Genomic DNA, 54,463 nt, shown 5'->3' with positions numbered 1-54,463 from the left:
CCTTCGATAGCTCCGTCCGCAAATCCCACCATACGCGATTGAGGCCGGCTTGCTTGGTGCCCTGAAGCGTGCGCACGAGCTGCCCCCTGGCGTCGAGAATGCGGATGGTCACATCCCCGCTCGGCACCGACTTCAAATAGTAGTTGATTGAAGCTCCATAGGGTGGATTCTGACCCGCCGTCGGATCGTTGGACATCATCATCGGTGGAGTGATCGGATGGAAGCGATAAGCCGGCCGAGGAGCGAACAGATGCGCCTCCGCCGCGAGAACCTGCGGCGTCAGTTGCTGCAACGGCGTGATGTCGTCCAGAATCCAGAAGCCGCGCCCGTAGGTCGCCACCACGAGATCATTGAAATGCTCCTGCACCACCAGCCAGTAAACCGGCGCATGAGGAAGATTCATCTGCAACGGCTGCCAGTTTTCGCCATCATCGAATGAGACGTAGAGCGCGTTTTCCGTGCCCAGGTAGAGTAAACCCGGTCGAACCGGGTCTTCCCGAATGCAGTGAGCATAGCTCAACGGACTCCTGGGAATTCCGTTGGTGATGAGTTTCCACGTCTTCCCGTAGTCGGTCGTCTTATAGACGTAGGGGTCGCGATTGTTGACCTGGTGAAAATCTACGGTGATGTAGGCCTTGCCGGCCTGATGGCGCGAGGGCTCGATGTTGCTCACCGTTCCCCAGGGGGGAAGGTTGGGGATGTTGGCCGTGACGTTGGTCCAGGTGCGACCGCCGTCCCGGGTGATGTGCACGAGACCATCATTGGTTCCGGCCCAAATGACTCCCTTTTCCCGCGGCGATTCGGCGATGGCGAAGACGACCGGAGCGTACTCCACGCCGATGTTGTCGGGAGTGAGGCCGCCGGAGATTTGTTGTCGGCTCTTGTCGTTGCTCGTCAGGTCGGGACTGATCACCTGCCAGCTCTGTCCCCCGTCGGTCGTGCGATGCACGTACTGGCTGCCGACGTAGACCGTGTTATGATCGTGCGGCGAGATCGTCAGGGGGAACGTCCAAACGAAGCGATACTTCAGCTCGGCCGCCGGCCAACCAATGGTGCTATCGGGCCAGACCTCAACGTTGCGGGCCTGTCGGGTTCGCTCATCGTAGCGGACGACGATGCCGCCCACGCTCCCTGAACCCGAGGCGCTCGACCAGATGATATTGGGATCCACCGGATCGGGCGTGGCCCAGCCGCTCTCGCCGCCTCCGACCGAGTGCCATTCGCCACGGGGAATAATGCCAGGGCTGCCGCCAAATCCCATCAGGCGACTGTTGCTCGGCCCTCGCGTTGACGGCCCATCCTGGCGATTGCCGTAGACATAGTACGGGATCTGGTTGTCCACCGTGACGTGATACATCTGCGCGATGGGAAGCTGAATGCGCTGCCACGTGCGGCCTCGCGTCGTCGAAAGCGAGACGCCACCATCATTGGCTACGGCCATGCGGTTGGGATTTTTCGGATCAATCCACATCTCGTGATTGTCACCACCGGGACTGGATCCGGGAGGCACCGGATTTATCGTCTGGCCACCATCAAACGAAACGGAGAACGCGGCGGTGAGGAAATAGACTTCGTTCTCGTTGTCGGGAGCCACGGCCAGATGCGAGTAGTAGTGAGCGCGCCCGTTGACATAGTGATCATAGCTCACCACGCGCCAGGTCTCCCCACCGTCGTCCGAGCGCCAGAGCGTGCCCCGGTCCGTCTCTTTGCCTTTCCAAGGGACGCCATCGCCCGTCTCGATGATGGCGTAGACCCGGTTGGAATTGGACGGTGCGACGGCCACGGCGATTTTGCCGACCTCGCGCGTGGGCAGTCCACGACCCGTCAGGCGCTTCCAGGTCACGCCGCCATCCCGGCTCATGTAAAGGCCGCTGCCCGGCCCGCCGCTTTCCCGTCCCCAGGTGTGGATTTCCAATTGCCACATGCCGGCGAAAAGAATCCGGGGATTGTTCGGGTCCATGGCAATGTCGGAGCAGCCGGTGTTCTCGTCAACGAACAGAGTCCTCTCCCAGGTCTTGCCTCCATCGGTCGTGCGAAAGACGCCACGTTCGGGCTGTGGTCCGTAAGCATGGCCCAGGGCGCAGGCCAGAACAATGTCGGGATTCTGTGGATCAATGACGATGCGTCCGATGCGGCCCGTCTTCTCAAGGCCCATGTGCATCCACGTCTTCCCGGCGTCGAGCGATTTGTAAATACCGTTGCCGATGGAGATGTGACTGCGAATGCAATCCTCGCCGGTTCCCGCCCACACGATGTTCGGATCCGACGGTGCGACAGCCAGCGAGCCAATGGAGGATACGGGCTGATCATCGAAGATCGGCTGCCAGGTTACGCCTCCATCGGTTGTCTTCCAGATGCCGCCCGATGCGGCTCCGGCATAATAGATATTCGGCTGCCCCGGCACGCCGACGATGCTCGTGACGCGGTTGCCCACCGGTCCGATGTACCGATACCGGAGCGCCTCAAAACTGATGGGAACTTGCTGACCCCATACCGGAATCAGCATCTTCGCCGTCATTGCAAAAACGACGATGAAAGAAGCCACATGTGATTTGTATTTGCCCCTCATAGTCCTCCTCCGAAAATCTCCGGGAGCGCACGCCTCCGGGGGCTCCGTGGAACTGAGCGCCAGGCCCGTTGGAAACGGGCGCTTCCAGATGTTTATCGTCCTGGGATCACGCCACTGCATCAGAGACAACTCCCTTGAAAATCCTCCCCATCGGATAAAAGGTTCCAGCGGATCAAATATCCTTTGGCACTTTTTATCCGTTGGCGAGCCTCATTTTCAAGGGTTCTGGGTGAAAGTCTGGGACCCCCCATGAGCGACTCCCATGAAAATTATCTTCCACCGGATGAAAGGTTCCAACGGATCAACCATCCGTTGGTACTTTTTATCCGTTGGCGAACCCATTTTCACCCTTCGTGGCGTGCGTGAGCACATGAGCAATTTCTCCGAAAAATATGGTTTGTGTGGCGCAAGCTTTCGCGCTTGCGCAAGCGTCTCAGGCTCGAAAGTCTTCGCTGCCTCTTGAGCATGCATCAGGGCAGTGCTCCGCGATCAATCTTGAGGATCGTCTGGAGCAGGACGTTCGCCCCGTTGGCGATGTCCTCGGGCCGACTGTACTCCCTGGGCGAGTGGCTGATGCCGCCCACGCTGGGGACGAAGATCATCCCGACGGGGGCGATGCGGGCGATCTCCTGGGCATCATGGCCTGCCCCGCTGGGCATGAACATGTAGCTCAGGCCCAGCTCGCGCGCGGATTCGGCGATGAGCCGGCGCACGCGCTCGTCGGTCATCGCCGGGATCGAATTGGCCGGGATCGGATCGAATCGAATGGTCACGCCAAATCGCCCTTCGATGGCCCGCGCCTCCTGCTGAATCTTTTCAAACAGCGAGGCCACTTTCTCGCGCGAGAGGTCGCGCAATTCGAGGCTCATCACCACGCGACCGGGGATGACGTTGGGAGCGCCCGGTTCAGCCGCGATGCGCCCGACCGTCCCCACCTGTTGTCCGGGCACGCTCGTGACGATGCGATTCACAGCGATGATGAGGTGAGCCGCCGCAAGCAGCGCATCCCGCCGCCGGTCCATCGGCGTCGTCCCGGCGTGATTGGCGAACCCTTCAACGGTCACGTTCCACCAGTTGATCCCGACGATCCCCTCGACCACGCCGATTTGAACCTTCTCCGCCTCCAGTCGCGCCCCTTGCTCGATGTGGAGTTCGAGATAGGCTTTGATCTCGCCCTTGCGCCGCCGGGCTTCCGCGAGGCGATCGGGATCGCCGCCGATGTACCGGATGCCTTCGCGCACGGTTTTGCCGCTGTGACTGATGACGTCGAGCGTCTCCGGCGTCAGCTCGCCGATCATGGCCCGACTGCCCACGAGCCCTCCTTCTTCGTCGGCGAAGACGACCACTTCCAGCGGATGCCGCGTGATCACCCCGTTTTCTTTGAGCACCTGAACGCATTCGATGGCGCCGATGACGCCGACATCTCCATCGTAATTCCCCCCGCGCGGAACCGAATCAATGTGCGATCCGAAGAGGATGACCGGAAGCGACGGATCGCTCCCGTCGCGTCGCCCGATGATGTTGCCCGCCGGATCAATCCGCACCGTCAGACCGGCCTCGCGCATGAGCGAGATGATGTACTGGCGACCCTGAACGTCAGCGTCGCTGAAGGCGACGCGGCTGACGCCGCCTTCGGGATTTTTGCCGAATTGCGCGAGCGCCATCAGCCGCTCCTCAATCCGCCGCCCGTTCACTCGCAGCGGACGCTCGCTCGATTGAGAGAAGCCGTCAGGCTCCGATCCCGAAACAATCACACCGACGCCCAGCAGCAGAAAGAGTAACGTCCTCATGACCCACCTCCTCTCGCCGTCGCTTTGCCTCAAGGCGCAAGCGATGGATCGTATGTGACGACAAGCTCCAGAAATTTTGAGACCTCGATCATATCCTTGCCGACCATGCCTATTGTGCGTGATCCAATCCCCCGATAATCGGCATGACGCTTTCCCCAAGAGGCAGGAGGATAGCGAGTTGCTCGCCGGAGCCATCGCGCATGGTATCGCGATAGCTGCATTGAATGTGCTTCATTTGCTCGCGTATCGAGCCTGAACATTCTTTTCGCACGAGAGCTATTTATTGGGGCGATTCGACCTGCTCTGAGATTCAGCCGCATGGTACTCTCTCACCCCGTCGTTCAGGAGAATCGGAAGACTAGGGGCTGAAGTCAACCATAACGGTGCGCTTGTCGTAATCAATCTCCAGTCGCTGTCCTCGGAACACCTGTGTTCCGATGAGCACCTCAGCCCCCGGACTGAGAAGAATCTCCACCAGCATGGCCTGTCCCATCCAGTGGATCTTCCCCAAAGCCACATCAAAAGTCACGCGTTGTCCGCCCGCCACGTCGTAGGTCTCAGAGGCTACTACGGGGAGGGTCGAACTATATGGGTGGGTGCGGGGCAATACGAGAAAACCGCTGAAGCCTGTGTCAATGACGGCCTCAATCAGCCCCGAGCCGATGATTTCTACTTCAATGACGGCTTCATCATCCGCGTTGACGTATCCGCGAATCATGCCCGCACCGCCCGATCTTCCCTACCGTCGGATGTCCGATACGAATCACATGAAAAACCTTGTCGGGATGTTTCTGGCGCGCCTTCAAAATAGCCTCAAGCGAGGTCTTGCCAAGGAAGTAGTCGCCTGAGTCAGGCTCGATGGCCACGAACTCTCCTTTGTGCGTCGGCTCCAGCTTATCGCGAAGGAACTGCCGATAAATCGCTTCTCCGCGCTGGGCGCGGGCTTCCGTTGGCGATGGACTTTTCATGCTCGTGATCGTCTCCCGTGTCGTCACCACGTCTCTCGCATCAGGTTGTCCATAGTAGCCCCAATCCGATAGGAGATTCAAGCGCCCTGGTGGCTCCAATGATGACTGACCCCGTGTAATTTCCCTCGCGTTGCCGAATCAAAAGTGGAACGGGTTCGAGTGACACAGCCAAGAGTAGCGGGAGTCCCGGTTAGGTCGAGGCGAAAATTACGGCGCAGTCCTCGTCATGACCGATCCTCCCTTCGCCGTCGCTTTGCCTCAAGGCGCAAGCGATGGATCGTATGTGACGACGAACTCCAGAAATTTTGAGACCTCGATCATATCCTTGCCGACCATGCGTATTGTGCGCGACCCGATCCGCTCAACGATCGGGAGGTAGCTCAGGATCTCCGCCGGGCGATAGTTCTTGAATTGAATCTCCAGCGTCACCGGCGTCCTCACACGGTAAGGTTTGAACTCTTTGATTCGGCCGATAGCAGCCCGCACCTTCTGGCGGATCACCTCGGTAGCCGCCTCCGGCGTCAGCGTCCGGGCCGAATGAAATCCGTAGTTCCATTTGACGACCGCCGTTTCGATATTTCCGAGCACAGTGGCGGCTTCGCCGACGGCGGCATCATCGCCGGAGATCATGATGACCGGGACATTGAAATGACCGGCGATGGCGGCATTGATCACCGCCTCGGACACCGAAACCCCGTTGAGGCGAACATCAGCAAACCGGGCGCTGGAGATCGTGTGCGCGCGAACCCCCTGGGGATTGGCGGCGCTGGCGTGATAGCCGATGAAAATGGCTCCGTCGAAGGTCTCATCAATCCCTTGCATCATCATGAGCGGTCGAGGCCAGGCGCGAACAACAGTGACATCTTTGGGTAGTTTCTCGATGAGCAGGTTCTGCCCGTTGCCGTGAGAATCGCTCACGACGATGTCGGTCGCTCCGGCCTGTCGCGCCGCTTCGATGGCCGCATTGACTTCGGCGGTCATGAACTCGCGGAATCGCTGGTACTCAAACCCGTTCGGTCCCAACTGCTCGTCGGTCACAACGCCCGCGATCCCTTCCATATCCGCCGAAATGTAAATCTTCAATCGCTGTTGGGCATTGCAGGGCATGGTCCCGCCGAGCAGAAGCAGGATAAACATTCCCACACCGACCTGTCGTCTCATTAGCTCCTCCTTACGAAAACTCCTGCCAACGGATGAAAGGTTCCAACAGATGCAGTTGGCGTTTTTCATCCATTGGAAGACCTCATTTTTCAACCCTCGGTGGCGTGCGAAGCACATGGACGAGTCCTCGGAAAAGAGCTCGCGAAACGCGCGGACTGATGCGAAAACCCCGAGGACGGATAAAAGATTCTCACGAATCACCCGTCCGCTGGCATTTTTCATTCGCTGGTGACTCTCCTTCGCATAGATATCGTTCGGTCTTCTTCTCGCGCCCTATCACGACTCGGATCCCCCTGAATCTCACTCATGCGGCGCGTATTCTAGGAGATGCGACGGCGGCTGTCCACCGGCTGAATTGTCCGGAGGTCAATTCCGTTTCTGGAATTTCGGATGACCCCATCGGGGGTATCCGGTAGATGGATCAGCGTGGGGATAGTTCTTGATCTCGACCGGGCGTTTTGCGTCGTGTGACAACATCTTGGGCTTGCGCCAACTCGGCCAGTCGTGTCCGATGACGTCCGTCCAGGGAGAGGTGGCTTATCGTTTGAAGGCTCGACGAAGGACGTTTCTCACGAGATTGCGCAAGGAGCGAAGCAACGTCAGCACGATGCCGTGTCGAACGGATGGGGCGGCGCGGCCCGTCTCCCGGGCTTTCAGGGCCGCTTCGGCTTCGGCTTCAATGGCCGTGAAAAACTGGCCGGCCATCATCCGGGCCGCCGATTGGAGCATTCGTTGACCCACAGCCGCGAGTGTACCCCCGATGCGAATATCACCGGCATAGTGAACCGTGGTGTGCTCATCCTGTTGTTGTAGCGTGAGGGTTCCGGTTCCTGCGACGAAACCCTGCGTCCCCTTTCCGTCGAAGGCGATACGGTAGCTCCCGGGCGGTTGAAGATCGCTCAGCGTGAAGGTTCCCTCGTAAGTTCCGCGGATGGCGGCCACACCGACAACCAGCGTGGCGGCATAGCGATTATCTCCCTGGGGTTCCAGCTTCTGGCAGCCGGGGATGCACCGGGCAATCACGTTCGGATCAATGAGTAGGTCCCATACGATGTCTCGCGGCGCCCTGATCGTGGCTGTTCCCTCAATTCTCATGATCTCGTCACCGTTGCAATAGTACGTGTTCGCATTCGCTCAGAAAAAGGTTTTCCAGCGCGATTTGCCGGTGGATATTTCGTCGAAGATCGTTCCGAAATTTCTCTATCCGCTCCGTGAGGCGAACGATTCGTTCACGACCGAGCTTCTCGGCCAGTCGCAGGAGACGGTCGGCTATGTCGCTGTTGAGCAGAGAGGACGGTTCCGCTTTCTCGATCAGACGGACGAGGTCTACAAGAAGACCGGTTAACAAATCCAGTCGCTCCTCGCATTCCTCTCGCGTCAGCCGGCGTCCGAGATATTCCGCCGCTCCGATCAGTCGCGTTCGATTCCCCGAAGCAAGCAAAGTGAGAATCTCGATCATCTCCCGACGCATCGCCTCGTAGGCCGAGAGATCAATGGCGAGGGCCCGTCCGATCTGACCCTGGGCCAGGCGGGCGAGCAAGCGAATCTCCGAATCCGGACGGTGAAATCGCTGGCGCAGAAACGCTTCCACTTCCCGGACCGTGAGCGGTTGGAACCGATAGTGTTGACAGCGCGAACGAATCGTGGGCAGTAACTGGTGAGGCCGGGTCGTCAGGAGGATGAAAAACGATGTGGGCGGTGGCTCCTCCAGGGTTTTGAGCAGCGCATTGGCCGCCTGGTCGTTCATGGCATCGGCGGGATCGAGGAGGAACACGCGGGCTCGCCCCTGAAAGGGTTTGTAGAGAGCGTGTTGGACGAGATGACGAATTTGATCAATTTTGAGGACGTGAGTTTCCGGCTCGATGACCATCACATCGAGGAACTCACCCCGCTCAATCTGCCGGCAGGGCGGACACCGGTCACAACAATCATTGTCCGAGGGGGCATGGCAGTTGAGCACCTTGGCCAGAGTTAAGGCGAACTGCCGTTTGCCCACTCCGCTCGGACCGGAGAAAAGCAATGCCTGGCCGAGTCGTCCCGTCGCCAGGGCCGTGCGAAGGGCGTGCTTCACGCTCTCATTGCCGATCAACGTTGCGAAGGCCACCGAGATGTTTCCCCCAAGCAAATGAGCCACGGACGGATGTTGCTACGGGTCATCATCGGGCGGATTCTCCTCGTTTCTCCGTGCGTAACTCCACCCTTGCAGTCGCTCCCTGATCACTTCGATCACGCGCGCGGCGGTGTGCTCGACCGATCCGCTGGCATCAATGACGACGACCCGGTCGGGTTCCAATCGGGCGATCTCCAGATAGCCCCGGCGGACGCGCTCGTGGAAGTCGTGACTTTCCCGATCGAGCCAGTTCGCGCCTCGACCGCCGCGCTCGTGGAGACGCCGCTCGGCTGTCGCCACGTCCAGATCCAGGAGCAGCGTCAGATCCGGACGCACGCCCGCCGTCACTACGGTCATGAGCGCGCGAACAAACTCCAGATCGTTTCCTCGCCCGTATCCTTGATAGGCAATGGTGGCGTCCATGTAGCGATCGGAGAGAACGATTTTCCCCGCCTCCAGAGCGGGAAGGATAACTTCTCGCACATGCTCGGCTCGGTCCGCCGCGTAGAGCAGCAGTTCGGTGAGCGGCGTCACTTTCTTCTCGGCCGTCGAGGGTAATAAGATCGCGCGGATGGCTGCCCCAAGGCGAGTCCCGCCCGGTTCCCGCGTGGTCACACAGGGGATGTTGTGCTGACGAAGGAAATCAGCCGCCCGGGCTGCCATGGTCGTCTTCCCGGACCCGTCAATGCCTTCAAACGTGATGAGTCGTCCTCTCATCGGAACGTTTGACCACTCTCGGGCCGTAGACCGTCGGCTCACGGCGTCGCTTCGGGAGAGGGCGATGCTCCCGCTTTCACTTTGGCTTCACTGTGCTTGGCGACCGAGATGGTCGAAATGGCATGCTTGAACAGCAGCATGTCCTGATGTCCGGCATCGAACAGGACCGAGAACTTGTCGAAGCTTTTGATCTTCCCGATGAGCTTCACACCGCTGACCAGATAGATGGTGACCGTCATGCGTTCCCGCCGAACATGGTTCAGGAAGACATCTTGAACGTTATGCTCGGTCGTTGCCAAGGACGTGTCCTCCCCCAGCACGTTTTGTCTCTGTTCGTCTGTCATAGATCGTTCACGTTGGCTGTTAAACCTAACATCAGCCCGATCTCTTTTCAACGTCATTCTGACGTTCGTCTGCGGGGTGCAGGTCATGGGTCTCGCTGAGGAATGCAATGACCGTTGCCTGAATCCGGGGATCATCGCCGAATCCTTTGAACCAGGTGACGCCCGGTTCTCGTCGGAACCACGTGAGCTGCCGTTTGGCGTAGTGGCGCGTGTCCTGTTTCGTCAGTTCGATGGCCTGGGGGAGGGAAATCTTCCCCTGAAGGTACTGGATCACCCGCCGGTACCCATGTGCGCCAAACGCCTTGGCCGATGGAGGAATTCCCGCGTCCAGCAGACTCTTGACCTCATCCACCAGCCCCTGGCGGAACATGGCCTCCGCCCGCGCGTTGATGCGTCGGTAAAGTTCCTCCCGTGGCGGATCCAGAGCAATGACAACGATGCGCCGGGCACAATCCGGCGGAGGAGGTCGGTGAATCTGATTCTCGGACAATCGTCGCCCCGTTTGAAAGTAGTACTCCAGCGCCCGTGTGATGCGCGACCAGTCATTGGGTGAGAGGCGGCCGGCAGTGGGAGGATCAACCCGGCACAACATCCGATAGAGATGGTGCGTTCCCCAGCGCTCCCGTATCCGGGTCAGACGCTGACGCAGCTCCAGATCCGTCGGCGGTGATTCAAACAGCGGCTGGCGCAACGCCCGCAGGTAGAACCCCGTGCCGCCGACGAGGATGGCCAGTCGTCCTCGCGCTTCGATCTCTTCGATCACCGCCCGCGCTCGTCGCGCATATTCCCCGGCAGTGAAATTCTCCGTCGGTTCCACGATGTCTATGAGGTGATGCGGGACAAGGTGCCTCCACGACATCGGAACCTTCGCTGTGCCGATCTCCAGCCTCCGGTAGACCTGAACCGAGTCACAGTTGATGATCTCGCCGCCAAAATGGCGCGCCAGAGCCATTCCCAGATCGCTCTTCCCCGATGCGGTCGGGCCCACAATCGCCGGGATGGGTCGGGGCCTTACTGAATCCATCGGTACCAGGCCACAAGCAAAAGGAGGCCGAAGAGAAGGAGCGCCCCCAAACGTTGATTCTTGCTGAGCGGGCTCATTCAGTAGAGCTTCTCCAGGCGAATGCCTCGGTAATACGTGCGGAGAATCCGGTCGTAGCTGGCTCCACTCAGGGCCAGACCGTAGGCTCCCATCTGGCACAAGCCGACACCATGTCCCCAGCCGCGACCGATGAAGACGAAACTCTGAATCGCTCCGCTTGTGTCCCTCCGCCGTTCGATCACAAACAACGTGTCTCGCAGATTGAAGAGGGTGCGTATGGCCTGTCCCCGGACGCGCTGACGGTGCTGTCGTCCGATGATCTCCAGCTCGATCACGCGGCCCGACGCTCCCCGACGAACGATCCTGAGGTCAACCACCGGCCCGACCATCACCCCCTTGTCGCGCAGGCGGCGGGAGATCTCGTCTCGGGTGACGCTAACTTCCCAGTGGGCGTAGGGCGAGTAACGATCGCTGGCGACACCCGCTCGACTCGGTTCAATTTCCAGATAGTCAATTCGGCCTCGGGAGTTCACGTGAAACCGAAGGCGTTCACCTCCGATGACCCGAATCGCGCTGCTGGCAGTCACATGACCGGCAATCTGTTTGAAGAGGAAGAGGTCGGGTTCCAGGGAGAGAGTCGCCGCCTTCCCCTGCGCCGTCTTGACCGTGAGCGTCGTGGGCGTTGCGTTCATGAGCTGGCCCGCCTGAATGACGGCGGAATCGAAGCGATCGAGCATTCGCCCGAGCATCGTGAGGGCCTCCTGCCGCGCGATCGGAGCCTTCGGACGTAACGTGCCATCGGGGAAAGGAGTGAGAATCCCATCGCTCAGCAGCAGGGCGAACGACGCCCGGCTCGAGCGGGGAATCTGATCGGCATCGGGATAATCGAGCAGATACGCGAGATCTTCGGGGGTGAAGAAGAGATCGGCATATCCCTCGGGATAAAAGTTCTCCACCAACAGGTCAACAAATCCCGACCGATCGAGCAGCTTCGGGTGCCGACGCGAGGATGTCGGCATCACCACGGGGGCTGCCGCCCGAAGGTGCAGAGCGCGAGCCAGAGCCCCCACCCACGACCGAAGCTCATCGGCCGAAGGCTTCTCGGCCAGGACCGCCTCGGTCAAGGGGCGCGGAAGCATGACGCCAGCCACACGGAGCAGCGCCAGGGTACGATCCAGTGTCTCCCGTCGTGTCGTGACGATTTCCTGCGGTGCGAGCCAGCCCTTTTCCGGAGCGCACACGGTGCTCCGCAAATAAGGCTCTGGCTTGCCGAAGATGGCTTCCGAATTCTCCGTCCGTCCCCCGCAGGTTGACGTGAAGACCGCCTCAATCGGACGATGCCCGTAGGTCGCCACAATGCCTCGCGTTTCTTCCACTGCCCGGCTGGCCAGCGGATGCTCGGAAGATTTCCCGCCATAGACCTGCGAGCGCACATCATCGTAGAGATCGTATCCTTCACCGGCATACTTGCCCAGATTCCGCAGAGCGTAAGTGCGGGCGGCCACCGCCTGAGCTTTGAGGGCTTCGATCTCGGCGAAAGCCGTCGGGTTCAACTCGTTGGGAACAACTCCCAGCAGGTACTGCTCCAGACCAAGCTCGTTGATCACCGTCAGACGATGGCGCGGATTGCGAACGATGAGAATTCGCCCACGATAGGCGCGATTATTGAAGATTACGGCTGCTTCCGGATCCGAGGGAAAGAGCGTCACTCGATCCGTCAGACGCATGACTGGCGCGCCATCGGATGTCCGAACAACCAGACGGCTGGAGGCCGAAGCGTTCGACTCCAGAGGCACTACCCGAACGCTACGATATCCCAGAGTCCGCGCCCGACGCGCGACTGCCTCGGCCGCGCTTTTGCTGCCAAATCGTCCGATTCGCACGATGATCTCTCCGGTCGCGGGCGTATAGGACGCGCTCGCCGACGCGTTCAGTTGAGATCGGACTTTTCGTAAGAGCGGCGCGGTCGTCCGGCGATCCCCCCGAGCGACAAGTCGGACATCGTAGACGGGCGGACTGTCCTTCCCGGTCGCGTCGAGGGTCACGCTCACCGCACGATGCTGCAAGACCACCTGCTGTTGATGATCGTCAAGCACGGTGGCCAGAGGCGCTGTGCTCGACACCGTCGCCTGAAGCACATCCACGGCCAGAGCAATGCGAACGGTAGGTTCCGGACTCCGCTCCGAGGTCGGGGCCTCGGACGGGAATTCGGGCATCTCCCCCATTCGGTTGACATGACGGGGACGAGACCGCCGCTGTGACATCAGCGGGGAGGCCGAGATGTCATCCCTCTCTGGCGGAAGGGCGGCGACGCCGTTCCAGCCAAAACCCACCAGCAAAAGAAGCGCAACCATCCGACGGCTGCCCATGACGAGCCTTATCCGCGCGGAGGAAAGTACGTGAACTTGTCCGTGAACACCTGACTCGTGAAGAGGAACGCGCTCGGTAACGGTCGGAACGGGGCTGCCAGTCGAACGGCATTCAGAGCCGCCCGATCCAGGGCCGGAAAACCTGACGATTGTTTCAATCGAATTTGAAGGAGCTTCCCATCGCGAGCCACTTCAAAGATGATAATCACCGTCGTCGGACTGGTGAGCAAATGAGCCTCGGGAGGAATAAACCATCGTTGCTGGATTTCTCGTTCCAGATAGCGACGGTATTGTTCCATCTCTTCGGCGGCCCGCGCGTTCACCGAGGGAGGACCTTCAAGCGTCACACCCGATTGCTGTGCGCCAGAGACTTCGGGAAGCGGAAGGGGCGATGCGCCCCTGAGCGCCGCCAGGAAAGATTCGCGCAATCCGTCACTATTTCCCGATAGCGGAGCCGACTGGGCCGTGGCCGAAGGAAGCGTCGGCGGTAAGGGCTTCTCCACCGCCCGGCGGCGTGCTCCTGTTTCTCTTTCCGACGGCGACTCAGCCGGTGGAGAGGAGGGAAGAGACGCTATCCGGCCGCTTCCGCCGCTGACCTTTGGCAACGACGAGGATCCTTGCGGCGTGGGATTGCGCTCGCCCCGAGCGATCGTCTCCTTCTCCGACAAATACTCCGCACGACGCGGTGGCGTCAGTTCGCTGACGGCAGCTAACTGGCGAACGACTTCGGGGGGAAGGGCATAGAGAGGAGCATCAAGCTCAATGATGTGAGGGGGAGCCCCCTGGGCCACCACCTCGGTCTCCGGCTGTTCCGTCGGCATTGTCTTCGGCGAGACCCATATCATCACCCCGAAAAGCAGAAGATGAAACAAAAACGAGATGCTTGCGCCGATGCGCCGAGGCCGCGCATCCAGTGGTCGCCCTTCGAGGATGTCGAAAGTTTCAAACAGACGCTCGCTCATGCCCGACAGCCCGCCAAGCCGCTTCCGACGTATTCTCTTTGGCGGCCGAGGTCATCATCTCGATCTTCGCTTACCTCGACGACCAATATAGTACCAAACAGCAGACCGATCAACCAATCCCCGCCCGCCGACGGTGCTCCTCGATTCGCCGGACGACCGTCAGCGCCAACGCCAGCGCGCGTCGCCCGTCCTCGCCGCTGACGAGCGGCTTTTTCTTCTCCCGCACGCACTCCAGAAACGATTCGATCTGGGCGCGCAGCGGTTCATACTTTTCCACTTCCAGGCGGCGACTGCGAATGAGCGGCTTCGCGCCCGGACCCGTGGGCTGAAGGCTGACGACATCGAGATGATTCTCCGAGTAATCGAGCGAGATGTAGTCGTTGGGTTGAAACAGTCGCAGCTTGCGAACCTTCTCGCGCGAAATGCGGCTGGCCGTGAGGTTGGCCACGCACCCATCGGCGAACTCCAGCCGGGCATTGGCAATGTCCACCGACGGCGTCAAAATGGGAACTCCCACGGCCTTCACCTCCACAACCGGAGCGCGAACGAGCGAAAGGACGATATCCAGATCATGGATCATCAGATCCAGGACCACGTCAATGTCGAGACTTCGCTCGGTGAAAATACCCAGGCGGTGAACCTCGAAGAATTTCGGCTCCGTCACCATCTGCGTGAGCGCTCGCACCGACGGGTTGAAGCGCTCCAGGTGACCGACCTGAAGAATCGCGCCCGTCCGTTCGGCCTGCTGAATCATGGCATCGGCTTCCTCGAGCGTTCGCGCCAGAGGTTTTTCAACGAGCACCGAGACGCCGTGCCGGAGGAAGTCGCACGTGATCTCGCAGTGGCTCTCGGTCGGGACGGCCACGCTCACGGCCTCCACCTGATCGAGCAGAGCACGATAGTCCGCATAGTAGGCGACGCCATATCGCGTGGCGACCGCCTCTCCACGACCGCGATCAATATCGGCCACGCCGACGAGTCGCACCTGGGGCAGCGACGCATAAATGCGGGCATGCTCCTTGCCGATCTGACCGACGCCAACGACTGCGACGCGCATCATCCGGGCCTAATTTAATCAGAGATGGCGCAAGGTGTCGAGGGAATCGCCCGGGCATCACGCGCGTCACGAGCGACGAAAAAACGGAGAGCGCAGGCTTCTCGACGGATGACCTGCGCCAACGGATGAAATGGGCCAACCGCTGGTTTATCCGTTGGAACCTTTCATCCGTTGGGGTTATTGCGGAGGTGAAGAAAAGCTTCACCACCCACGGATTAAAAGTACCGGCCGATGCGATCATCCGTTGGAACCTTTCATCCGTTGGGGGATTCTTTCCAGAAGCGGCGCCTTGCGCCACCGGCTCAGCTCGGTCATATTTAGGGAGCGATCGGATGCGCGGCAGCGATGAGAACACATCGGCAGAGAGACCTTCTCATTCCCCTCGCCCTTTTGTGTCTCGTCGCTTTCCTTTTCCTCTACGTTCGGTTGGGAGCGATGGCGCTCATTGGACCGGATGAGCCCCGCTACGCTCAGGTCGCCCGCGAGATGCTCGAGCGAAGGGATTTCATCACGCCGACCATCGGAGGGCAGCCATGGTTAGAAAAGCCGATTCTCCTTTATTGGCTCATGGCCGCCAGCTTTTCCGCCTTCGGCGTGACGGAGCGGGCCGCGCGACTACCATCGGCCGTGAGCGCACTGGTGCTTCTCGTTCTCATCTACTTCGTCGGCTGTCGCATTCGCTCGCCCCGGTTTGGATTGCTGAGCGGACTGGTGCTGCTCATTAATCCCATGCTCTTCAGCTTCGCCCGAGGAGCCAGCACCGATATGCTTCTGTCGGCGACCCTGTCGGGCGGTCTCGCCTTGTTCTTTCTCGCCACGATGGAATCGAGGACGTCTCATCGGCGATGGCTCACCGTCGCGGCCTTCGCGTGCTTTGGTCTGGCCTGCCTGGCCAAGGGGGTCATCGGGTTGCTGCTTCCCGCGCTCGTCATTGGAGCCTTCTTCCTGAGTCACCCTCCGGCCCGCCAGAACCGGCGCGGGGAACTGTTGATGGGTCTGGCCGTGACGCTGCTGGTATGCTCGCTCTGGTACGTCCCGGTGGTGGCGCGACACGGCTGGAGCTTCATCCAGGAGTTCTTCATCAGCCACCACATCGAGCGCTTCCTCAGCAACAAATTCCGTCATCCCGGTCCCATCTACTACTACCTGCCCGTGGTGCTGGCAGGGGCATTCCCCTGGACGCCAGTGCTCATCCTCTCTCTGACGCGCTGTCCGGTGCGAGACATCATAGGCCGGGTCTCGTCTTTCTTCCGGCATCGCGCCCGCTCCCCGGAAGGTCTGCGACATACACACGGCGAGGGCATGACCTCTGCCCCTGTGCCGGAAGGCGGGCCTTCACCCGATCCCGCACTTGCACCGGGTGGAGCAGGCATTCCTGCTTCGAAACAGAGTTCCGACTCCATGACCGCCGAGCAGGATCGTACCGCGCAGTTGAGAATCTACTCGTTTCTCTGGCTCGTGATTCCTGTTCTTTTCTTCTCCTTCTCCGGATCGAAACTGCCGGGATACATCCTGCCCGTGATGCCGGCTCTGGCCTTTCTCGTCGCACTGGAACTAGAAGCTGCCATTCAGAAAGAGGGCGTTGATCGCGGAGCGACGCTTGCGCTGTGGAGCATCCCCATTCTCATTGTCGTGGTCCTGATCGTCCTCTGTTTCTACAGTCAGCGCGTCTTCGGCCTCACGGTGCGAGACATTGCCTCTGTGATCGTTCCCGGTGCGGTCACGGCGGTCATCCTTTTCGCCTTCATCCTGAAGAAGCAGGTGCGAGGATTCATCGCCACGGTGGTGATCGGGCTTGTGGGGATAGCCCTCCCGGTGCTCGATGTCTTCCAGCCGAGACTGGAAGAGAGAGAGTCGCTTCGTCCCCTGGCCATGATCGTTCAGCAGCAAGCGCAACCGGAAGAGAGACTGATCGGCTACTTCACCTGGCATCATTCCCTGACGTTTTATACCAATGCCCGTTCCCTCTACGATGGCAGGGGCAACGTCATCATCGCCGAATCTCCAGAGTCTCTGCACCGGTTTATCTCCTCCTTTAACGCGCGCCTTGTTCTCACCAGCGAGAGGGCCTGGAGAGACCTTCAACGAGAGGAGCGCTTCACCTGTCGGCCGCTGGCCACCTTCCGGGACAGGATTTTGCTTCGGTGCCGGACGACGGCGCCTTGATTGGTGGAGCCGCTCTCCCCGCCTTCCCGTGGGACGACCCCGGCATTTTTCAAGAACCGGGATGATCTTCTCCGCCTCGCAGACTTGATCAAGAACCCTCATACCACTTGCGGATTGCGGAGAGGTGATTTTCGGATTTACAGGTCCTGATCCCGTAACCAGTTATGGGCAATTCATGAGGGTTTTTCAAAAGGCAACTGGTATCAGATGAAGTGGAGCAGAACGCTGGTTGATGCAGCAGGCAGTTATTGGCTCAGCCAGCGACGCGGGCAGCAAAGCATCGTGTCAGACGGGTACACCTGAACTCGGATATATCGGCTGCCAGGCGTCACAAGTGCGTGAACCTATCCCGGAGCACGACGGCATGGGGCAGATGTTCGATTCGGCGAACACGCATAGCGGGGAAATCTGCATTTCGGCGGGGGCCTCAGGCAGTCAGGAGTGAATGCTCCGGACGCCGGCGAGGGGATCATCGGGAAGCGGCGTCCGGTTTCTCCTGGCGCGATCCCGACCGGAGAGTGAGTTCGAGAGAGATTTCTCCCTGCTCGGGCGAGCGGATGCCGCTCAGGCTGAGCGTCACGGCTCCGATTGCCTCGAGCGGGTGCTGACTTTTTGGAAGCTCGAAGAAGAGAAATCCCTCCTGATGTTGTCCGGGGCGCAGGGGATGATCGAAGGGGAACCCGATGTGCTTGAAGCGCTCTTGAAGTTCCTTTTTCGAGGCGGGACGGTAGAGCCTGACTCCGTAGTAGTCGTGGAGTCGTCGGAGAACATCCTCCGGGGAAACCCGGGCGAGGCGATGCCCCATGGCATCGTGGGCCTCCACTTTCATTCCGCGCAAGCCGGCGGGAGCCGCCCCGTCGTTCCTCATCTCCAGATAGATGGGAAGTATTCCTGCCAGTCGCAGGTTCGCCTGGAAAAGCTCGAACAAAAGGTCTTCATCTGTGATCATCGTTGCCGACGCGCTCAATCCCGCGCGAGCGGCGCGGTCGTGGGGACTGCTTGTGGGAATTCGCACCCGTTCCGGCACGCGAAAGGGCGACCCACAGCCCGCGAGGCCAGGCAGGAGAAGAAAAAACATCAAAAGCCGACGGACCGTCTGGACTGAACCGACGTTGCCTCCGATTCGTCGGCCAGCAGAAGGGGCCGGCGGAGCGCACGACTCGTTGCGCCTCCGACAGGTGCACACCATACGGGGAATGGCTCGAAGTCGCGTCTTCACACTCGTGATTGGCGCGCTATGATCAGGAGGGAGTCCCCGATCGTGCGGCTACTTTCGTCAGCTCCTTCCGATTCCGCACGATGATACGTCGCCCGGCGATCTCAATCAGGTGGTCGGAGATCAAGCGGCTCAGAACATCCGAGACGCTTGCCTCCGACAGCCCGGTGAGATGAATCAGCGATTCTGCCGTCAGTTTGAAAGGAATCTCGATATTCCCATCGAGGCGAGGAACTCCCACGTCATCGGTGAGCTTGAGGATCAAGCGAGAGACGCGCTCGAGCGGAGTTGTTTCTATCACCTCCGCCAGGGGAATGGTGACGGTCAGGCGGTCGGTCTCGCCCATGAGTACGGCCTTCAGCTCCCGGATCGGAGGCGTCATGATCAACTGATCGAACGGGCGCCGCTCGAGCGTTCGGATGACGACGTCCTCGATGACCTCAAGCGCATCGGTCGCCAGGTGACCTTCCTTCGACAGTTCGCCGAAGACATCCCCACCAGTGAGAAAAGCCACTGTGGTTTCTTCATTACCTTCGAGTCGCATCAGCCGAATCCTTCCCGCGCGCACGAGATAGACATATTCCGCCGCTTCCTCCGGGAAGTAGAGGTAGGAACCCCGCTTGATGATGTCCACGTGCGAGAAGGGAGCCAGGACATCCTCCCCCAATTCGCCGAGGACAGGGCCCGTTTTCACATACCACACCGATGTCAGCCGCATCATAGCCGGTGAATCTTACGCGAAGTCAGCGTTCCGAGTGAAGAGGGAGAGGATCCCGCGGCAAGGAATGGTCAATCCCGACGGATGATCCGTTGAGTGGAGAGGACGTCTTCCGCGGCGTTGAGCAAAACCCGCTCGGGGAGCTGAGGAAGAGTAAGCTGCGTCTCGGTTGAGCTGTTGCCGGTCAGTCGAGCGACACCCAAACGCAGGATGCGCCCCTTGCCGAAGTCGGCGTAAAGAGGAACGAGCATTTTGAAACGATCCGATACGTTGCTCTGCGTGATCTTGACGGTGAGGATGATTTTACCCTCGCGCCGCTCGATCTTATACTCCAGCGTGTAATGAGGGATGTCCGTGCCATGAACCCATTGATGGAAAAACCAGTCCATGCGCCCGTTGCCGTCGAGGTCCATGTCCGGCGTCATGTGGGCTTCGACGACGCGCTGGAAGTCCTCGGTGGACGCGGCCTTGTGCATGTAACGGCGAACGAAATCCTTCATCATGGCGATGAAGCGGTCATCGCCGAGGCCGGTGGAAGCGCGGGGATTATTCATCATCATCCGCAACATGTGGAGGACGAAAGCCCCTTTGGCGTAGGCCAGGCGTTCGTAGGCGCCCGACGTGCGTCCCGTGTTCAACCGCACACCAAGCGAAAGCGGTCCCACGCCATTGGGGGAAAGGGATGCCCGCATGACGCCGAGCAGGGCTTTCTCCGTTATCACTTCCCGTTGACTCTGCCAGAACTTCAGATAGCGGTTCAACCGCGTGGCGGGATCGCGATCGTAGGCCAACTGAAGATAGAGCGATGCGGAAAAATCCGAGAACCCTTCCGACAGCCACTGGTCGCGATAGGTCTTCCAGACGATCAGATGTCCCCACCATTGATGGGCGATTTCGTGGGGGCCGACGACATCGGTGAACTCGGAGAAGCGCACCGGGAGACCGAGAGACCGTCGCTGCGTTCCATCGAGAAACGCGGTGTATGGCAGATAGATGAGCATCGGCCAGCTTTGGCCGAAAAAGGCCGCCGGCTGCTGTGACAGCGCCACGCGCCCGTAGGGATTGCTCCCAAAATAGGCGTTGAAGATGCGAATCGAGTTGATCGCTTCGATCAGCGAACGCTCCGCCAGTCCCGTGGTCGTGAGCGTCCCCAGTGTGAGAGGAAGGCGGACGCCCTGCTGCTCAAGCCGCTCGGCCAGAAGTCGAATCTGCTTCACCTCATCGGGTTCGGATGTATTGGTGTAAACTTCGATTCGGAATCCGTGATCATCCTGCTCGCGGACCTTGAAGGTCCCGTAGTTAAACCCGGCGACCACGACGGGATGTTCCGACCTCCAGACAGAAACGTCATAGTCTCCCTCGCGCTCCCGGCGGACGAGAGTTCCGGTCGCCACCACGGTTTCGCCCCGAGGCGCTCTAATGGTGAGATCAAACGTGGCGCGATCACCAAACTCAACCTGCCAGTTATTGGGATACCAGGTGGATCGCGCCTCGGGCAGCAACAGGTAGGTGCCCGTCCCACTCTGCTGAATCGCTCCCCGCCCGCTATAGGAGATGATGAATCGAAGGGGTTCATCCTTGCGGACCGCTTCCGGTAAAACGATCGCGAAGGCCCCTCCTTCCTCCTCGTCCGTTTGGATGTACGGGAGGGTAGCACCATGGCCGTCCCTGACCTCGTTGACGCGTAGCGCGGGAAAAAGAATCATTCGGATCACGCGCAAACCCGCCTGACGCGGGACGAGCGTCACATCCGCTCGCGCCGTCAGACGCTCATTGCGGCCAATCGTCGCATCAATCGTATAGTGGGTGATGTCGTATTCCCGGTGATCTTCGTCCATCGAGGCGGTCCCCGCCGCGTATTCTTCCTGGCGATGAAAGAGCGACCAAATTCCTTTGGTCGTCTCATCATAACTGGCCACTCCCACCTCTTCGGGACTCGGCAACGAGGGGGCGAATCCCAGAGGATCAACGCCGAAGGCGAGCCGGGGGAGGTTCTTCCCTTTGAGAAAGGCCGTGAAAAAACCCGGACGCGACGGGGTGTAGAGATCGGCCAGGAGTCGCAGTTCGACCGATTGTTTCAGCTCCCGACGAACAACCTGTTGATGCTCCTTGAAAACGTCGCGCACCGAACGGGGCGGCGGTGCATCGCTCATCTCCACCTGCGCCTTCAGCTCCTCATAGGTTTTGTCGGTGAAATAGAGAATCGCCTGAGTGAACGGCTCGATCAGCTCCTCGGACTGAGTGAGATGGCGGAGAAATCGCCTCTCGGTTTCAACCGGCGGCGTGAGGCGAAAGACCCCCTGGCCGATAAAGACGGCTCCCACGACCCGGCCGCGAATCGGTGTGAGGAAGTAAAACGTTCCTTCTTCAAAAGCGAGGGTGGCAACATCTCGTCGAAGCTTTACGCCATGTATCGGGACGCTGGCCGTCGCGGGAGTGAGGCGACGCAGCTCGAGAAAAAGAGGGTCGTCACAATGCCCCTGGCCGAGATCGGAGGACTGGCTTGGGGCGCGCGGGTTCCACAATGCCCCACAGACGAAAAAGACCAGGAGCAGCGCGAGCCCATGGCGAAAGAGAATCCTTCCCGCAATCTTCACAATCCACCCCGGTGACATCTCAAATGATCCCGGCCTCCTGGAGCTGGGCGAGGTCCTGTTGGGAATAACCGAGCGCGTGCAAAAGGGCGGCTGTATCCTGGCCGAGTCGAGGAGCCGGACGGCGAATTCCGGCGGGCGTTGCCGACAGGCGATAGGGAGGCGTCGGCTGAGCCAGAGTGCGACCGTCACTCTGCCGCACTTCCGTCGTCACCTGGCGGTGCTCGGCCTGGGGATGAGTCATCGCTTCACTCACCGACAGAACGGGTTCAACGCAGACATCATGAGAACTAAGGTGGTGAAGCCACTCGGCCAGTGGCTTGGAGAGAAAAAGCGCTTGAAGCTGCTCACGTACCATTGCGGCCTCGGATGGATCGCTCACCGGCTTCCCGGCAAGGTCCTCCCGACCCAGGACCTCGCACAGTCGTCGCCAGAACTTTGGTTCCAGTGCTCCGACGGCGAGAAATTTCCCGTCCTGCGTGCGATAGAGGGTGTACCAGGGGAAGCCTCCGCTGAGCGGGTGCTTTGCACCCACAGGAAACTCTTCGCCTGCCAGGACTGATGCCAGCCCCAGGAGCGCAAAGGAAAAGGCGGCATGGTGAAGCGACAGGTCAATATACTGTCCGCGACCCTGCCTCTCGCGGGCGATGAGAGCAGCAAGGATGGCAATAGCCGCGGCCAGGGCTCCTCCCAGATCGGCGAGGAGAACACCCGGAACAATGGGGTCACCCCGTGTGTCGCTCGTCAATCCGAGGACACCTGCCAGAGCCGTGTACGTGATGTCGTGGCCCGCCCGGTGACGATAAGGACCCGTCTGACCATAGCCCGTGATCGAGCAGTAAATGATCCGGGGATTGAGTTTCTCAATCGTGGCATACCCGATGCCTAACCGATCGGTCGTCCCCGGACGGAATCCCTCGACGATCACGTCGGCCGTCCCGGCAAGCTGATGGAAGATTCTCACCCCGCGCGGATCCTTCAGATTCAAGGTGAGGCTCTTTTTGTTTCGATTGACGATGAGAAAAACCGTCCCGGTATCCCCCGAAATCGGCGGCAGGTATCGAGCCGGATCGCCGGTAGACGGTTCTTCGATTTTTATCACCTCGGCGCCGAGATCGGCCAGAATCATCGTCGCATACGGACCCGGGAGCAATCGCGTGAGATCGAGAATTCTCACACCGCTGAGAGGGGGCGTCGTGGTCTCCTGTTGCTCTCCGATGACAGGCATGGCGGGGTTAGGTCCGGTGCTCTCTAGCGAGGGGGTCGAGCCGGGAGGCGATGTGCCGATGGTTTCATCTCGACCTTTCGGCTCTGCCAGAGCGTCTTCACCAGTTGGGGGAACTTCTTCATCGCCGCCTCATCCAGACCTTCGAGGATGAGCACGTCGAGTCCCTGACGCTCGAGATGGACATGTCCTTCGGCTGTCTCCCACGTCCGGGTCGTCATCTCGCGCGCCGGATGAACTTCTCTGGCATCGGGATAACGGGCCACCGTTCGCTCAGCATAGGCGCGAGCGAACTCCTCAGCATCTGCTTCGCTGTCCCAGGTCGAGTAGAGAACGAGAAGGGTGTTGCCCGTTGCCTTGTTCTCATAGAGGGCGAATTGATCGCCGTCCCAGCCCTCGGCGGCTCGACGGGCTTTCCCCTTGTCAATGTACTGGCTGAGGATCAGGTAGTAGCCGAACTCCCCATTGGTATCGAAGAGTCGGTGGACGAAACTCTTACCCAGGACCTTCTCCAATCGCGGGAGCTGAATCCGCACAGGATAATCTCGATGGAGGAACTTCGCCGGATGGAGGACTTGCTCGGTGGAGTCGGGAGGATCGGCGTAGGCTTCCGACACGCGATTCCACGAACTGTGAATCAAAATGTACTGGACGAAGGTCGTGCCGTAGGCGTAGGGGAAGAGGAGGCTCTCACGAATGACCGGCGGCGCACTGTTGAGGACCTTGATGCGGGCATCATCCGACTTTTGTAACTGATCGAAGACGGCGCTGAGGGGTATCGGGATGGAGGCGATATCGAGCCGTTGCGGTTTGAGCAGATGATTGAGCATGACGGCCGTGGCATCGCCCTCGATGAGCGAGGTGATGGCCAGCTCGTAATCGCTCTGTCCTTTGGGCAGACGCGAGAATCGCTCCAACCGGAAGTGCTGATCCTGAAGGGCATGCGTCAGCTCGTGAACCATGACGCTGTTTTGTTCATCGAGCGTTAGCCAGTCCGCCAGATAGAGGTTTTTGGTCTTGGGGCGGTAGTAGCCCGCCACCTGTTCCTCGATGATGCGAATGAGCAACTCGCGGTACTTAAAATCACGGGGGACGAGGCCGAGTTTGATCAGGAGCTTCGTTGAAGCATCGAATTCGTCACTCGTCGTGCGCTCGTCGAGATCCTTGATGAGACTTTGCCGAATCTCCTCGCGCGATTGAAGGGCAGCCTTCACCGAATGAAGGATGGGTAATCCCCGCAGCTCGCTCACGTAGTGAAGCATTTGCTGCGTGGCCTGAAGCAGTTCGCCTCGATCAATGACGGGACGCTGATAAACGGGCGGGGCCTGCTGGACGCTTTCTCTCGATGAGCCGCTGCCCCGGGACCACGAGCGACCGGAGATCAACGGCGGCGTTCCCAACAGCATGAGAATCAGGAGCCCGCTGCCAACGTTCCGGGAAAGCCGCCAAGCCTTTGACAGTTTCACCCCTCCCATCCCACAATCTCCTGTCGTTTTGTAACCGAAGGGGGAGAAATTGTCAAACGATGATTGAGGAGAAAACGGTGCCGGATCACGCCGTCGAGGTGCGCGTGCGCGTGCGCTACGCCGAGACCGATCAGATGGGAGTGGCTTACTACGCCAATTATTTTGTCTGGTTCGAGGTGGGTCGGAGCGAATACTGTCGGCAACGAGGCTTCGAGTATCGCCGATTCGAGAAGGAGTACGGGCTCTATCTGGCCGTGACCGAGGCCACCTGTCGTTATCTCTCGTCCGCCCGGTACGATGACGAGCTGATTGTGCGCACCTGGGTGAGCGAAATCCGTCGGCGCTCGCTGACATTCTCCTATGATATTCGTCGTGCCCCCGACGGACAGCCTCTCGCTCGGGGTCACACGGTTCACGTCGTCATGGACGGCCAAGGGCGGCCCCGGAGCCTTCCCCCTGAATATGCCGCCTGCCTGGCGGGTCCGCTCGCGCCGACCGACGGTTGAGCCTGCTGACCTGAGACCTGACCGTCTCCCCGCTCACGGGCGAGGACGAGGGCCGGATCGGTCCCCTCTTCAGACCTCGACGACGGCGGAATCCTCAGAATCGGTACCCTAACCGCATCTTGGGGATGAGTTTTTCGTTCACGCCCGTGAGGCTGAAGCCAACACCGAGATTGATCATCATCTTCTCGGTCAGATAAAGGTCCAGCGAGGGAAAGAGAAGATGTTGTTGCTCACCGAGAGGGAGGAAGTCACTCCACTGGCCGAGACTGCCGTAGTACTCGATTCCCGTCGCCACTTTCGTCGAGGCGAGGTAGGCCACTTTCGCTCCCGGTTCAAAATCGAAACCGGCATCGCTCTCGGGGCCTTTGAGGGCACGGCCCACCACCGGATTAAAAGACAGGCGCCATCGTGCGAATGATTTTTCAATGATGGGGCGAATCTCCAGAGTCACACTGTTTTCCTCGTATTGAGGTCGAGGGAAGGCAACTTCCGTGCTGAGGCTGAAGTCAAACGGCAGCCGCCAGGACCGGGGAAGGCGAAACCGGGGCCGGATGCGGGCTCCGGCGTACTCGAACCCTCCGCCCGGACGCTGAGCCAGCATCAAATAACCCGCAAGTTCCACGTGATCGGTCAACCCCCGCGTCAGCTCGAACGTCAGGTGAAAGACATTGTCCGTCGGAGCCACTCGTCCCTGCCGTTCCTTCGTCCCGCTGGCAATGTAGTTGAAGTGGACTTCCAGATTGTATCTGTTCTTGGGGACCGTCAGGTACTCGTAGACCTGAATCTCGAAAATGTCCTGAGCCTCAACGGTGCCGCAAACAAACAAGATGAAAGCCAGAGCCGCAACGATTCTCCCTGATGCCAGCTTCCTCACCATAATCCGACCTCGCAGCGAAAAAATGAGCCGTATTATAGTCAGCATCTTTCTGATTCGCCATCGTTCCTGATCGGAGGAAGGCGTGTCCCTCGGCGGGTTTGAGACCGGCGACGATCATCCCCATCGGGAGGTCACCTGATGCCCGTGCTTCTAGGTTTAAGAGATGCCATCGCCTATAATATGGTTTTGAACAAGAGGAGGTGACGGTCATGGCCACGAACTGGCGAGAAAAACTGGTCAAACTCGATGACTATCGCTACATGATTCCTCGCAGTTATAAGCCGGGGATGCGAACCGATGTGATCATTTACGTGGATGAGACATTGCTCGAATCGGTGATGAAGGATCTGTCGCTCGAGCAGGCAGCAAACCTCGCGTTTCTCCCGGGAATCGTCGGTCGGCCCATCGTCATGCCCGATGTGCATCAGGGCTACGGATTCCCCATCGGAGGCGTGGCCGCGACCGATGCCGAGGAAGGCGTCGTCTCGCCGGCCGGCATCGGGTTTGATATTAACTGCGGCGTGCGCTTGTTGAAATCCCACCTGGAACTCGATGAGGTGAGGTCCCGGCTGGAGGCAATCGTCAACGATCTGTTTCATGCCGTTCCGTCAGGAACCGGTCGGGAAGGGCAAATCAGCGTGAGTCGGGCGGAGATGGATAACGTGCTCCGATTGGGCGCGCAGTGGGCGGTTGAACAGGGATACGGACGGGAGGATGATCTCGATCACATCGAGTCGCGCGGCTGCATCCCCGGAGCCAACCCCAAAGCGGCGAGCGATCACGCCAAGCATCGTGGAGCTGACCAACTGGGAACGCTCGGCTCGGGGAACCATTTCCTGGAGATCCAGTACGTGGATGAGATTTTCGACGAGTCGGCAGCGCGGGCGTTCGGTCTGTCGCCGGGACAGGTGACCGTTCTCATTCACACCGGCTCACGGGGATTCGGTCATCAAGTGTGCACCGACTACTTGAAGGTGCTGCGTTCGGCGATGGAAAAGTACAAGATTCGTCTGCCGGACAAAGAAATGGCGGCGACCTATATCACCTCGCCCGAGGGACAGGATTACCTCGGAGCGATGAATGCGGCGGCGAATTTCGCTTTCGCCAACCGACAGATGATCACGCACTGGGTGCGAGAAGTCTTCCAGCGACATTTCGGAGACAGGGGGGATCTGGAGATTCTCTACGATGTGGCGCATAACATCGCCAAATTCGAGACGCATCGGGTAGATGGCGAGCCCCGGCGTGTGCTCGTTCATCGAAAAGGAGCCACCCGCGCCTTGCCCGCCGGCCATCCCGAATTGCACGAAGCCTATCGCGCCATCGGCCAGCCGGTGATCATCCCCGGAGATATGGGGCGAGCATCTTATGTGTTGATCGGCACGGCGGCCGAAGAGACATTTGCTTCCAGTTGTCATGGCGCCGGTCGAATGATGTCTCGCACGGCCGCCAAAAAGGGACGCGACATTAATCAAGTTCGAGCGCAACTGGCCAGTCGGGGCGTTATCGTCAAAGCCGCCAGCAAAGATGGTGTGCTGGAAGAAGTGCCCGAAGCCTATAAGGATGTCAACGAGGTCGCCCGCGTCGTCGAAGCCGCCGGGATTGCCCGTCGCGTCGCTCGTTTGCGACCGATTGGCGTTGTGAAGGGATAAAGAACACAGGCAGCGCGGACTTTCCGGTCTGCGACTGTGTGCAGGCTGGAAAGCGTGCGTCACATTCTCGGAGGGAATCGGATGCGAATCGGAGATGCGGCACCGGATGTCGAGCTGAAGCAAACCGATGGTCAGACGGTCAGACTCTCGCATTTCTGGCAGCGCCAGCCGGTCGTGCTCGTCTTCGTTCGGCATCTTGGCTGACCGTTTTGCCGCGAGCACGTCGCCGAGTTACGGCGCGATTATGAGGAATTTCGTCGGCGGGGAGCTGAGATCGTCGTCATCACTCAGGGCGATGAGCGACAGACGGAGTCTTTCCGGCGGGAACGCGATCTGCCGTTCCCCTGCCTGGCCGATCCCGAGCGCAGGGCCTTTGCTGCCTTCGGTCTCGGTCGGGGATCACTGGTTCAACTTCTTGGACCATCGGTCTGGCGTCGTGGACTCCAGGCTGTACGAAAAGGATACGGAGCGGGTAAACCCGTCGGAGACCCTCGACAACTACCCGGTGTCTTCATCGTTGATCGGTCGGGGATCATTCGCTTCGCCTACCACTCGCGCCATGCCGCGGACAATCCGCCCAATGCCCTTTTGCTCGCCTCTCTGCCGCGGGACTAAAGAAGCCCCCTCATAACTGGTGAGCGCATCGCTCCAGGGGCAATCCTCCAGACGGCACGCGGTGAGGTCCTGACGGAGCTTGAGCGAACGTCGGCGAGCACGCCGGTTCCTCCCTCCGGTAAAACCTTAACGATGAAAGGAGCACAACGAGTCTGCGTCGGGCACAGGCTGAACGGGTCTGTCCACCATTTTCCGGAGAACCCGTCATGAGAGCGAAGGCTTTCGCCCGCAAACGATAAAAGACCTGATTCCTTCGGCGGGTGAAAAAGTGGCGCCTGATAGTCTCTCCGTTAAACCTTCGCAGCCATAGCGGAGGAGATCGTTTAGGCAAAGCGGGATGCAGTGGTCCTGGTCTCTCCGGCATCACTGGATCCATATAACGCCGTGGATGCGATGAGGTTTGAGGGCATCAAGAATTGTCGTTTGCAGATAAATTTCACGAAGCCCCTTGATAATCGGACGGGATCTCTCGATAACGCCGCCTCTGCCAGAGTCGAAACATGCTTGCCCCGCGCTTTTCGCCGACAGGTTCGAGTAAGTATGCAGGTTGAGTTATCGAACACCGTCGTTATTGACGCAATTTGATGAGGCTCTTCAATAAAGGATCGAAGGTGTTCGATAACTCAGCCGGCCGGCAAGTAATACCCATTGCCTTTTGAAAAACCCTCATGAATTGCGCATAACCTGGTTACGGGATCGGGACCTGTAAATCCGAAATCCACCCCTCCGCAATCCGCAATGGGTATAACGCCGCCTCCGTTTTGCGCCTTCCAGATGCAACCATCCAGGTGCCACAAGGCGCTGGCCTACTCGACTTGCGGCGGAAGTGGGGGACGTGTGCGATGGCGAACTTCGGTGTTAACCCTCTCGAGGTTCAGCCGGACGGCATCCCGATAACTGTCCTGTCACCTCCCCAGCCGGGGACGACTGAACCCTGGCATCGGGGTGTCCCCGTCACGCGCCTGCCCTCATCATCTTCCATCCCGAGGACGACTGAACCCCCTTCTGCATTTGCCATTGCCAGCAGCGTCTCCACCACATCGCGGACGAGATCTTCGGCCCCGCGGTGTTCTTTTGCTGCCACTCCAGTCGTAGCAGAATTTGCGCTGCAAGAACTGCCCTTCCGCTGGCATTTTGATCCAATCCCCGTTCATCGCTACACGCTGCGCGCCTTTTCCAGATGCCTCCTGTTCACCCATTGCTATTGCCCGTGCTGCCGCAGATAGGCCCGCCCGCGCTCAGTGATTGCCCAGACGCCGCGCGGCGAATCGTTTCGCAACAAACCCTCGCGGACCATGGAATTCCGTGCCCATTGGGCTGTGTTGCGCCAGCGTGGCGTCTTCGCATCCGACGGCAGCGGCTTCAGGTCAATGGGCTTCAGATGCGGCTCCATCTCTTGATAAACACGTTCGAGAACTGCGGACACCGTGCCCTCACCACCCATCGCTACCAGAGCGCGCAAGATGGGCAAACGATACGCCTCTTCCGGCGTGCGCTGTCCGCGCGGGAGTGGTTTGGTCTTTCCTCTGCCCTCGCGCTGTCGGCGCGGCTTACCGATCAGCGCTTGCCACTGTTGCCGCTTGGCGTGGATATCGGCGATGAACTTCTCTATCTGTTGCGCCCGTGCAAGCTCCGTTTGCGCCCGTTCATAGTCGCCCTGCCGGGATGCTGCAGCTGCACGCTCCCGCACATCCTTGAGAGCAGCATCCAGTTCGTTCAAAAGAATCTCAAAGGCTTCGTTGACGTCTCCGTGCATTTGCGTGTTCTCCTTTTCCGCACCGACTGAGGGGGGAACTCACCGGGTTTCCATCAACTCGCGGGCTCGGCGGAAGATCGCCTCGAACATCGGTTCGGTGAGCTTCCCGGTGAAGGCGATGAAAAAGGCATTGGGCGCAGGGCGTCGCGCATGTGCCGGCGAAGCCGTCAATGAAGTCGTACTGGTTCCGGTGGGCCTCGTCGGCGATCACGACGATGTTGCGGCGCTCGGAGAGGAGAGGGTGCCGGTCTCCCCTCTCCTCCGGGAAGAACTTCTGGATGGTGGTGAACACGATCCCGCCGGAAGGGCGGCGGAGGAGCTCCCGCAGGTGGGCGCGCGACTCGGCCTGGACTGGGGGCTGGCGCAGGAGGTCCTGACAGCGGGAAAAGACGCCGAAGAGCTGGTCATCCAGGTCGTTACGGTCGGTGAGGACCACGATGGTGGGGTTCTCCATCTCCGGTTCGCGGGCGATGCGGGCCGCGTAGAAGACCATGGTCAAGCTCTTGCCGGCGCCCTGCGTGTGCCAGACAACGCCCACCCGGCGGTCTCCCGGACGCCCGCCGGGCTGGATGCCTGTCTGATATCTCATAAGGAGTTCACGGACCCAGGCCGAGCTGAGGGGCTCCTTGGATGCGCGGAGCGTCTCCGCCACGGCCACCCGTACCGCATGGAACTGATGGTAGCCCGCGACTTTCTTGTCCAGCCGCCCGCTGCCGTCGTCCTCGAAGACGATGAAGTCCCGGAGGAGCTCCAGGAAGTACGGCTTGTCGAACACGCCCCTGAGAAGCACCTCAAGCTGTGGAACGCTCTGGTCTTCGATCTGAACGCCGGCGACCGTCCGCCAGGGCTTGAACCATTCGCGCCCCGCGATGAAGGTCCCGAGACGGGCTTCCAGGCCATCGGAGATGACCAGCAATTCATTGAATGAAAAGAGAGTGGGAAGTTCCGCCTTATAGGTCTGCAGTTGGTTGAAGGCCGTCCAGATGGTGGCCTCCTCATCCGCAGGGTTCTTAAGCTCGATGATGGCCAGGGGCAGGCCGTTCACGAAGAGGACGATATCTGGGCGGCGGGTATGGCGGCCCTCCTCCACGGTGAACTGGTTCACAGCCAGCCAGTCGTTGTTGTCGGGGTCTTCAAAATCCAGGACGTGAACCTGGGCACCCGCGATGCGCCCGTCCAGGCGCCGGTATTCCACCTCGACCCCATCTACCAGCATGCGGTGGAAAGCCCGGTTGCGGGCTTCCAGCGTGGCACCCTCCGGATGCGTGAGGCGGCGGAAGGCATCCTCCAGGGCCTCAGCCGGAAGGTCGGGGTTGAGCCGCGCCAGGGCATCGCGCAGCCGCTGGGCCAGGATAACCTCGCGGTAATCGGCGCGCTCGGCGGTCAGAGTGCCCGGCCCAATGTTCGGCCCATAGGCAATCCGCCAGCTGAGGGATTCCAGCCAAGTCAGGGCGGCCTCTTCGACGGTGGATTCAGTGAGGGCGTGAGGGGTCATCCGCTATCTTCCTCTTGATTACTCGCGTTCTCCCACTGCTTGCAGATGGCTTCGACATCGACTTTCGGAGGAGAATCGGTTACCCAGTATCGGTAGAACTTCGGGTCGCGGCTCCTAGGCACGGGGCGTGCCTCGCGGATCCGAACAAGCGCCGGGGCCGGTACGCACTCGCCGAGGACCAGCGCGGTTTGCGGTGCGAGCGCTGGGATCTGATCAAGCATCGGACCATAAATGGCCGGCACGATTTCCTTAAAATACCGCAGGTCCTCAGGGTTCTGCAGCCGATGGACAATGAAGCTATTACACTGAGATAGCACGGTCCTGGAAAGTTCACTTGGCCGTTGCGAGGCCACCACCAGACCGAGGCCATACTTGCGTCCTTCGCGAGCGATTCGTTCAAAGAGGACCCGCGAAATCGATTCTTCCTCAGCGGACCGCGGCTGTTGGATGTAGTTGTGGGCTTCCTCCAGGACTAGGACAACGGGCAACGAACCCCGAGCGCCCTCGCCTCCGTACTCGCCCAAGCGCTGCAGAAACTCGAGAATCAGACGGCCGATCAGCGCGGTCACATTTTCTAAGACTTCAGCCACAAGCAGGCTCAGGTCGAGGATAACAACATCAACGGCCTTCTCGCCGGCACGCTGGCGGTCATAGAAGGGCAGTTGTCCCTCCGGAGCGTCATCTTTGGACGACAACTGCAGAGCCTCGGCCGCACCGATGCCAAGGGTGTCACGAAGAAACGTTGCCAAAGCATGCACTGGATTCGGCATCGCTTGGCCAACCGGACCGAACAGGAAATCGAACCTCGGATCGGTGAGCAGGCGGTCGATTCGCATAAGCATCGTACCCACGTAATCACGCGCCCTCGCACCTCCTGACTCCTCGCGGCAGAGAACTCGCTCGAGGTGCCGGGAGCGGAATTTCAACTTATCGAAATATGAAGGAGTATCTGCAGACCGACTGGTATCTGCGCCGCTTTCACCGAGGTGTGCCCCGGTCAATTTCTCATAGATAGGCTCGAGGGTGTCGCGGATTACTTTCCGAGCGTCAGCGGGGAGGACCTTAGGGTAGACGCCGTTGTCGATATGGTTCGAGGCAATAGTCAACACAGTATCTAAAGCCCTATCCACGTGGGCCTTGGTCAGAGAATACTTAACCTCGGCCTCTCCCCATGCGGTCGTGAGGTCATCTTGACTAATGCGGTTCTTGAGTCCTTGTGCTAAGTCTCTTACATCTTTGGAGGTCTTTTCATCCTTTCCGGACAACGACCAAATTCGGTTAATTTCGTGAATAAGTTCCTCACGCAGCACAGTGAGCCGTGATGCAGTACCAGCTTCATTTCGTGCGAGACGCAAAGCCTCAAGTAGAACAGGCCGCTGCACACCCTTGGAAGCTTGAAACAGCCGGACAAAGTCTTCCGAGCTCATGAACCAGTATGGAATCACGAGCCGGTCAGATTTCGCAACCCGATCAGACGGGATATAAAGCGTCCCCCGTGGTCCGAGATCCTCCCAACTACCATCGTCCTTCTGCTTTTGGAATGCCGTTCGGTACTCGCCGTTCGTGTCCAAAATCACGAAGATCGTCCGCTTCACTCCCGGTTGCTCACGAATGGCTTGGATCAGACTGGCAATTGTGCAGGACTTGCCGGACCCCGTACTCCCAAGGACTGCGGCATGCTTACCAAAGAAAGCATCTGGATTGATCCGAATAATTCGCCCCTGCATGACTGCGGACTCACCGATTGGGATGCAGTACCCCGGGTTCTCCGAGTTTGAGGCTAAGCCGGTGTCTTGCTCGATAGGACCGAAGAGGGCGTCCAGGTCAGACCGACCAGCCAGGTAAACCGGAGCGTCAAGCACAGGGAAAAGTGACACGCCTTGTCGAAACGAACCGCCCTCAATGGTACCAATGAGCGTAGCTTTCATCAGGCGGCGGGTGGCAGGAAGTGCAACCATTGTCCGATCAGCCCTCATCTCTGCTTCTTCGACGAGCACTACGCGCGTTACCATGGCGACCAGGCGCCGAGCCCCGACCGGGATGATCACATAGGAGTTGATTCGCCCGACTTCTTGGGGACCTTCGTAGGTATTTCGGCTCATCCCTTTCAAATCGGGATTTAGCTCGATGGTCACTTGGGCAGTGTCTACGGCGACCACACGGCCGATCTCGAAGTCATTTGCCATCAGAGTCTCCTTGCAACGGCATTGTCTTACTGAGCGCACGGTGCGTTTCGAGGACTTTCTTGCGGATCTCCTCGTCTCGTAGGTCCGGCAATAGGTACTCGACAAAGCCTGCAAAAGTTCCTATCGATGGCCCTTTGGCAATCCAGACCCGGCGGTCTCGCTGTTCGCGGAGCGTCTTGACGAAGTCGCTGGAAGCCGATGGGGTCGCGATGAGCAAGATGAAGCTCGGGACGGCGAGGGCTTGCCGGATAATTGCGTTCACATGCTCGTCGCCAAACCCGTAGCCAATGACGATTAAGACCGACTGCGGACGGACGACGCTCGCGGCAAACCGGCGAAACATTTCTGAGTAGGGAAGACCCAGTGTCTCGCCATACTTGGCCGGTGTGGGATAGATAAGGAGAGACTCCGCGCCGCTCGGATCGAACGGCACCGACTGAACGCCGTAAGGGTTGTCAATGGTGGGTTCGCACGCCTTCCATGTGATCGAACCGTGGAGTTTATACAAGTGCAGCACACGGTCGTAGCGGTGAACGCGGCCTTCAGTGGTCTCGGCCGGGAAGTACAGGTCTTGCTCGTAACTCTCAGGGCGAAACACACGGTGCAAGGTCCCGACAAACCCATCCAGAAGAACTATGCCTTCGGCGTCGGCCGCCTGCTCGACGAGTGTGTCGTAGTTAAGCGTGAAGATGTTTACGCGCTTGAGGTTCAATGGGCGCGTCAGCAACTTACGAAGTAGGATTCTGTAATACCCAAGGCCATCTTCCTTCCCCACAACGGGAAGAACGCATGTAGATGCCAAAGCTCGGGTTGCGTGCTGAAGCGCTTCATCGAGGTCTCTGGCAGTGGTATCAAGCGTGAGTGGTTGATCAATTTGCAGCCGCCCACCGGCCTCTGGTAAAGCCGATCGCCAACGGTAAAGCTGCGTCAGCACCTTTTCGAAGTTCGCGTTGAGTTTGTCCGCCTCATTTCTGCTAACTCGCTGGAGACGCTCCCTTATCTCCTCTTCGGTGCGGGGGCTGTTTTGGGCACCACAGGCTCGCACGGCTAGGTAGAAGACCTTGAGCCATTGCGGAACCTGTTGCTTCCCAATTTCCGCTTCGCATTGTTCATACAACTTTTGCTCGACGGCTGGGGGAACAGAACCAATTAACTGGCCTCCGCAACATACCGACGCACCCGCACCGAGGAGCAGAGAGACGGTCTCTGCTTTGAGAAGTGTGCTGATACGCACCCGGATGTCATCGAGAACTTCGTCCGGTCTGCTACCCTGGTCGCCAAGCTGCTTATCCGCTCCAGAAATCGAGGTGGGGGTCGGAAGGAGGCTCTCCCCACCGATTTCGAAGCAATCATCTTCATTTAAATTTAAATTTCGCGTGCTCATGCGCTTGCCCCTCCGAATCCTATAAATGACCAGAGAGAACCCGCTCCGCATCCCTCACCCGAATCCCACCGCTTATGAGCTTGGGCAAGAGCGCGTCGCGCAGAGCGGCAAGAGTGCGGGATTCGCGCACGGCTGCGGAGGACCGCGCGAACAGAGGTTTGATCGCTCGGCCAAACGCTTCTGCGACCGGTGCCGGAACTCGCGGCAAACGAAAGTGCTGAAGTGAATCGGCTTGCACACGTTGCCGGCCACTGGTTCCCGTCATGCTCTGGATAGCGAATTCACGGAATGCCTCGCTCCGCGCTAGACAGTAAGCAAACTCTTCAGGCAACGGAGGCCTTGGGCGTAGCACGATATACTCGGTTGAGCCCCAGCCAACTTGTCCGTCCCGGAGAAAGTCGACAAATGCCGTCTTGCCGTTTTCTAGACATGGCGTGATCCGTGCCACGAGAGTGTCACCATTGATGAATCGCATTCCCGAGCCGAAAGGGCGGTCCACAACTGCATCAGGTGCATGTCCGCGAGTCGGCATGTTCGCCATGTCCAAATAAGGCGCCATCTCGCCTTTGCGTAATGGACGCGGTGGATTGATCTCGACCAGATCGGGAAGGGATGTTACCTTCCATCCCTCCGGAATCTCGCCGAGTTCGGAGGGGACAAGGCGCTCGGGGAAGAGGTCGTAGAGGTGGGCGGGAAGGCCAGGGAGGGATTCGCCGCGGCGCCAGCGACCTTCCATCTTAGTCCCCACCGGCTCGAAGTCCACGAACCACGCCTTGAACAGCGCCCGCGCCATCTGCTCCAGCGTCTGGCTCATCTTGCGGTTGAGCTCGATCTTGTCGTCCAGCGCCCCGAGGATGTAGGCAATGGCGCGCTGTTCGGGGAGGGGAGGGACACGAACCTTTATTGACAAGAGATCATCTGGTCGTACCCGCTGGTGACTTCCTGATGTGCCTGTAGCTCTGGTCTCCATCTCGGCGAAGAACGTTGGTGAGAGGCACAAATACTTCAGAAAACGAGAGCTCGTCCGTCCGCGTGGTCGAAGCACCAAGAATTCTGTAGAGGCCACCGCAGGCAGTCCACTATTGAGTCGAGCCTCCCAAACCCGTGGGAAGCGAGGGTTAAGTTTTGAAACAAGTATCGCACCTTCCGGGACAGAGAACTTATGGCTTGCAATCTCAGAGCCTCGCTGTAGGGCCGGTTTCTGGCCCTCATCGAAGGCCGGAATACTGAAATGCTGGAAAAGAGTATCAGGATGCTCCATTGGGTTGACCTGCTCCGTATGCAGATCAGCCAAATCACCAATGGCTAACTCTTGCCACTCACCCACCATACCCCCGCTCCTTCAGGTTTTTCTGGATCCTCCACCCGTCGTGCCTCGGCATGCTGTTCACGAGCGCTGCACACGGATGTGATGTTCATTCCTCCAGCGTCTCTAAAAGCCTCCCAATAGCCTGCTTTAAGGCAGGCAGGTCGTGCTCCACCGTCCTCCAGACTTCCTCAAGATCCACTCCCAAGTATTCGTGAACCAGCACATTGCGCATGGCAACGATTTGAGGCCACGGCACCTCTGGGTGCGCCTGGTGAAAATCCCGGCCGAGATTGGCCGCGGCCTCACCAATGACCTGAAGGTGGTGAATAATCCAGACCTGGATCAGCTCGTCCTGCTCGAACGCCTGACGGCCGCGGGCGGCATAGCGCTCGATGCGGGCGATGGCATCCAGGATGTCCCTGAGGCGCTCTTTGGGATCCCTCATAGGGGAATCGCCTCGCGCAATACCCGATCACGAATGCGCGGCTGGATGCCACGTTCGCTCACGACATCCACCTTGCACCCGAGCAGTTCCTGCAGCTCGAGCCAGAGGGCCGCGTGGTCGAGGAGACTCCGGCCGGGCTCGAACTCCACAATGAGGTCTATGTCGCTTTGCTCGTCCGCTTCGCCGCGGGCGACGGATCCAAACACGCGCACGTTGCGGGCGCCGTGCTTGGCAGCGATTTTAAGGATCTCCTCCCGCTTCTCCTTCAACAGTCGCTCAAGGGTCATATCCTAACTCCTTCAGGTTCTTCCAAATGGCTTCATCCGGGCGGCGGGCCTCCGCCTGCTGGGCGCGCAACTCAACTCCGATCCCTTCGTCTGTCGTCACTTATTTCGGTCCCTTCGCTCAGAATCTCCAGGTACTTCTGATAGGCAAACACGCGATTGCGACGCTGACCAGTGATCTCGCGGACGATGTTCAGGCTTGCCAATATCTCCAGGGCGCGCGCAGCGGCAGGAAAAGAGAGCTGAGTACGCGCACAGACCTGGTTCACAGTCACCAGTGGGCGTTCGCAGAGCACCCGAAACACGCGCAAAGCCGTAGAAGCTGCTCGCCGTGAGCCTTGAATGGCTTGTTCGTCCTGCCGGAAAAGCGCCAGCAGGCGTCGGGCGGTTACGACGGCGTTGGTTGCCGTTTGCTCCACGCCCTCCAGGAAAAAATCCAACCAGCTTTCCCAATCGCCCTCGGTACGCACAAGATCGAGGAGACGATAATACTCGGCGCGGTGCTGCTTAAAATAAAGGCTGAGGTACAGCAAGGGTTGAGACAACAGCCGGTCGTGGTGAAGAATAAATGCAATCAAAAGCCGTCCAATGCGCCCGTTGCCATCGAGAAAAGGATGAATGGTTTCAAATTGCGCATGTGCCAGCGCAGCTTTCACCAGAGCAGGATATGGATTGCCTTCTGGATGAAGGAATCGCTCCAGTTGGGCCATGCAATCTTCTACGTAATGCGGAGGAGGGGGCACGAAGTGGGCATTCCCAGGCCGGGTTCCTCCAATCCAGTTTTGAGTACGGCGGAATTCCCCCGGCGATCTTTCACTTCCACGCCCCCTGGAGAGCAAGATCGCGTGCATCTCGCGAATAAGCCGATTCGAAAGCGGAAAGCCTTCCTTAAGCCTTTTGAGACCATGCTCAAGGGCAGCCACGTAATTGGATACCTCGATCACATCATCAAGAGGCGCTCCCGGCGCTTCTTCCAGCTCGAAGAGCAGCAACTGCGCTAATGAAGATTGAGTCCCTTCAATTTGCGAAGATAAAACTGCCTCTCGGCGCACATAGGCATAGAGAAATAGATGAGGTTCGGGCAAAAGCAAGGTCACGCTATCTAACCGACCTAAGGCTACGGTTGCGCGTTCTAGCAGTTGTTGACGCTGAGTGTCAAATTGAAGCGGCGGTTTCGGCGGGAGCGGATAAGGAATGAATGCCCGGATGGTCTCGCCGCCCACATTGCTTATCTCATAACGTCCCGTCAAGCCACGCCGCATGAGAATCTCCTTATTGTCATTTCGTTAAATAAGCCTTGGAGTTATTAAACGAACTCGCCCCTTCGGTTAATAAGGTCTCATTCATACCCGAGTTCCCCTAAGTTTTTCCAAATTGCTATATCCAACCGTGTCGCCTCGGCCTGCTGTTCGCGGAGCTGGGCCACGAGCCGCGCCATCTTCACCTCGAAGGGCTCGTCGTCTTCCTCCTCTACGGCCGCGCCCACGTAGCGGCCGGGGGTGAGGACGTAGCCGTGCTGGCGGATCTCCTCCCGTGCAGCGCCCATGCAAAACCCTGGAATGTCTGCATACACCGCCATCACAGGGTTGCCCTCACCCCAACCGTCCTCCACTGAAAGAGGATGGAAAGCTACCTGTGATTGCACCTTCATCAGCCTCCAATGCGCGGCACCCATTGCAGTGGTAGGACTTCTTGGACACTGCGCCGTGGTATCGTCAGTCCAGACTTCCTGACAACATCCTCCGGCAAAATGAGGCGTTCGAGCGCTCGGGGTTCAACCTTAATGCAGCCCGACCCGTAGGACTTGCCCACGAAAGTTAAGTTCTCCAACGTCGCGGGGTGACTCAGTACGGACCACAGTTTTTCCAGAAACGCCGGGTCATCAGACCGAGGGTACACGCACAGAAAGCCCGTCAGTGGTATTACACCGGCAAGGTTTCTCACGAATCTCGAATGCCTGCGACCGAGGTAGGCAAAAAGGATCGGCGGAGCCTTTCTTACTTCCATCTTGTACCAGGGCCGACGGGTTGCCAAAAGTGGCCGCCTGGGAAGCCCTTTCCTCTCTCCCTCCTCGAGATACCGCCGCACAGCGGGAGGAAATTGATCGAGCCTGCGACCATCCGGGCAGAAAAGCAACGTTGGCCGACCCAAGGCTTCAAGTTCGGCGAGCAATCTCTCGTCCACTACACTGCCCGGCACATCGCGGGTTCGGCCGATGGCCTTACGGAGAAATTCATCCGGAATCCCCAGCGCTTCGCCCTGCTTGCGGGTAAGGAAGAAGAATTCATTGGCGCCCGTGGCGATGCCTCGAAGAACACTGGCGAAATCTCCAAGCCGTGGCCCATTGAGGCCCGCCTCGCGCGGAGACCGCGACAGCCCCGTCGCCAGAGCCTCATCGAGCTTGCGCACGAAAACCTCCAAGCTGCTGGTCGGCCGGTAGCGCAGCCCGGAGAGGGTCCAGCGCTTCAGCTCGGCGGTCCCCGGTTCCGTGCAACGAGCCCATAGAAGATGCGGCGCCGGAGCCGTCCGGCGAATCATCAGGATGATGGGATTCGTATCCACCCCCTGGAAAGGGGACGCCTCTGGGGCGAAAGTCACCACCGCCTCAATCCGGTAGCGTCGGCTGATCCAATCCCAGAGAATTGAGGCAAACACGCCTTCACAAATATCTGCCGATATGATGAAGGCCAGTCGTCCTCGTTCGGGCTCAAGAAGCTCAAGCGCGCGGAGCAGGAAGTAGACATGAAGCCCAGCCCGCCCGTCCAGTGACTGGCCGATGATTTTCTTGCCAAGGTCGCGCAACTGTCCCTTAAGCGTTTGCGTAAGACGGTGATGCCGGATGTAAGGCGGATTAGCAACAATCGCTTCAAATGGACCTGCCGGGGGATTCAGTACGAAGTCCCTAAGCTCCACCAGGGCCAGGTCACTTTCGGATAGGCCGCTGGCCTGCGCCTCTTTAAGCGCCTCTTCATCCACCTCTGTGCCCATAAGCTTGCACGTTCGCCCAAGTTGTCGGCTGACCACTTTTGCTGCCCGGAAAAAGGCACCTGCGCCGACAGCAGGATCAAAGATGGTGTCGCTTCCGCCTGCAAGAACATAACCGACCATTGCCTCGGCGATCCAATCAGGGGTCCAAAACTGCCCCCTTTCCCTCAGCGCTTCGCGCTCAGGACCGCTTGGAGGGAACTTCTGTTGTGCTCTCATCATCGGCGCTGCTCCGGATTCCTCTGCGCAAGCCTTTTTAAGACGTCGAGGGCCTGAGACGACAAATCGAGCCTTCCGCCTTCGAATCTAACGTAGGGTAGGATATGACCGTTGTCGTCGGTGATGCTTGCAGCGACCAGTCGCGGTGTCTCGACGACTTCGCCCAAACAAAAGGCGTGTTGGTAGTAGATTTTGTAGATGATTTTCTGCGTTGTGGCACCCCCAGGTGCTTGAAATACTTGCCTCGTTCCCTCAATGTAGCCCTCCCTAATAAGTCGTTCGGCATCATCGAGGGAGATCCCAAAAGCCAGGTCGTAGAAAAGGTGCCAAATATGTACAGGAATCCCGTGAGTTTTCTGCCACTCCCTCAATGGTTCTCGGTCCTCATGTTTCAAAACAATTGTAGGAGTAATGGCATTTTTCTTCAACCCTAACTTTCCCGCAAGCCTCCGCTGTGGTGTTAGGACCTTCCCGTAGTCGGGCATCTTTTTCGCTATCCACAAGCTGTTTTCGCATTCCGCCGCCACAACCGCAAGAGCAAGAATTTTGACCATACGTGGATCGTTTTCGCCCGTGAACGGAAGCTCCTTCAGACCGCCTAGATCGCCTACGAGCTTCTCGATCTCGACCCTGTCGGCTGTGCGGAATATCAGTAAATCCGGCCGCTTCATCTTCCCGAGGCTTGCCTTCTCCAGACGCTCAAAGTAAAGCTCGAACTCTCGGACATCGCCTTTCGGAGCCGTCCCGCTTGGACCATACGGCAAGGCGAAATATCGGCGGGTTTTGTTCACAGCTTGCACGACCAGCTCTTCACTCCACCGGCCTTGCGACCAACGCATCAAGAAGTCGCTGCCGCGAAGCCGCCTGGGATTCAGGATATGCTCTGCCCATGGAAGAAGGATCCTTTCTGAGAAGAGGAACTCGATCTCCTCCGCGGGGACAGCCAGCGCAGCCTCAAAGAAGGATCCGCCCCTACAGCTATTCCTGTCTGCGAAGGTCATTATATTAATTCCCATCGCTCCCTGTGCCCGCTAACAGCCGCTCGCCGCCCCACTCCTTCCTATTGAAGGGTGCGTTGGCCAGGACGTAATCAGCTTCGAGGTCGGGGAAGCGGTCGCCTGGGAAGGCGTCGTGCTGCTCAGTGCCGCCGTCAATTCCCCGAATCGCCAGGTTCATCTTGGCTGGATTCCGGCAGGCGATGGAGAGACAGGTCGGCAATTCGCCTCCTTTGAGAAAGATTGGACGGAGGACGACGTGTTTGTACTCGGCGGCGTCCATCGAGCCGCGCAGGGCGTCGGCCATGCGCCACAGTTCCGCCTCGTAGCCGACGGTGGCACCACCCCTATTTGATTGTGCTGACAATCGGATGTTCATTTTCCATAGCCTCGTAGCCGACGGTGGCGCCGCTCCCATCCGGAGGTTTGGAGTTTTTCCTTGACTGCGCACCCATTGGTTTCACCTCATCAGCGGCAGGACGTAACATCTGAGTTGGAGTTCATCCGGCTTGCGTCCTTAAAAAAATGTGTGGCCTTGCGGTGTGCCGTGCGTCCGGGATCGCGGGCCTTCGTGGTTGCGCCAGCAGAGATGGTGACCTTGCGCGAGTGTTTCAACTGCGTGAGGTCCTCCAGGGTCGGAACGTCCATGTGGGACGCGGTGATCTTGCGGAACGGTTCCGACTGTGCGCCGACCGGTCGGGCGATCCATGCCTCTGACTCCTTCCCGCGCACGGTCACTACCCACATCGGTTCGTTCAAGAGCGGGCCGGTGAGAATCTGTCCTTCACTCTGGAGACCCTCGCACATGGTGGCGACTTCTTTCGTCCAGCCGCGCTACTGCACTCTACGGCAGAGAAAGGTTGGGGCATCCAGTTCTTTCCTTCGTCCCGGTGTGTCGTTCGGCGAGAAGCGCCGGTGCGCGCATTGGCCGTTCTCTCACCGATTCACGACGCTCTAGGTGACGCTCACCGTCCAGGCCAGCGCCCCTGAGTGGAGCCGAGTCGTCATCGAAATTAGCCTGTGAGCGCCGGGGTCTTCTCATACGTCACACAGCACCTTCCGGGCCTCGCCTCTGGAGACGCCCGCGTTAGATACAGCGCGGTATAGTAGGCCACATGGGAAGGGGGTGTCAACATCCTTTTTCACCGATCGCAGGTGCAACCGCTGCGTGTGTGAAGATCTGATCGAGGAAGGCCAAAGAGCGAGCATCAGCGCGGTGCCGGGGGCGGAGACAATTTCGCCAGAGCGCGCAGGTTCAGGGCGAAAGTCCCGGAGGGGTCTGCCGGGCAGAGGACTCACGTCTTGCCACCGAATGATGTCGCTCGGGTCTTCCAGGCCCACCCGATCAGAGAGCTTCACGCCAGAAAGAGCGCCGAGAAACGGCTGCCTCTATCCTGACGATGTTTGGAAAGCTGCTGTTGCCAGCTCTTCTGCTCATCCGGAGTAGGCCACTGGTTGTGCGTCTTTTTCTGGCGTAGGCGCGCTGCGTTGGCAATAATACCTCCTCTACATCAAACCCCAGGAGGCCTGAGCGTAATGAGCAGCCGTCAACGGGAATCGTCTCAAGAACTGGCCGCAAAGATCGAGACAACGAGCGCACAGATCGCCGTTATCGGGCTGGGGTATGTGGGATTGCCGCTGGCGGTGGCATTTGCAGAGGCGGGTTTTTCCGTCACGGGAATTGATGTGGATGTGGATCGGGTTGAACAGGCGAGGGCAGGGAAGAGCTACATTTCGGACGTCATCCCCGAACGCCTGGACGCTGTGGTACGGGCAGGGCGGTTTCATGCCACGGCTGATTTTACTCCACTGGCCCGGGCCGATGTGGTGCTCATCTGCGTTCCCACGCCGATGAATAAATCGCGCGAGCCCGATATCTCCTACATCCGGCTCGCGGCCGCTCAAACGCAGCACTATCTTCATCACGGTCAGCTCGTGATCCTCGAGAGCACGACCTATCCCGGAACCACCGAGGAAATGTTGCTGCCGCTGTTCGAGCAAACGGGATTGAAACTGGATGAGGATTTCTTCCTCGCCTATTCCCCGGAACGGATTGATCCGGGCAATACGGTTTACCTGTTGCGGGACATTCCCAAGATCGTCGGCGGAGTGAGTCGCACCAGTGGCGACCTGGCCGAACAGCTTTATCGTCGGATTGTGACGACCGTCCATCGCGTGTCGTCGGCTCGTGTCGCTGAGGCGGCCAAGCTTCTGGAGAACACCTTCCGCGCCGTCAATATTGCTCTGGCCAATGAATTCGCGTTGCTGTGTCGTGCTCTCTCGATGGATGTGTGGGAAGTGATCTCGGCGGCGGCCACCAAGCCCTTCGGCTTCATGCCGTTTTATCCGGGGCCGGGCATCGGTGGCCATTGCATTCCGGTGGATCCGAGCTATCTCACCTGGAAGGCGCGACTCCACGGATTTGAACCCCGGCTGATCGGCGTCGCCCAGGAGATCAATTCCTTCATGCCCCATTACGTGGTTGATATGGTCGCGGAGGCGCTCAACGGGCAGGGGAAGCCCGTCAACGGCTCGCACGTGCTTGTGCTCGGCGTGGCCTACAAGCGCAACGTGGCCGATGTCCGAGAATCACCCGCACTGGCCATCATAGAAGGGCTGCTGCGTCGGGGAGCGCGGGTGTCGTATGCCGACCCTTACATCCCCCAGGTCACCGTCAACACAACGGTGCTGACCTCTATCGAACTGTCGGACGAACTTCTTCAGGCGGCCGATTGCATTCTCATCCATACCGATCACTCGGCGTTCGACTACCGTCGTGTCGTTGAGCGCGCGCGGGTCGTCGTGGATGTGCGCAACGCTACTCGCGATCTCGGAAATTGTGCGAACGTGATTCGATTATGATGTCGGTGGGTCGAGTGCTGGCTGTCTCGTTCGCGATCTCCATCCTCGCCGGTGCGGCTGTCCCTCTCTATCAGTGGGGGCGACTCTTGCCGATTGATCTTGCGCTTCTCCGCCAGGAGGATCGCAACCGGGACGGTCGGCCCGACCGCTGGGAGTATCACCGACCGTCGCGCCCGGAGCAGCGAATCGTTCAGCTCGACGATGATTTCGATGGTCGCGCCGAGCGGCTCACGAGAGTCCTCGGTCCTGAACTCACCGCCGATTTCTTTCGGCCAAACGGCGTCTCGGAGGGTGGACGACATCTCGTGCTGTGCCTCGATGGTGTGCCCTATGAGGTCATTCGCGATCTCTGGAACCAGGGCTTTTTCCATGAATTTCATGCGCCGAGCAAATTGATCAGCACCTTCCCCGCGGATTCCGAACTCGCGCTCGCCACCGTTTTGCGGGCTCCCCCCGTGCGAGGATATGAGAACCGGTACTTCGACCGAAAGGAGAATCGGCTTCGCGGCGGGATTTCCGTCACCCTCCGGCAAGATACCTCCTACCATCGGTTACTCGACTATGACTTTCCCGGATGGCTGCGCGGTCCGGCTTTTGTGATTCCGGGGCGCGCGTTGCGCGATGATCTGGTGCGACTGCATCGGTCATTTCTTCGGACGCGCGCGCGAGTATTTATCGCGCATCTTGCGACGACCGATTCGATGCTCCATGTTCGCTCGCCGGAGAAAGCTCGACCGTATCTGTTGATGATTGATGCTCTGATACGGGAGTTGTTTCTGACGAGCGAGGGGCGTCTGGAGATCACGCTTTTTTCCGATCACGGGAATACGCTTGTGCCCAGTCGGCGTGTGCCTCTGGAAGCTTTTCTTCAGGCGCAGGGATACAGGCTCGCCGATCGCCTGGGCCCGGAAAAAGCGGTTGTCATCCCGCGCTATGGGCTCATCGGCGCTGTTGCTCTGTATGCCCGGCGCGAGGATGTCCCGGAGCTTGCCCGGCGGCTCGTGCATCTGGAAGGAGTGGATTTGGCCGTCTACCGGGATGGCAGCGGGGTACTTGTTGAAGGACGGAGGGGCCGGGCTCGCATTCATTTTGACCGGGAGCGGGACGCCTATCGCTATGAGGCACTCGAGGGGGATCCGCTTCGGTTGCTGCCGCTTGTGCAACGACTGACCCGGGAAGGGAAGATCGAAGCCGACGGTTTCATCCGACAGAACGAACTTTTCATCGCCACTGCCGATGGTCCCTATCCTGATGCCTTGCGTCGGTTGGTGAGAGCATTTGATGGGCCGGTGGAAAACCCGGCGGATCTTCTTCTGAGCCTCGACGATGGCTACTTCTTTGGATCTTCAACGTTCGATCGAATCGTTCGGCTTCAGGGCACGCACGGGAGTCTGACGGCCCGATCCTCGACCGGATTCATCATGACGACGACCACGCCTCTGCCCGACGTCGTTTCCATTGACGAGGCGCTCGATCAGGTTGTCGCCCGGGCAGGCCGACGGTCGGATCATCAAGGCGACCGCTGAGGTTGTGTGCGCGGGGCGGTTTTGTTCTTTCACCCGCATGAAGGCGCCCATGCTGCGTCGTCGGCCTCCATCAGAGAGTCATCGCGGGGGGCAGAGGCGAGGCGTCCCGGGATGTGCGAACGTTTCCAACGGCCTCACGGTGGCCCCAGCGGAGACGATCCCGTTGTCACAGCACCGTCAGCCCCCATCGCGATGCCCTGTCGGTCAGCCTGCGGCGTAACTCTGCCGGTTCCCCTCCATGCCGCAGAAGGAGGTCACCGGGAAGATCGCTCCCTGAACTGCGCGGGCGAATCCTCTCGGCATCAATCGGCTTTCTTGCGAATGAACGCGGGCACATCGAGATCCGAGTGAGAGCGCGAGGGATTCCCCGGTAATGCGTCGGAGCCAAGGAGCGATTGCTGAGACAGGCGTGAACCGGTCGCGCGCGTGGTCGGCGTGGCCACCGGCGTGTTTGCCGCTGACGCCGAGTAATCGAAACCGGTGGCAATCACCGTGATGCGCATCTCGTTTTTGATGCCCTCGTCAATCACCGCTCCCACGAGGATATTGGCGTCCTCGTGGACGATCTCCCGGATCATCGAGATGGACTGGTTGACCTCGTGGAGCGTGAGATCCGGTCCTCCCGTCACGTTGATCAGGACGCCTTTGGCTCCTTCAATCGAAGTCTCCTCCAGCAGAGGACTGGACACCGCTTTCTTTGTTGCATCGAGAGCGCGGTTTTCGCCGGTGCCGGTGCCGATGCCCATGAGCGCCATGCCCATCCCGCACATGACCGTCTTGACGTCGGCGAAGTCGAGATTGATGAGCCCGGGCACGGTGATCAGGTCGGAGATTCCCTGAACGGCCTGTCGGAGAACATCGTCGGCCATCTTGAAGGCATCCACCAGAGAGACATTCCGATCCACCACCGAGAGGAGCCGTTCGTTGGGAATGGTGATGAGCGTGTCCACGCACTCCCGAAGTTCGCGGACTCCCTGCTCGGCCTGGAGCATACGGCGGCGTCCCTCGAAGTGAAAGGGCTTGGTGACAACGGCCACGGTCAGGGCGCCGATTTCGGTGGCCAGGCTGGCGATGATGGGAGCAGCTCCCGTCCCCGTCCCTCCGCCAAGGCCAGTGGTGATGAAGACCATGTCCGCTCCTTCGAGGACTTCGAGGATCTTCTCGGTGTCTTCCAGCGCCGCCTGACGACCGATTTCGGGATTGGCGCCCGCGCCCAGGCCTTTGGTCAGCTTGGCCCCGATTTGCAGTTTAATCGGGGCCTTGGACATTCTCAGGGCCTGCAGATCCGTGTTGGCAGCGATAAACTGAACCCCATCAATCTGGGCCTCGATCATGTGGTTGACGGCATTGCCGCCGCCCCCGCCGACGCCGATGACTTTAATGACGGCGCCGTTGGTGGCTTCGTCGGCAAAGTCTAATCTCAGGATGTTGGTTGCCGGTTTCGTCTCCGCTGGCATCATTTTACCTCCTCACTGTTATTGAGTTCCCGCTCACTTTGTGTGAGCGAAATCATGAGCCTCGTCTTTGTCGAGGCTTGGTTCCGGATGAGTCGTGCTGGGGACCTCACCACCACGAGCGATAGTCTTCGATCCCTTGCATCATCTGGAAATCCCCGGACTCTTCCATCAGGACAAAAAGTTTCCCAGCCAGCTCTTGACACGAGCGGCCGTTCGGGACATCGCCTTGGCTTGCGACGGCGTTCGGTAGTAGTGGCCCATCCGTCCGCGGTGGGCGATGAGGACCAGTCCGATGGCGGTTGTGGCAATCGGCCCATTAATATCATCGGACAGGCCGCTGATGCCCAGGGGATAACCGAGCCGCGTCGGATGATCGAATACTTGTTCGGCGAGATCGGCGAGCCCCTGCAGCAGTGCGCCCCCGCCGGTGAGAATGATCCCGGAGGAGAGTTCCCGCTCGTAGCCCGCCCGTTTGATCTCATCGTAGACCACGCCGAGCAGCTCCTCGGCACGCGGCTGCAAGATCTCGCAGAGAATCTGGCGCGAGAGCGTTCGCGGCGGTCGCCGACTGACGCTGGGGACTTCGATGACCTCGTCGCTCTCGGCGGCCAGCGATGGCAGAACGCAGCCGTAGGTCCGCTTGATCCGCTCGGCCTCGGGAATGGGCGTTCTCAGCCCGAAGGCGATGTCGTTGGTGAAGTGTGTTCCCCCCAGGGGGAAGATGGCCGTATGCTGTACCGCTCCTCGCTGGTAGATCGCCAGACTGGTCGTCTCCGCGCCGATGTTGATCACCGCTGATCCGTACTCGCGTTCGTCCTCGGTCAGCGTCGCTTCGGCAGCAGCGACGGGTTCCAGCACCACATCCGCCACCAGCAGTCCGGCGCGGTTGACGGCGCTGACGATGTTTTGTCGGACCGTAATCGGTCCGGTAATGATATGGACGGCGACCTCCAGACGGGTTCCCAGCATATCGAGCGGATCACTGATGCCATCTTGCCCGTCAATGATGTACTCCTGGGGCTGTACATCAATGATCTCGTGGCCTCCCGGCAGGCTCACGACGCAGGCCGTCTCGATGACCCGCTTGATGTCGGCCCGGGTGATCCGCCGATCGGCGCTGGTGATGGCGATGATCCCCCGGTTGTTCAATCCCTTCAGCAGCGTCCCCGACATGGAGACGTGAACCGATTCGGCGATCAATCCCGACATCCGCTCCGCTTCTTCGACAGCGCGTCGAATCGGTTCGGCAGCCGCTTCGGGATTGACGATGACTCCTTTCCTCAAACCCCGGGATTCGGCCACCCCAACGCCCATGATTTCCAGTTTGCCCTCGTCGTTCATTTCAGCGACGACGGCCGTGGTACGGGTGGTCCCGATGTCTACTCCGAAGATGTGCGATTCTTGTCTGGCCATAAGTCACCTCGTTCGATGTCGTTTGATCAGAGCGTCACGAGTCGCAGCAGAACGTGACATCCCCTTGGAGGATGGAACCGGAGCTTGTGCTTTCTCATCAGACGGGATGGAGGGGTTGCGCGTGACCTCGGCGAGCCGGATCACCACTCGCGTCGGTTGTGATACATCGAGATAACTGACGGTGACATCTCCCTGGAGCATTTCCTCGCTGGGAATAATCCCCAGCCGACGCAGTCCGGCGGCGTCATGCTTCCGAAGAGCTTCCAGGATGGCAAGGGCCAGTTCGAGCCGGCTGCGGAAATCTTTGTTCCCCAGATGCAGGCGCGTCTCCGGACTCTCGGTCAGGTGAATGACGACGTCGTCCAGAGTGCGAAGGTTGACCTGGTCAATCTTATTCCACAAGTCGGGCGGACGGCTCAGTACGTCCCGGAGCTGACGATAAAACGCCACGCGACGGCGATTCTCATCCGCCGCGCGGTCGGACTCCTCTTCGTCCCAACCGACCAGAAGCGGCATCGTCGTCTCTCCGAGCAGGTGATAATCGCCCAGGATCACCCCTTCCTCGTCCACGACCACCGGCGTGTGATTGAGTCGTGCCACCAGCGCCGCGGGCGTTCGCTCGGTTAGGCGCACGATGATGGTGTCGGGGAGAAGGCGACTGATCTCGGCTTCCTTGACGAGAGGAATCTTCTTCAGTTCCTCGCGGAGAGTCTCGAGGTCGGCGGCGAAGATGCTCTGGCGGAGCCGCTCGCGCACGGGCGATTCGATGTCCTCACTGCTCAGTTGCGACGTTCCCGTCACGATCACCTTTTTCAGCGAGAAGGCGGAACTCGTCACCACCGCATAGGCGGCCATCGCGAGTCCGACCAGAAGCACTGCCGGGAGAAGGAATGAACCGGACACGCGCCGCCCCATCTCCCTCAGCCAGCTTCTGAGCGCCCCGGGCTGGCGACGATCGCGGCCGCTGACTTGCTGGCTGCGCGGCCAGGTCCTGGCCCGCGGACGCTTCCTCGGTGTAACAACCTGTGGACCCAGTTCCGATGCCATCTCACTTTCCTCCCAACTGAGCGAGCAACTTCTCTCCGACCTGATAGACGTTCCCCGCACCGAGTGTGAGCACCAGATCGCCCGGACGAATCAGCGAAAGGAGCGCCTCGACCGCTTCGTCCAAACCTCCGACGTAGCGCGCATCCTTGTGGCCGAAGCTCTGAATGCGTTCGGCCAGAACCTGCGCCGTCACCCCCTCGATCGGATCCTCGCTCGCCGGATAGATGTCGCAGATGAGCAATACATCGGCATCGTAGAAAGCGCGGGCGAATTCGTCCATGAGAAACTTCGTGCGCGTATAGCGATGCGGCTGAAAGACGACGACGGTGCGCCTGTTGCATCCGCGCGCGGTAGCCAGAGTGGCTTTGATCTCGGTCGGATGGTGTCCGTAGTCGTCCACGATGAGGACGTCGTTCACTTCCCCCTTCACCTGGAAGCGACGGTCCACACCCCGGAATTCGGCCAGGGCGCTGGCCGTGATCTCCGGCGATATATCCAGGTCCCGTGAAAGAGCCACCGCGGCCAGCGCATTGTAGACGTTGTGAAGACCGGAGACGCTCATCTCAATTCGCGCCAGCGGCTCGCCCCGCCACCGCGCCGTGAATGCGGCGTGGAAACAATCCGGCATGTCCACCTCCACCGCCGTCACGTCGGCCTGCGAGGAGAGACCGTAGGTGATCAGTTTCCGCGTCACGCGCGGAATGATGGCCTGGATATTCGGGTCATCCAGACAGGCGATCACCGATCCGTAAAACGGCACCCGATTGACGAACTCAACGAAGCACTCTTGAATCTCCTCCAGATCGCGATAGAAATCCAGATGCTCCCGATCAATGTTCGTCACCACGGCGAACGTCGGGGTCAGTTTGAGGAAGGATTTGTCGCTCTCATCGGCTTCGGCGACGATGAACTCGCCGCTGCCGAGCTTGGCGTGACTGTCCAGCGCGCGGAGCCGTCCCCCCACGACGATGGTGGGATCGAGTCCGGCCTGTGCGAGAACGGTGGCGATCATTGATGTCGTCGTCGTCTTCCCATGCGAACCGGCGACGAGGATGCTGTATTTCAGCCGCATCAACTCGGCGAGCATCTCGGCCCGGGGAATGACGGGAATCTGTCGCTGACGCGCCTCCACGAGTTCGGGATTGTCCCATCGCACCGCCGTCGAGTAGACGACGACATCGGCCGAACCCACATTCTCGGCGCGATGACCGATCCGGATGTGGGCGCCGAGCCGTTGCAATCGCTCGGTCACGGGGGAGGCTTTCAGGTCCGAGCCGGTCACGTGATACCCCTGATTGAGCAGCAACTCCGCGATGCCGCTCATGCCGACTCCGCCAATTCCCACCAGATGCACGTGTCGTATGCGTTTGAGCATAAGCCGATGAGAGATCAGCCCATCGCGCCCACCACAATCAGCGCTGCGATCCATGCGGTCGCCAGACAACGGACTGCCGGGCGATCCGGCGTCGCCGATGCGGCCCGGGTCGAGTCCCGCGCGCCGCTTTTGAGGACATCGTAGGCGAGATCAACAATCCGGGCGGCGGCGTCCGGCGTCGCCAGTTTGCGACTCGCCTCGGACATCGCTCTCAGCTTCTCCGGATCCGCGATGAGCGTCAGGATTTCCTCGGCCAGCCGCTCGGCAGTCGCCTCGGCCTGGAGCAAACACCGCGCGGCTCCCGCACGCTGGAGCGCCTCGGCATTTTTTCGCTGATGATCGTCCGCCGCCGTGGGCAGGGGGATGAGAATCGCCGGCTTGGCCGCGGCCGTCAGCTCGGCGATCGTCGTGGCTCCCGCCCGCGAGATGATCAAATCGGCGCGCGCGAACTCCTGGGCCATCCGGTCAATGAAAACAACCGTCTGGACCCGATCTCCCAACCCGAGGTGTTCATAGCTCGCGCGCACCGAAGCGTAATCCCGTTCTCCCGTTTGATGCGTGACGGTCAACTCCAGATCCGGTCGCTCGTTCGTCAGCCGTCGGTAAACAATGGGCAGCGCCTCCACCATCACCTGATTGATGGCGTGTGCCCCCTGACTGCCGCCGAAAACAAGAAGGTGCCGCCGCGTCGTCGCCGCGAGAGGTCGTGACGCCTCGGCGCAGGCGAAGAATTCCGGTCGCACGGGATTGCCCGTCAGCCGACCTTTGTCGCCGAAGGAGGCGAGCGTTTGCGGGAAGCTCACGGCGGCCCGGCAAACGAGGCGTCCCAGAATCCGATTGGTCAGACCGGGGGACACGTTGGGCTCGATGATCATCGTGGGAATACCACAGAGGACGGCGGCGAGCACGACCGGCCCCGATACGTATCCGCCGATACCGATGACCAGGTCCGGTCGGCGACGGCGCAGCAGTCGCCAGCTCTGAAAGAGACTCTTCGGCAGCCGCCGGAGCACCGTCCGCAGCATGGCCCGCAGTCCCACGCGCGCGAGACCGGCGATGTCAATCAGCTCCAGCTCGAACCCTTCGCGGGGAACGATCTTCGTCTCCAGCCCGGCCGACGTCCCCACGAAGACGATCTCGGCATCGGGATCGCGGCGGCGAAATTCCTTCGCCACGGCAATGCCGGGGAAAATATGTCCGCCGGTTCCAGCAGCAGCGATGAGAACTTTAATCGGCATCCTCTTTCCCCTGTTCGGCGATGTTGAGCAAAATGCCGATCATCGTCAGCGTCATGAAAAGGGACGATCCGCCGGCACTGATGAGCGGCAACGGCATCCCTTTAATCGGCAGCAGGCCCACGGCCACACTCATGTTGAAAAGGGCCTGGAGCGTGATCGAAGCGATGATCCCGGTCGCCAGCAGCATCCCAAAACTGTCCGGGGCCCGCAGGGCGATCCGAACGCCTCGCCAGAAGATGAGCCCGAACGCGAGGACCAGCGCTCCGGTTCCCAACAATCCGAGTTCCTCCCCGATTTGCGAGAAGATGAAATCCGTATGGGGTTCGGGCAAGAAGAAGAGTTTCTGTTTCCCCTGCGCAAACCCCACGCCGGTGAGACCGCCGCTGCCCAGCGCCACCAGCGATTGAATGGCCTGAAAGCCGCGCCCCTGCGGGTCTTGCCAGGGGTCGAGAAAGGCGCGAAGGCGATCCAGCCGCCAGTCAACCCGAATGAGCGCCAGATACATCACCAGCGGCAGGGGAATGAGCAACGTCGCCTGCTGCTTCAGGGGAACGCGCACGATGAACAACATCGTCGCCAGGATCAAACCCAGCATGAGCGCCGTGCCGAAATCGGGTTGGAGCAAAATCAGCCCGATCACAAGTCCCGCCACCAGGGCGCACGGGAACAACGTCATCCAGAACTGCTTGATGCCCGCTGGAATCCGCCGGTCCAGATACGCGGCGAGGAAAATAATCAGCGCCAGGCGGGCCAGCTCCGACGGTTGGAAGGAAAACGAGCGAACGCGAATCCACCGGTGAACGTGATTGACCGGCGGGAAAAAGAAGACGGCGATGAGCAGGACCAGACATACGCCCAGGATGAGAAAGACCACGCGCGGCCTCTGATAGACGTGATAGTCAATGTGCATGGCCCCGATGAGCCCGGTCAGTCCGAGTACCGCCCACATGGCCTGACGCACGAGGAAGTAGTACTGGCTGTCGAATCGTTCCTCCGCCAGCACGGCCGAGGCGCTGTAGACCATGACGACGCCGAAAATGACCAATCCGACACTGAGCGTGAACAGCCACTTATCGCTGATCAGCTTCGGTGCCAGCCGCGTTGCCCCCACCGTGCGAGGAAAAAGCCGGGATTCTCCCCGCGTCGTCATGGTCGGTTGTTCCTCCGCAATTTTTCCACTTCAGCTTTGAAGACGCGCCCGCGATGCTCGTAATTGTCGAACATGTCGAAGCTGGCACAGGCCGGTGCCAGAAGAACGACGTCGCCCGGCTCGGCCCGTTCGGCGGCAAACCGCACGGCATCGGCCATCGTCGCCGCCGGTGTCATGGGGACGGTTCCCGCCAGAGCCTGAGCGATCTTGGCGCTGGCCTCGCCGAGCAAGATGATGTGCTTGACCTTCTGCTGGACCAGCGGACGGAGGACGGTGAAATCGCTTCCTTTATCTCGGCCGCCGAGGATGAGCACGATGTTCCCCTCGAAGGCGTCCAGGGCCTTGAGGGTCGAGTCCACGTTGGTCGCCTTCGAGTCGTTGAAGTACTCCACGCCGTGGATCGCCGCCACCCATTCGAGCCGATGCTCCACACCGGTGAAGCACTGAAGGGTCTGACGAAAAGGCATGTGATCGCTGAGCGGCAGAAGATCGGCCACCGACATCGCCCGGTGCCGTTCGTCCATACCGACTCGAGAAAGGGATGCGGCGGCGAGCGCCGCTCCGAGTGCCGCCATCGCATTTTCCACGTTGTGCCAGCCCCGCAGCGGAAGCTCCTCGCGACGGATCAGCTCCCGCTCCTCCCCTCCGGCGCGGAGAACGATTCGCCCGTCATGGAAGCAAACGCCTTCGTGCAGTTGCTCTCTCCGGCTGAAGAAAATCGGTCGCGCGGGTGTCGCCTCGCGCATTTCTCGCACGACCGGATCGTCGGCATTGAGCACGGCCCAATCCCGCTCTTGCTGATTGAGGAAGATGCGGCGCTTGGCGCGAATGTAGGCCTCCAGCGTTCCGTGCCGGTCGAGATGATCGGGACTGATGTTGGTTACCACCGCCACCTGAGGCCTGAACGTCTCAATCGCTTCCAGTTGGAAACTGCTCACCTCGGCCACGATGACGCTCGCTTCCGTCGTCCGGCCAATGAAGTCCGTCAGCGGCCGACCGATATTCCCGCCGACGAAGGTCTCCAGCCCCGCCGCGGCCAGGAGTTCTCCGATGAGGGTTGTCACCGTCGTCTTTCCGTTGGAGCCGGTCACGGCGACGAGGGTTCCGGTGAGGAATCGGCTCGCCAGTTCCAGCTCGCTGATGATGGGAATACCGGCGGCACGGGCACGCACGAGCGGCTCGAGCGTAAGAGGAACTCCCGGACTGACGACGA

45 protein-coding genes and 2 pseudogenes are annotated in these 54,463 nt (G+C 59.7%); 7 read left to right on the top strand and 40 right to left on the bottom strand.

What is annotated here, in order from left to right:
* Positions 1-2,569 (bottom strand): sialidase (locus tag VNM72_08490; GenBank protein HXF05439.1); only part of this gene is annotated, 2,569 nt, incomplete at its 3' end.
* 262 nt (positions 2,570-2,831) lie between these two features.
* Between VNM72_08490 and VNM72_08485 the strand changes: the two genes are divergently transcribed.
* Positions 2,832-3,032 carry a hypothetical protein gene (locus VNM72_08485; protein HXF05438.1) on the top strand — a complete coding sequence of 67 codons (201 nt, stop codon included), beginning with the start codon at positions 2,832-2,834 and terminating at the stop codon, positions 3,030-3,032.
* 7 nt (positions 3,033-3,039) lie between these two features.
* Here the strand turns inward: VNM72_08485 and VNM72_08480 are convergent, their stop codons facing one another.
* The 13 genes from VNM72_08480 to VNM72_08420 form a co-directional block, all read right to left on the bottom strand.
* Positions 3,040-4,359, bottom strand: coding sequence for a M20 family metallo-hydrolase (locus VNM72_08480; protein HXF05437.1), 1,320 nt, complete (start codon positions 4,357-4,359; stop codon positions 3,040-3,042).
* 109 nt (positions 4,360-4,468) lie between these two features.
* A complete protein-coding gene (locus VNM72_08475; protein ID HXF05436.1) occupies positions 4,469-4,594 on the bottom strand; it encodes a hypothetical protein in 126 nt (41 codons plus the stop codon).
* A gap of 123 nt (positions 4,595-4,717) precedes the next feature.
* Positions 4,718-5,077 (bottom strand): hypothetical protein, encoded by a 360-nt coding sequence (locus tag VNM72_08470; protein HXF05435.1) that lies wholly within the window; start codon positions 5,075-5,077, stop codon positions 4,718-4,720.
* Complete coding sequence (locus VNM72_08465; protein HXF05434.1) at positions 5,049-5,327, bottom strand: hypothetical protein; 279 nt, start codon at positions 5,325-5,327, stop codon at positions 5,049-5,051. Before VNM72_08465 ends, VNM72_08470 begins: the two co-directional genes overlap by 29 nt.
* Positions 5,328-5,585: 258 nt before the next feature.
* Positions 5,586-6,488 (bottom strand): M55 family metallopeptidase, encoded by a 903-nt coding sequence (locus VNM72_08460; GenBank protein ID HXF05433.1) that lies wholly within the window; start codon positions 6,486-6,488, stop codon positions 5,586-5,588.
* Between the two features lie 537 nt (positions 6,489-7,025).
* On the bottom strand, positions 7,026-7,583 hold the full coding sequence (locus VNM72_08455; GenBank protein HXF05432.1) for a carbon monoxide dehydrogenase subunit G: 558 nt from the start codon (positions 7,581-7,583) through the stop codon (positions 7,026-7,028).
* A gap of 7 nt (positions 7,584-7,590) precedes the next feature.
* Entirely contained in the window at positions 7,591-8,592 is a 1,002-nt protein-coding gene (gene holB / locus VNM72_08450; protein ID HXF05431.1) for a DNA polymerase III subunit delta', read from the bottom strand.
* A 42-nt stretch (positions 8,593-8,634) separates the two neighbouring features.
* Entirely contained in the window at positions 8,635-9,315 is a 681-nt protein-coding gene (gene tmk / locus VNM72_08445; protein ID HXF05430.1) for a dTMP kinase, read from the bottom strand.
* Positions 9,316-9,353: 38 nt separating this feature from the next.
* Complete coding sequence (gene hfq / locus VNM72_08440) at positions 9,354-9,659, bottom strand: RNA chaperone Hfq (protein HXF05429.1); 306 nt, start codon at positions 9,657-9,659, stop codon at positions 9,354-9,356.
* Between the two features lie 31 nt (positions 9,660-9,690).
* Positions 9,691-10,683, bottom strand: a complete 993-nt coding sequence (gene miaA / locus VNM72_08435) for a tRNA (adenosine(37)-N6)-dimethylallyltransferase MiaA (protein ID HXF05428.1) — start codon at positions 10,681-10,683, stop codon at positions 9,691-9,693.
* A gap of 77 nt (positions 10,684-10,760) precedes the next feature.
* Entirely contained in the window at positions 10,761-13,070 is a 2,310-nt protein-coding gene (locus VNM72_08430) for a SpoIID/LytB domain-containing protein (protein ID HXF05427.1), read from the bottom strand.
* An 8-nt stretch (positions 13,071-13,078) separates the two neighbouring features.
* The gene (locus VNM72_08425; protein ID HXF05426.1) at positions 13,079-14,032 is read right to left on the bottom strand and encodes a TonB family protein; all 954 of its coding nucleotides are present in this window, start codon (positions 14,030-14,032) and stop codon (positions 13,079-13,081) included.
* A gap of 109 nt (positions 14,033-14,141) precedes the next feature.
* On the bottom strand, positions 14,142-15,092 hold the full coding sequence (locus VNM72_08420; GenBank protein HXF05425.1) for a Gfo/Idh/MocA family oxidoreductase: 951 nt from the start codon (positions 15,090-15,092) through the stop codon (positions 14,142-14,144).
* 342 nt (positions 15,093-15,434) lie between these two features.
* Between VNM72_08420 and VNM72_08415 the strand changes: the two genes are divergently transcribed.
* On the top strand, positions 15,435-17,255 hold the full coding sequence (locus VNM72_08415; protein ID HXF05424.1) for a glycosyltransferase family 39 protein: 1,821 nt from the start codon (positions 15,435-15,437) through the stop codon (positions 17,253-17,255).
* 469 nt (positions 17,256-17,724) lie between these two features.
* Here VNM72_08415 and VNM72_08410 read toward each other — a convergent pair whose 3' ends face one another.
* The 5 genes from VNM72_08410 to VNM72_08390 form a co-directional block, all read right to left on the bottom strand.
* Positions 17,725-18,336 carry a hypothetical protein gene (locus tag VNM72_08410; protein HXF05423.1) on the bottom strand — a complete coding sequence of 204 codons (612 nt, stop codon included), beginning with the start codon at positions 18,334-18,336 and terminating at the stop codon, positions 17,725-17,727.
* Positions 18,337-18,496: 160 nt separating this feature from the next.
* Complete coding sequence (locus VNM72_08405) at positions 18,497-19,192, bottom strand: Crp/Fnr family transcriptional regulator (protein ID HXF05422.1); 696 nt, start codon at positions 19,190-19,192, stop codon at positions 18,497-18,499.
* Between the two features lie 68 nt (positions 19,193-19,260).
* A complete protein-coding gene (locus VNM72_08400; protein HXF05421.1) occupies positions 19,261-21,804 on the bottom strand; it encodes a M1 family aminopeptidase in 2,544 nt (847 codons plus the stop codon).
* A gap of 1 nt (position 21,805) precedes the next feature.
* Entirely contained in the window at positions 21,806-23,011 is a 1,206-nt protein-coding gene (locus VNM72_08395) for a CaiB/BaiF CoA-transferase family protein (GenBank protein ID HXF05420.1), read from the bottom strand.
* 23 nt (positions 23,012-23,034) lie between these two features.
* A complete protein-coding gene (locus VNM72_08390) occupies positions 23,035-24,483 on the bottom strand; it encodes a DUF6782 family putative metallopeptidase (protein ID HXF05419.1) in 1,449 nt (482 codons plus the stop codon).
* Between the two features lie 50 nt (positions 24,484-24,533).
* On the opposite strand from VNM72_08390, the gene VNM72_08385 reads away from it, so the two are divergent.
* Positions 24,534-24,980, top strand: a complete 447-nt coding sequence (locus VNM72_08385; GenBank protein HXF05418.1) for a thioesterase family protein — start codon at positions 24,534-24,536, stop codon at positions 24,978-24,980.
* A 94-nt stretch (positions 24,981-25,074) separates the two neighbouring features.
* Here the strand turns inward: VNM72_08385 and VNM72_08380 are convergent, their stop codons facing one another.
* The gene (locus VNM72_08380; GenBank protein ID HXF05417.1) at positions 25,075-25,902 is read right to left on the bottom strand and encodes a hypothetical protein; all 828 of its coding nucleotides are present in this window, start codon (positions 25,900-25,902) and stop codon (positions 25,075-25,077) included.
* Between the two features lie 164 nt (positions 25,903-26,066).
* Between VNM72_08380 and VNM72_08375 the strand changes: the two genes are divergently transcribed.
* Together VNM72_08375 and VNM72_08370 are read left to right on the top strand one after the other, a co-directional pair.
* Positions 26,067-27,509 carry an RtcB family protein gene (locus tag VNM72_08375; GenBank protein ID HXF05416.1) on the top strand — a complete coding sequence of 481 codons (1,443 nt, stop codon included), beginning with the start codon at positions 26,067-26,069 and terminating at the stop codon, positions 27,507-27,509.
* Positions 27,510-27,590: 81 nt separating this feature from the next.
* Positions 27,591-28,124, top strand: a complete 534-nt coding sequence (locus tag VNM72_08370; GenBank protein HXF05415.1) for a peroxiredoxin-like family protein — start codon at positions 27,591-27,593, stop codon at positions 28,122-28,124.
* 1,201 nt (positions 28,125-29,325) lie between these two features.
* Here the strand turns inward: VNM72_08370 and VNM72_08365 are convergent.
* From VNM72_08365 to VNM72_08305, 13 genes and pseudogenes are all read right to left on the bottom strand, one after another.
* A complete protein-coding gene (locus VNM72_08365; GenBank protein HXF05414.1) occupies positions 29,326-29,880 on the bottom strand; it encodes a winged helix-turn-helix domain-containing protein in 555 nt (184 codons plus the stop codon).
* A gap of 105 nt (positions 29,881-29,985) precedes the next feature.
* Positions 29,986-31,375: pseudogene (locus VNM72_08360) on the bottom strand (type I restriction endonuclease).
* Complete coding sequence (locus VNM72_08355) at positions 31,372-33,561, bottom strand: DUF87 domain-containing protein (GenBank protein ID HXF05413.1); 2,190 nt, start codon at positions 33,559-33,561, stop codon at positions 31,372-31,374. The pseudogene VNM72_08360 and the gene VNM72_08355 overlap by 4 nt, the downstream one beginning before the upstream one ends.
* Positions 33,551-34,945, bottom strand: a complete 1,395-nt coding sequence (locus tag VNM72_08350; protein HXF05412.1) for an SIR2 family protein — start codon at positions 34,943-34,945, stop codon at positions 33,551-33,553. The genes VNM72_08355 and VNM72_08350 overlap by 11 nt, the downstream gene beginning before the upstream one ends.
* Positions 34,946-34,964: 19 nt before the next feature.
* Positions 34,965-36,275 carry a restriction endonuclease subunit S gene (locus tag VNM72_08345; protein HXF05411.1) on the bottom strand — a complete coding sequence of 437 codons (1,311 nt, stop codon included), beginning with the start codon at positions 36,273-36,275 and terminating at the stop codon, positions 34,965-34,967.
* Between the two features lie 85 nt (positions 36,276-36,360).
* Positions 36,361-36,699, bottom strand: a complete 339-nt coding sequence (locus VNM72_08340) for a DUF86 domain-containing protein (GenBank protein HXF05410.1) — start codon at positions 36,697-36,699, stop codon at positions 36,361-36,363.
* A complete protein-coding gene (locus tag VNM72_08335) occupies positions 36,696-36,986 on the bottom strand; it encodes a nucleotidyltransferase family protein (GenBank protein HXF05409.1) in 291 nt (96 codons plus the stop codon). The genes VNM72_08340 and VNM72_08335 overlap by 4 nt, the downstream gene beginning before the upstream one ends.
* 71 nt (positions 36,987-37,057) lie before the next feature.
* Complete coding sequence (locus tag VNM72_08330; GenBank protein ID HXF05408.1) at positions 37,058-38,245, bottom strand: Fic family protein; 1,188 nt, start codon at positions 38,243-38,245, stop codon at positions 37,058-37,060.
* Between the two features lie 77 nt (positions 38,246-38,322).
* A pseudogene (locus VNM72_08325) lies at positions 38,323-38,553 on the bottom strand (SAM-dependent DNA methyltransferase).
* A gap of 80 nt (positions 38,554-38,633) precedes the next feature.
* Positions 38,634-40,190, bottom strand: a complete 1,557-nt coding sequence (locus VNM72_08320) for an N-6 DNA methylase (protein ID HXF05407.1) — start codon at positions 40,188-40,190, stop codon at positions 38,634-38,636.
* On the bottom strand, positions 40,187-41,203 hold the full coding sequence (locus VNM72_08315; GenBank protein HXF05406.1) for an AccI family restriction endonuclease: 1,017 nt from the start codon (positions 41,201-41,203) through the stop codon (positions 40,187-40,189). Before VNM72_08315 ends, VNM72_08320 begins: the two co-directional genes overlap by 4 nt.
* Positions 41,193-41,561, bottom strand: a complete 369-nt coding sequence (locus VNM72_08310) for a type I restriction-modification system subunit M N-terminal domain-containing protein (GenBank protein HXF05405.1) — start codon at positions 41,559-41,561, stop codon at positions 41,193-41,195. The genes VNM72_08315 and VNM72_08310 overlap by 11 nt, the downstream gene beginning before the upstream one ends.
* 89 nt (positions 41,562-41,650) lie before the next feature.
* The gene (locus VNM72_08305; protein ID HXF05404.1) at positions 41,651-41,941 is read right to left on the bottom strand and encodes a hypothetical protein; all 291 of its coding nucleotides are present in this window, start codon (positions 41,939-41,941) and stop codon (positions 41,651-41,653) included.
* A 777-nt stretch (positions 41,942-42,718) separates the two neighbouring features.
* On the opposite strand from VNM72_08305, the gene VNM72_08300 reads away from it, so the two are divergent.
* Both VNM72_08300 and VNM72_08295 read left to right on the top strand, forming a co-directional pair.
* Positions 42,719-44,044 carry a nucleotide sugar dehydrogenase gene (locus VNM72_08300; GenBank protein HXF05403.1) on the top strand — a complete coding sequence of 442 codons (1,326 nt, stop codon included), beginning with the start codon at positions 42,719-42,721 and terminating at the stop codon, positions 44,042-44,044.
* Positions 44,041-45,570: an alkaline phosphatase family protein gene (locus VNM72_08295; protein ID HXF05402.1), complete on the top strand. Its 1,530-nt coding sequence runs from the start codon at positions 44,041-44,043 to the stop codon at positions 45,568-45,570. Before VNM72_08300 ends, VNM72_08295 begins: the two co-directional genes overlap by 4 nt.
* Positions 45,571-45,872: 302 nt before the next feature.
* On the opposite strand, the gene ftsZ is transcribed toward VNM72_08295, so the two are convergent.
* From ftsZ to murD, 7 genes are all read right to left on the bottom strand, one after another.
* Complete coding sequence (gene ftsZ / locus VNM72_08290) at positions 45,873-47,030, bottom strand: cell division protein FtsZ (GenBank protein ID HXF05401.1); 1,158 nt, start codon at positions 47,028-47,030, stop codon at positions 45,873-45,875.
* Positions 47,031-47,195: 165 nt separating this feature from the next.
* Positions 47,196-48,440, bottom strand: a complete 1,245-nt coding sequence (gene ftsA / locus VNM72_08285; protein HXF05400.1) for a cell division protein FtsA — start codon at positions 48,438-48,440, stop codon at positions 47,196-47,198.
* 3 nt (positions 48,441-48,443) lie between these two features.
* A complete protein-coding gene (locus tag VNM72_08280) occupies positions 48,444-49,487 on the bottom strand; it encodes an FtsQ-type POTRA domain-containing protein (GenBank protein ID HXF05399.1) in 1,044 nt (347 codons plus the stop codon).
* A 1-nt stretch (position 49,488) separates the two neighbouring features.
* Positions 49,489-50,862, bottom strand: a complete 1,374-nt coding sequence (gene murC, locus VNM72_08275; protein ID HXF05398.1) for a UDP-N-acetylmuramate--L-alanine ligase — start codon at positions 50,860-50,862, stop codon at positions 49,489-49,491.
* A 14-nt stretch (positions 50,863-50,876) separates the two neighbouring features.
* Positions 50,877-52,100 carry an undecaprenyldiphospho-muramoylpentapeptide beta-N-acetylglucosaminyltransferase gene (gene murG / locus VNM72_08270; GenBank protein ID HXF05397.1) on the bottom strand — a complete coding sequence of 408 codons (1,224 nt, stop codon included), beginning with the start codon at positions 52,098-52,100 and terminating at the stop codon, positions 50,877-50,879.
* On the bottom strand, positions 52,090-53,250 hold the full coding sequence (gene ftsW / locus VNM72_08265; GenBank protein HXF05396.1) for a putative lipid II flippase FtsW: 1,161 nt from the start codon (positions 53,248-53,250) through the stop codon (positions 52,090-52,092). The genes murG and ftsW overlap by 11 nt, the downstream gene beginning before the upstream one ends.
* Positions 53,247-54,463, bottom strand: a 1,217-nt coding sequence (gene murD / locus VNM72_08260) for a UDP-N-acetylmuramoyl-L-alanine--D-glutamate ligase (GenBank protein HXF05395.1), incomplete at its 5' end; no start/stop codon positions are given. The genes ftsW and murD, both read right to left, overlap by 4 nt.

It is taken from the genome of Blastocatellia bacterium (assembly GCA_035573895.1).
Classification (GTDB): domain Bacteria; phylum Acidobacteriota; class Blastocatellia; order HR10; family HR10; genus DATLZR01.
Note: the sequence above shows the minus strand (reverse complement) of the source record. Positions and strands in the feature narration are given on the sequence as shown.

Coding starts and splice junctions, on each gene's coding strand:
- VNM72_08415 (HXF05424.1), top strand. CDS start 15,435: ATGAGAACACATCGGCAGAGAGACCTTCTCATTCCCCTCGCCCTTTTG.
- VNM72_08320 (HXF05407.1), bottom strand. CDS start 40,190: ATGATGAGAGCACAACAGAAGTTCCCTCCAAGCGGTCCTGAGCGCGAA.
- VNM72_08475 (HXF05436.1), bottom strand. CDS start 4,594: ATGAAGCACATTCAATGCAGCTATCGCGATACCATGCGCGATGGCTCC.
- VNM72_08335 (HXF05409.1), bottom strand. CDS start 36,986: ATGACCCTTGAGCGACTGTTGAAGGAGAAGCGGGAGGAGATCCTTAAA.
- VNM72_08330 (HXF05408.1), bottom strand. CDS start 38,245: ATGCGGCGTGGCTTGACGGGACGTTATGAGATAAGCAATGTGGGCGGC.
- miaA (HXF05428.1), bottom strand. CDS start 10,683: ATGGATTCAGTAAGGCCCCGACCCATCCCGGCGATTGTGGGCCCGACC.
- VNM72_08345 (HXF05411.1), bottom strand. CDS start 36,275: ATGGTGGGTGAGTGGCAAGAGTTAGCCATTGGTGATTTGGCTGATCTG.
- murC (HXF05398.1), bottom strand. CDS start 50,862: ATGCTCAAACGCATACGACACGTGCATCTGGTGGGAATTGGCGGAGTC.
- VNM72_08390 (HXF05419.1), bottom strand. CDS start 24,483: ATGGGAGGGGTGAAACTGTCAAAGGCTTGGCGGCTTTCCCGGAACGTT.
- VNM72_08430 (HXF05427.1), bottom strand. CDS start 13,070: ATGGGCAGCCGTCGGATGGTTGCGCTTCTTTTGCTGGTGGGTTTTGGC.
- VNM72_08405 (HXF05422.1), bottom strand. CDS start 19,192: ATGATGCGGCTGACATCGGTGTGGTATGTGAAAACGGGCCCTGTCCTC.
- hfq (HXF05429.1), bottom strand. CDS start 9,659: ATGACAGACGAACAGAGACAAAACGTGCTGGGGGAGGACACGTCCTTG.
- VNM72_08485 (HXF05438.1), top strand. CDS start 2,832: ATGAAAATTATCTTCCACCGGATGAAAGGTTCCAACGGATCAACCATC.
- VNM72_08425 (HXF05426.1), bottom strand. CDS start 14,032: ATGAGCGAGCGTCTGTTTGAAACTTTCGACATCCTCGAAGGGCGACCA.
- VNM72_08280 (HXF05399.1), bottom strand. CDS start 49,487: ATGGCATCGGAACTGGGTCCACAGGTTGTTACACCGAGGAAGCGTCCG.
- murG (HXF05397.1), bottom strand. CDS start 52,100: ATGCCGATTAAAGTTCTCATCGCTGCTGCTGGAACCGGCGGACATATT.
- VNM72_08350 (HXF05412.1), bottom strand. CDS start 34,945: ATGAGCACGCGAAATTTAAATTTAAATGAAGATGATTGCTTCGAAATC.
- VNM72_08480 (HXF05437.1), bottom strand. CDS start 4,359: ATGAGGACGTTACTCTTTCTGCTGCTGGGCGTCGGTGTGATTGTTTCG.
- VNM72_08295 (HXF05402.1), top strand. CDS start 44,041: ATGATGTCGGTGGGTCGAGTGCTGGCTGTCTCGTTCGCGATCTCCATC.
- ftsW (HXF05396.1), bottom strand. CDS start 53,250: ATGACGACGCGGGGAGAATCCCGGCTTTTTCCTCGCACGGTGGGGGCA.
- VNM72_08365 (HXF05414.1), bottom strand. CDS start 29,880: ATGCACGGAGACGTCAACGAAGCCTTTGAGATTCTTTTGAACGAACTG.
- VNM72_08310 (HXF05405.1), bottom strand. CDS start 41,561: ATGAACATCCGATTGTCAGCACAATCAAATAGGGGTGGTGCCACCGTC.
- ftsZ (HXF05401.1), bottom strand. CDS start 47,030: ATGATGCCAGCGGAGACGAAACCGGCAACCAACATCCTGAGATTAGAC.
- VNM72_08355 (HXF05413.1), bottom strand. CDS start 33,561: ATGGCAAATGACTTCGAGATCGGCCGTGTGGTCGCCGTAGACACTGCC.
- VNM72_08380 (HXF05417.1), bottom strand. CDS start 25,902: ATGCTGACTATAATACGGCTCATTTTTTCGCTGCGAGGTCGGATTATG.
- VNM72_08400 (HXF05421.1), bottom strand. CDS start 21,804: ATGTCACCGGGGTGGATTGTGAAGATTGCGGGAAGGATTCTCTTTCGC.
- VNM72_08470 (HXF05435.1), bottom strand. CDS start 5,077: ATGATTCGCGGATACGTCAACGCGGATGATGAAGCCGTCATTGAAGTA.
- tmk (HXF05430.1), bottom strand. CDS start 9,315: ATGAGAGGACGACTCATCACGTTTGAAGGCATTGACGGGTCCGGGAAG.
- VNM72_08315 (HXF05406.1), bottom strand. CDS start 41,203: ATGGGAATTAATATAATGACCTTCGCAGACAGGAATAGCTGTAGGGGC.
- VNM72_08420 (HXF05425.1), bottom strand. CDS start 15,092: ATGATGCGCGTCGCAGTCGTTGGCGTCGGTCAGATCGGCAAGGAGCAT.
- VNM72_08465 (HXF05434.1), bottom strand. CDS start 5,327: ATGAAAAGTCCATCGCCAACGGAAGCCCGCGCCCAGCGCGGAGAAGCG.
- VNM72_08340 (HXF05410.1), bottom strand. CDS start 36,699: ATGAGGGATCCCAAAGAGCGCCTCAGGGACATCCTGGATGCCATCGCC.
- VNM72_08300 (HXF05403.1), top strand. CDS start 42,719: ATGAGCAGCCGTCAACGGGAATCGTCTCAAGAACTGGCCGCAAAGATC.
- ftsA (HXF05400.1), bottom strand. CDS start 48,440: ATGGCCAGACAAGAATCGCACATCTTCGGAGTAGACATCGGGACCACC.
- VNM72_08385 (HXF05418.1), top strand. CDS start 24,534: ATGATTGAGGAGAAAACGGTGCCGGATCACGCCGTCGAGGTGCGCGTG.
- VNM72_08460 (HXF05433.1), bottom strand. CDS start 6,488: ATGAGACGACAGGTCGGTGTGGGAATGTTTATCCTGCTTCTGCTCGGC.
- VNM72_08455 (HXF05432.1), bottom strand. CDS start 7,583: ATGAGAATTGAGGGAACAGCCACGATCAGGGCGCCGCGAGACATCGTA.
- VNM72_08395 (HXF05420.1), bottom strand. CDS start 23,011: ATGCCTGTCATCGGAGAGCAACAGGAGACCACGACGCCCCCTCTCAGC.
- VNM72_08375 (HXF05416.1), top strand. CDS start 26,067: ATGGCCACGAACTGGCGAGAAAAACTGGTCAAACTCGATGACTATCGC.